The sequence below is a fragment of the Enterococcus alishanensis genome, from assembly GCF_019218635.1.
Taxonomy (GTDB): Bacteria; Bacillota; Bacilli; order Lactobacillales; family Enterococcaceae; genus Enterococcus_A; species Enterococcus_A alishanensis.
In genome coordinates, this window is record NZ_JAHUZB010000002.1 from 519,043 (window position 1) to 576,713 (window position 57,671).

A 57,671-nucleotide genomic window follows, 5' to 3' on the forward strand; every position below is an offset into this window, starting at 1 on the left:
TTCCATAGGTTTCAATTTTTTTTCTAGCAATAAAGGCATCATCTAAAATAATTTTTTTCTGAAAAGGCAAGATCCGAAACCGTCCTTGATTCGGCAATAATGCGAACTGATTAGAATTCAACAGATTTTGATCTCGAGTAGATTGTTCATTGAAAATCGCTAAGCTTGTTTGATCTAGTTTTTGATTAGTTATAATTTCTGCTGAGTAAATGCTGGTATCTGCTTTTAATTGCCACGGATGTTGCTTTGCTTCAAAAAATTTAAAACGGCCAACTTGCGGGTTTTCAATGATATATAATTGTAGTTTTTCCTTTTGAAATAATTCGATAGTTTTTTTTAAGGTGGCAGAGTCTCTAACTGGTTCGATAATTGGAATAATTTTTTTAGACCAGCGTTGTTCTTTAACTAAAGTAGACAACGCTAACAGGTCAAACTGTTTTCCCCTGAAATAAGGGTAGTACATTTTTCTCACTCCAATCTTTCTGTTGGACGTCGTTTAACTTTTCTCTGGCTTTTTAAAAATTGATAATCTTGTTCTAGAGCCGTCAGTTCTTCTTCTAAACTTTTAATACGCGCGTTTTCAACATCTGAAAAAAAGCGATCGTGGAAGTTTTCTGAGTGTAAATGATCCTTTTCTTGTCCACGCTTTTTCAACTCTTTATATAAAGCTTCAGTTGGGAAAAAACTGGTTCCATAAGACATTTGTTTCGCTTTGCGAACTTCCCGAAATAATGAAAACATAAAACGTTCTAGCAATAAATCTTCTGGCACTTTTAAAGACTGCTTTTGTGGTTTTTTGGCTAAGATAAAAGTACCCGGAGCCATCTGTTCCTCTTGAAATTGATCATAGCGACGATAAACCAACACGCCAATCTCTGCAGGAATTAACCCTTGAACTTTTTCATAAAGCTCAGTTGGTAAGACAAAATAATTATAATCTCCTACGAAAGAAAGCTTTGCAGCTGACATAAAGTCCGCTTTACTTACCTTTAATTCATAGCAACGCCATTCCATTTTGTTTTCTTTAAAAAAACAAGCTAAAGTGTCTACAATACCATGTTCTTCCGGCATGGTAACTTCTTCTACGACAATCCCACCTAATTCCATACAATAAAAATAAAGTGATTTTTCCATTTCTAATGTTAAGTCTGTTTTCATTTTTTCTCCTGATACGTATTTGTTTTAAAACCTTAGCATAAAATCGATAAAAAAAACAGAGGTTCCCCTCTGTTTTAAATAAGATATTCTAAATCCGATGCTGGTGTGGGATAGCCAAAAATAAAATTACTAACTTCTTCTTTAGAAATTTTATTTTCTAGCACAAAATAAAGATCATTGATAACTTCATCTGCCAAAGACGACAATAGACTGATTTTTACAATCTTATCAGAGGAATCATAAACAACCTTTGCTTTCGCACCCTTTTCATTTATTCGGCGATAAGTGTACCAGTCACTTAAATCAATTGTTTGGCTATGGTATTCATTAGCATTATCCATTAACTCTTTTTGACTTAAACCAATTGTTGCCAAGCGTTTATCACCGAATACAATGGTTGGAATCAAAGGATAGTTAATTGGTTTTTGATTGCCATTCATGGCAGATACAGCATAATTTGCTTCAAAACCAGAAACTGGTGTTAATTTAGGTTGTTTTTTGGCAATGACGTCACCAACCGCATAAATATGAGGAAGATTCGTTTGTAAATATTGATTCACAACTATTCCTTGTTTTGTATATTGTAAACCAATTTTATCTAAGTTTAACGCTTCGATATTCGGAATTCGACCAGTTGCACCAAAAACTACATCAGTGACCATCTCAAAATCTTCGCCCGATAATTTGAAATGTGGATTGATACTTTCGATTTTCTTAATATCAACATTAAAATGAAACTGAATGCCTTCTTCAGTCAAATGTTGTACTAAATCAGCGACTAAATCAGGATCAAATTCTTTTAACGGTTGATCATTGTGATGAATGATATGAACTTCACTACCAGCTGCATTCGCAATTGTTGCTAATTCAATCGCAATGTAACCAGCACCTAGGAAAACCATTTTCTCTGGTAAATGACTCATTTCTAGAAAGTCACGACTTGATTGCAAATAATCTTGTCCTTCTACTGAAAGCAAACGAGAACGTTGTCCGGTAGCTATTAAAAATTGTTCAGCTGTTAAGATCTCTCCACCGACCATTAATTCATGAGGTCCAGAAAACTCTGCCTGACCCTCAAAATAATCAATGCCAGCATCAGCAAAACCAGCTACTGTGTTTTTGGGAACAAAGTCTGTATAGTCTTTTTTGTGTTGCATTAGATCTTCCCAATTAATTGTTGGAACTGTTTCTAAACCTTTTTCGATTAGATTTTTTACTTTATATTTTGCTTCAACAGCGCTCATTAAGATTTTTTTTGGGTCGCAACCATAGTTAGGACAAGTCCCGCCCCATAATTCTGATTCAATGACAGCAACTTTCTTACCACTTTCCTGAAGACCATAGGCTGCTGCACCACCTGCTGGACCGCTACCGATAACTATTGCATCATATTTCATTTTTTATCCTCCCGACTTAAATAGCAAAACATTGATTGTCTAGTAATTTTACCAAAAGAACCGGTTTTTAAGCGAATAAAAAGCAAGTCTTGTTTCGCTAAAACTTCGTAAGCTTCATTAAGAGTCGTATCTAATGAATAAATGGTTTGATTTTCTGGTACAGTTGTTTGTTCATAATTATCAGTACTTACCAAGTCTGCTAATGTTTTTACATTATTTTCATCTTGAGTTTCGTCAAAAAATTCTAAAACAAACTCATCGGCTGGGTTATTTTGAATTTCTTCAGGTGTCGCGCATTGAATCACTTTTCCATCTCTCATCACAGCGATACGATCACCTAACTTCATGGCTTCCTTCATATTGTGGGTCACAAAGACAATCGTGTTATTCAGCTTTTCATGCAATTCCAAGACCAAATCCTGTAAACTATTTCTAGAAATCGGATCTAGGGCACTGAATGGTTCATCCATTAAAATCAAGTCTGGTTCAGCCGCCAAGGCGCGAATAATCCCAATTCGCTGACCTTGTCCACCAGATAATTCTGCTGGCATACGATCACGATAAGTCTCTGGATCTAAATCTACCTCAGACATTAACTCGTTGACTCTGCGACTACGGGCATCCTTGGTCCAGCCTAGCATTTCAGGAATTACTTCGATATTTTCTTTTACAGTCATAGTTGGAAATAACGCAATTTGTTGTAAAACATAACCAATTTGAAAACGTAGTTTTTGAATGTTATATTCTTTAATTCGCTTGTTTTTGAAATATACATCACCATCGGTTGGTTCAACCAAACCATTAATCATTTTTAACGAAGTGGTTTTTCCGCTACCAGAAGGGCCGACTAAAACAAATATTTCTCCTTGATTGATTTTCAAATTAATATCATTTAAGACTTTTCCCTCATCAAACTGTTTGCTAACATCTTTAAATTCAATCATTGTTTCCATCTACTTGTCCCCCTTAATGATTTTTTCTTTAACTAAAAAGTCATGAGCGACATCTGCTGGATCTTTTTTCTCAACATTCACTTGATAGTTCATATCCACCATCTGATCTTCAGTAATTTTTCCTGCTAACTTATTCAAGGCTTTAACAACTTCAGGATGATCTTTGGCAAAGCTTTCTTTCAATAATGCAGCTCCTTGATAATAAGGGAATAAATGTTGGTCATCCTCTAAAGGAACCAAATCATATTGTTTAATCTCACTATCGGTTGAATAAGCATCAACTATATCAACATCACCATTATTAATTGCTTGATAACGTAAGGCCGGTTCCATGCTTTGCACTGAGTTAAAGTTTACATTGTATTTTTCTTGAATCCCTCGATAACCATCTTGCCGATCGATAAACTCTAAGGTAAAACCTGCTTTTAAAGTACCTTCATAATTTCTCAAATCAGAAATTGTTTTAATTCCTAATTCATCTGCTTGAGATTTACGCATCGCTAAAGCATAAGTATTTTGATAAGCCATCGGTTTTAATAATTCCATCTTAAATTGGTTCTGCAACAATTTATTGGCTTCTTGATACGTGCCATTTTCATCTAAGTCAGTTGGACTATTTTCTGGTACTTTAACCAAACTTTCCAAGACGGTACCAGTAAATTCAGGATAAATATCGATTTGATTATTTTCTAATGCACTGAATAAAAAACTAGTCTTGCCAAAGTTAGTCTTCAATTCGACATTTACATCTGAATCATTATCTTCAATCACATCTTTATACATGTTAATTAAAATATCTGGTTCTGAGCCAAGTTTCCCAGCAATTGTGATGGTTTCTTGACTGCTACCGGTATTTTGAGCAACAAAAATACCACCAATCCCCAAAATAAGAATCACAAATGTAATCAAGCTGGTTTTCATTGAACGGTTTTGTAAGAAACGGATCAGTCCGCTAAAGATAATCGCTAATAAAGCAGCGCTCACTGCACCAATCAAAGTTAGTGTTGGATCGTTACGGTCAATTCCAAGCAAAATAAATGTCCCTAAACCACCAGCCCCGATTAACGCTGCCAGTGTTGCTGTTCCAATAATTAAAACCAAAGCAGTACGAATACCAGAAATGATAACTGGCATAGCAATCGGTAATTCTACCTTAAATAATTTTCGCATACGACTCATTCCAAAAGCATCCGCTGCTTCTTCTAAGGAAGGATCAATTTCTGACAAGCCAATATAAGTATTTTGAAAAATTGGTAATAGAGCATAAACCACCAGAGCAATCAATGCTGGAACAGTTCCTATTCCTACAAAAGGAATCAATAATCCCAACAAAGCTAATGACGGAATCGTCTGTAAAATACTGGTAATTTGTAATGCTACTTCTGCAATTTTTTTATGTTGACTTAATAAAATTGCCAATGGAATTGCGATAATAATAGCAATCATCAAGGCACTTAATGATATTGCCAAGTGTTCAAAAATCGCGCTTAGTAGTTCCCCTTTTCGTTCGCTAAACGTTTGTATCAATTCATTCATTTATAATAATCCTCTCACTTCTGATTTCATTTCAGTATAACCGAAGTTTTTTTTAGCACAAAGAATTTAACTTTTTGACTATTCAAAGTATACTTAGAAAAATGGAGGAATTAATATGACTGAAAAAGAGCTTACTTTTGAAAAAAACCATAAAATTTACAAATATTCCCACTCTCATTACTACAATTGGTACAAAGCTTTAACCCTGAATTTGCTTGAGAGTGAAAACTTTACTGCTTTTTTTGTAAAATTAAAAACCCACGATAAAGTCGCAGTTGAAACAGTTAAAAATGACTTGCTTAAAATGAGTCAGCTCAGTTTTACTGAACAATTAGATGATCTTGATACTTTTATTTTGTTGACTTTCGCTTGGGCACAAGGCTTTAATACTGAGCAACTATCTTCTACCCAAAGGCTGCATCATTTCTTAACAAACTACACTATTCAAAAAAACGATTTAATTGGTATTAATCAAATGAATGCTGATTTAAATCAAGCTTTGCTGCAGCATTTCCCTAAAGTCAGACAACAAGATTTAAAACTTATTTATCGACTATTATCTTTACAAAACAGTTCAGACCCTGAAATTGCCAGTGAACTAACCAAACTTAATCAAAGAGCCGCAGACCGCACCAGGAAACTACTTTCTTTAATCTAACTTTCAGCTTTTTTTGATCTAAACAAATTTTGATTGGTTAAATTTTGATTGGTTAAATTTTGATACAAAAAAACTCTCACCCATATTTCTTTGAGTGAGAGTTGCTTTTTTTTAATAAAAATATTAACGAATTCCTAGAGCAATTCGTGCATAACGAGACATTTTGTCAGTGGTCCAGGCTGGATACCAAACAAGTTTTACTTCCACATTAGATACTTCAGGAATCTCATGTAAAGCTGCTTGAATTGAGTCTGTTAAAATATCTGCCAACGGACAACCCATCGTAGTTAAAGTCATTTTAATTACGGTGTTTCCGTCTTGTGCAAAGTCAACATCATAAATTAAACCAAGATTCACAATATCAATACCTAATTCTGGATCGATGACAGATTCTAAAGCTGTCAAGATTCGTTCTTTAATCTCTTCCATTTCTTCAGCTGTGCGATACTCTTTGTTTTCTTCCATGTTATGTCCACTCCCTTTCGAAGTTTCGTTATTATTTTACTTCATATAAAGTGTTTTGTAAATGAGAATTAAAGCAATTCTTTCTCAATTAGCACTTACTTATTAGATTTTGCTTGTTTTTGTTGTTCTTGGCTCCAGAAGCTACCAACGACTGATTCGGTGGCAACGATATTTGTAAATGATTTTGGATCAACTTCAGCAACAATTTGTTTTAAAGCGTAAAGCTCGTAACGAGTCACAACAATCATGATTACATCAAGGGGTGTGTCACTGAATCCACCTTTAGCAGTCATGGCGCTCATTCCCCGTACCAAATTTTCACTTAAAGCCATTCGCATTTCTTTGCCATGAGCAGTAGAAATGAAAGCAGTCATTTTTTGATGGCTAGTATGGATAGCATCTACGACTGTACTCATAGTAAAAATAGTAATAATTGTATATAAAGCACTTTCCCAATTAAAGAAGAAACCGGCAACTACTACGATGACACCATTTAAAGCCATCATATAATTCCCAACGGTTCGCCCTGTAGTTTTTGATAAAAGCAATGAAACAATATCTAAACCACCAGTTGTAAAGCCAAGTTTCAATGAAAAGCCAGCCCCTACTCCGAGTAGTACGCCACCAGTAATCGCATTCATAAGTACGTTATGAGTAATTTCACCGACAGGAACCAACGTCGTAAAAACCGACATAGAAATAACATTTGCGAAACTCAAAATCATGGCAGATTTTCCAAGCTTAATAAAACCTAAGATAAAAACTGGAACATTCAGTAGAAAAATTAAAATCCCTGTATCAACTGAAACGCCAAATATTTGTTGGAAAAAGGCGCCAATAATCTGAGCAATCCCTGTCATTCCAGCAGAAAAAACATTTGCCGGAATCAAAAAATAATTCAAACCAACTGCGCCAGACAAACCAGTTAATAAGATTACAACCACCTTTTTAGTCAAATCATTCGTGGTGTAATTAATCACTTTTTGCAAAACAATCCCTCCTATGTATATTATCCATTATTTATTTAATCTATTATTCAATAAAATAGCAATATTTTTTAAGACTTATGGGAGAAAGATTATGGCTTTCTTATTGTTTTTTGATAAACTAAAGAAAAAGGAGGGAAATTATGGCGAAAGATGCAAGTTTTGACATTGTTTCAGAGGTAAACAAAGAAGAAGTCAAAAACGGGATTCAAATTGCTTTAAAAGAATTGAATAATCGTTTTGACTTCAAGGGTGATAATTTTGATATTCAGTTAGAAGGAAATCAACTGGTTGTTAGCGGTCCGGATGATTACAAGATTGAACAAATTAAAGATGTATTATTTAGCAAATTAATTAAACGCGGTGTTCCTTTAAAGAACCTTCATTTTGGTCAATCAGAGCATGCTCTTGGCAGTACGGCTCGACAAAAAGCTGATTTAATTAGTGGCATTGACCGTGATGTGGCCAAAAAAATTAATACAGCCATCAAAAATAGTAAGATTAAAGTTAAGTCTCAAGTGCAAGAAGACCAATTACGGGTAACCGGCAAAAATCGTGATGACTTGCAACAAGTTATTGCATTAGTAAAAGATTTAGATTTACCAATTGATGTGCAATTTACTAATTATCGCTAGCTGATGTATCAGCTAGCTTTTTTTGCCAAAATTTCTCTACTTCTATAGATATTTCCGTTGTTCGATGAATAATCTTGCGGTCATACCAGCTTGGTGGTAATAACTTTTGGTAGCTAGCTTGATTGAAACGCTGGTCTAATAATAAAATAACTCCACGGTCATTCATTTGTCTAATTACCCGACCCGCTGCTTGAATAACTTTATTGATTCCCGGTAGTTGATAAGCATAACTAAATCCTTGATTGTTTTTCTCATCAAAATAATCTTTTATCAAATTTTGCTCATGGTTAATCTGAGGCAATCCTACTCCAACAACAACAACGCCGATGAGTTTATCACCAGTTAAATCAATTCCTTCTGAAAATATTCCTCCTAAAACAGCAAAAGCAACCAGGGTCTCTTTATTATTCCCATCAAAGTTTGCTAAAAACTGTTCCCGCTCTGATTCGCTCATCTGACTTGCTTGAATTAAGGAGTTATATTCTGGGAATGTTCGTTTAAACTCCTCAGCCACTTCATCTAAATATTGAAATGACGGGAAAAAGACCAAATAGTTACCTTTTTTTACTTTTACTAATGCCTCGATCGATTTTACAACTTCTGGCAAACTTTGTTGTCTTTTCTGATAAGTTGTTTGGATATTGTTATGAACTAATAATAATCTATTTTCATTTGGGAATGGATTTGGCAATCGATAAGTTAAGCTTTCCGTATTTTCAGATAGCACTTCCTGATAATATGGTAAAGGAGAGAAACTAGCTGAAAATAAAACAGTACTTCCGACAAGATTCATTGATTGTTGTAAAAATAGAGACGGATCAATACAGTAGATTTTAACAATTAAATCATATTGCTTTTTCTCAACAGTAGTTTCATAGTGATCATCATAAAATTCACTTAGTCGTGTAAAGCGTAAAATATCAAAATATAGATTCAACATTTTCTCTTGATTATCATCTTCTGGATGCTCAGCGAGCCATTCCTTCATTAGGTCTTGTAATGAGTATAAACGATTGACTAAACTTTCAGCGGCGGCTTTTTGATGATGGTAATTTGTGTTCTTTTCTTCGAGAACTTTATGAATTAGTTCAAACTCATTGTCTACTTGATTGAATGCTTTACGTAGTTTTCTAAAGGATTTTTTTGTAGCTTGACCCACTGTATAGATTTTTTCTCTAGAAATTTCAGCAGAATACATTTCCTTGGAACGGTTTACCAAGTTATGGGCTTCATCAACCAGTACAATATTGTTTGGGTTTTCTTCTTCGAAAAATCGTTGCAAATGAACAACTGGATCAAATAAATAATTGTAATCACCAATGACCACGTCACAAAATAAACTAACATCTAAAGATAGTTCAAAGGGACATAATTGATGTTTTTTTGCATATTGCTCAATTACTGGTCGCGTAAACTGATCTTCTTCTTGCAACATATCCCATAATCCATCGTTGACGCGATCATAGTATCCAGCGGCAAATGGGCAGTGCTCGGGCGTACAGTTACGCTCTGATAAAAAACAAATTTTATCTTTTGCTGTCAATGTAACACTTTTTACCCGTCCATTTTTTTTCGCTAATTTATCAATTGTTTCCTCTGCAACTGTCCGTGTAATAGTCTTGGCAGTTAAGTAAAAAATTCTTTCTCCGACGCCTTCTCCCAACGCTTTAAAAGCGGGAAAAAGAGTCGAGAGTGTCTTGCCTGTACCTGTTGGCGCTTCAACAAATAGTTGCTGTTGATGATAGATTGTTTTATAGACCGCTGCAGCTAATTCTCTTTGACCAGTACGATATTGTGGAAAAGGAAAAGGCAATTCCTTTAATGATTGATTTCTGATTTGATGCCAATTAGTTTCAAAAACTAACCAACCTTCATAGCGACTCATTAAGTCTGAAAAGAAACTGACAAGCTCATCGAAAGAATATTTTCTAGTAGTAGTAGTTATTTTCTTTTCAATGGTTTGAAAATAACGAACTTGGACATTGATTTCTGACAGTTCTTGACTTTCAGCATATATATAAGCGTAAACCATGCCTTGATAAAAGAATAAATTTACTAATCCTTCAGTTAAATCTTCAAAGGGAGTTTCAGAAGTTTTTATTTCATCGATTGTTATGCCTGTTTCTGAGGTGATAATTCCATCGGCTCGACCTTCAACTTGAATGGTTTCATCAGCTAATGTCAATTGCTTTTTTAACCAAACCTCTTTTTCATAACCAGTACCAGCCTGCTTTTGTAGTGAGCGATGAATTTTAGCACCTTCTTGAGCAGTATGTTGACTATTTTTCCCTTCATCAATACTACCCGTACGCATTATAAACTCAACTAATTTTCGAACAGCAATCTTTTTAACTGTCATCCACTCACCTCTTTCACAAGTGCCACAATAAGCGAATTTCATTTATTCGTCAAGTTCATTTCTTCTTTAATTGTTCTAGTAATTTCTTAAACTGATCAATCTGAATACCCATTTTTTGATAGTTTTCCAAAATTGATACAACCTCCATCCACAAAAAACTTAAGTAGAAAGTATAAAGCAATGCTTGCCCTGCGTGAAAGGGAATAATTTTAGCTACAGGCCACAAAAATAAAAGTAACATTAAGCTAGCAATTTTTCTCAAAATACCATTGATTCCGACTTTTGATGAAATAGATTTAGTGATTCTTGCACTAATTATTCCTGTTAATAAATCTAAAACCATCGCAATTGAAATTAAAGATAAGATTTCTAATTCTTTCATTTCTTTCACCTCCCCTTATATCCTTTAACTTTAATAACGAAAGTTTTTAATGAAAAGTTCAATTGAACTAATGCTTTTTCTATTTTTTTAAATTTAAGGTATAATATAGTGGAATTGTTTGGAGGGAATCATATGCAGATTGAAGCAATAACTAATCAAGTTGCGGGAGAAAATACTTACTTTATTTATAATAAAGAAAATCTATTAATTATTGATCCAGGATCAGATGTGGAAAAAATTATTGACGCTATTCAGCGAATCAATCGAAAACCTGTGGCAATTTTGCTAACACACACTCATTATGATCATATTGTGGGCTTGGAATTGATTCGAAAAAAATATGAAATACCAGTTTATGTGAGTCCATTAGAACAAGAATGGTTAACTAATCCTCAGCACAATGGCTCTTTAAATAATCCTTTCGTGCCGGATATTTATGCCAAACCAGCGGAATTCGAATTTGAATTAAGGGATTATGAATTAGGCGGAATGACATTTTCGGTTGTGGCAACACCAGGTCATTCGATTGGCAGTTTAAGTTTTGTTTTTGAAGACTTTGTGGTTGTTGGGGACGCCTTATTTAAGGGAAGTATCGGGAGAACTGATTTATATAGTGGTGATTTAGGACAATTACTGGCAAGTATCACAGAAAATTTATTTAGTTTGCCACGAGAATTACCTGCTTATCCAGGCCATGGCGAAGCAACAACGATTGGTCATGAAATCGATACAAATCCGTTTTTTAATAATTAAAACTATTTTGGAGGTTTTTAAATGAAAGAGACAAATTTATATTTGGTACGTCACGGAAAGACAATGTTCAACACATTAGCAAGAGTTCAGGGATGGTGTGATACGCCTTTGACTAAACCGGGTCGTGAAGGAATTACTGCTGTTGGTTTAGGTTTAAGAGATACAGCGTTTGAAGAAGCTTATTCAAGTGATTCAGGTAGAGCAATTGAAACAGCTCGCTTAATTTTAAGAGAACATCCCCACCAAGATGTAATCCCATATAAAACAGATCCACGTGTACGGGAATGGTGTTTTGGCTCTTTAGAGGGCGGTTACGACGCAGAAATGTGGGGAGTTCTTCCACGCGTTCTGAATTTCAAAACTGAAGATGAATTATTCTCAACAGATGTCACTTTTGAAGAGATTGCTAATGCAATTGTTGGCGCAGATACTGCAAACTGGGCTGAACCGTATGAAGTTTTAAAAAATCGTGTATGGCAAGGTTTTGAAGATATGGCGAAGTATCGTGAAGAACGTGGCGGCGGAAATGTCTTAGTAGTCTCTCATGGATTAACAATTGCTTTTATGTTAAGTCTAATTGATGACAAGCAACCTGTTCGAGCGAACTTAGAAAATGGTAGTATCAATCGTCTACGTTATGAAGATGGAAAATTTTCAATTCGTTCAATTAATGATATCTCTTATCAGGAACGTGGTCGTTTAATTATGGCCGAAGAAAAATAAATATTTATGGACTGGGAAGAATAAAAAATCTTCCCAGTTTTTTTATTCTTAAAAAAAGCTTAGCCTTTTTAAGATAGTCAAATATTTTTCTAAAAGGTATACTAGTGATTGTTATGAATTTGAAGGGATGGATTTTTTAATGTTTGTTGCAAATATAATTAAAGCAATTATTTTAGGTATTATTGAAGGAATCACGGAATGGCTACCAATTTCTTCAACTGGACATTTAATTTTAGCTGATGAATTTATTAAGATGAATGTGTCATCGGCTTTTACCGAAATGTTCAACGTAGTGATTCAATTAGGTGCAATCCTTGCCGTTGTTCATCTTTTTTTCGCAAAGCTGAATCCTTTTTCAAGTACGAAAAACTCAGTTGAAAAACGTGATACTTGGACTCTTTGGACAAAAGTTATCATCGCTTGTTTCCCGGCTGCGATTATCGGCTTACCTTTAGATGATTGGTTAGATGCACATTTCCATAAATTTTTACCGGTTGCTATTATGTTGATTGTCTATGGTGTTGCCTTCATTGTTGTTGAAAAAAGAAATAAAACCAAAACTCCAAGATGGACAACTTTAAATGATTTTACTTATCAAGCGGCTCTTATTGTTGGTATGTTTCAAGTCTTGTCTTTAATCCCTGGGACTTCTCGCTCTGGAGCCACAATTTTAGGAGCTATTTTAATTGGCGCGTCTCGTTACGTTGCAACTGAGTTTTCTTTCTTCTTGGGAATTCCAGTAATGTTTGGTGCCAGTGGATTGAAAATTGTTAAATTTCTAGCTAACGGTAATTCGTTTGATGCTCAACAAATAATTATTCTATTAATCGGGATGATTACCGCGTATGTTGTCTCGATCATTGCCATTAAATTCTTATTGGATTATATTAAGAAAAATGATTTTACAGTTTTTGGCTGGTATCGGATTGTCTTAGGTATTATCTTAATTGCTTATTGGATTATTGCTATGTAATTATAATTATTATAAAAAGACTCTTGCGAGAGTCTTTTTATTTTGCTCTTTTCTAAATGATAATCACTTTCATTCTCAATTACGCGATTTAATTATCAATTAGTTTTTTTCTATGCTATCATGATTATGAAAGGAGGAATTGTGATGAGTAAAGAAGAAAGACAAGCTTTTCTCTCAACAATTTTCTGTTTGGGATTCTTGATTTTTGGTAGAGTGATAATGTATTTTAGCTTATCCTACGCACCGCTCCTATTTATTTTAGCTATTATTAGTGGCGGTTGGAAACAAACATACGAAGGCATAAAGGAATTAATCCAAGACAAAACATTAAACGTGGATTTATTAATGGCTTTAGCAGCAATCGGTGCATGTATTATTGGTAATTGGTTTGAAGGGGCGATGTTGACTTTCATCTTCTGTTTGAGTGGTGCTTTAGAAGAATATGCAACCAATAAAAGCACGAAAGAAATCACTGCTTTAATGAATTTAAGTCCAACAACTGCTTTAAAAGTTTTAGCGGATGGAACAAATCAAGAAATTGGGGTTGAAGATTTAAAAATTGCAGATACTGTCTTTGTACCAAAAGGCAGCAATATCCCAATTGACGGAATAGTTTTAGATCAAGCCAGTACAATTGATGAATCTAGCATCACAGGTGAATCTGTCCCAGTGGAAAAAAATGTTGGTGATGATATCTTTGGTGGGACGATTAATACAGGTAATGCTTTCAAAATGACGGTTACTAAAAGTGCGGAAGATACTTTATTTGCGCAAATCATTAAACTAGTTGAAAATGCGCAAAATGAGAAAGGCGAAACTGCCAGTTTTATCGATAAAATTGAAAATGTTTATGTCAAGATTGTATTGTTAGCTGTTCCACTATTTATTGCCTTTACTCACTTTGGCTTGAATTGGGCCTTTAATGAAAGCTTTTATCGCGGAATGGTTTTATTAGTTGTCGCCTCCCCTTGCGCTCTGGTAGCATCAGCAACACCGGCAACTTTAGCAGCTATTTCAAATGGTGCAAAGAAAGGTATTTTGTTTAAATCTGGTAAAGATCTTGAAAAATTAGCAGAGTTAAAGGCGATTGCCTTTGATAAAACTGGTACTTTAACTAGAGGAAAACCTCGTGTAACAAATTTCAAAGTATTCGATGCTGATCCTTTGATTCCAGCAATCTTATTTTCGATGGAGCATGCGTCTAGTCATCCTTTAGCCAATGCGATTACTCAGTTTTTCCATGAAGAAAATATGTTGGAATTAACCGTCGAAGAAAAAGCAGGTTTTGGACTAGAAAGTTTTTACCAACAACATCATTGGATTTTAGGTAAAACAGGAATGTCAACAACTCATGATGACTTAGCTGAAACTTGGCGATCTCAAGGAAAGACAGTTATTTTTCTGTCACGAGATGAAGAAGTAGTTGCTTTACTAGGACTACTAGACTTACCTAAAGCAAATGCTAGTGAAGTCATTCAGTACTTTAAAGATAATCAAGTTCATACAGCTATGTTTACAGGAGATAATGAAGGAGCTGCCCACACTGTTGCAAAATCAGTCGGAATTGACGAATACAGAGCCAATTGTTTACCGGCTGAAAAAACGAAATTAATTACTACAGAGAAAGAAAAATATGGTGTTAATGCTATGGTTGGCGACGGAATAAATGATGCACCGGCTTTAGCAACTGCAACAATTGGTGTGGCTATGGGCGAAGGTACTGATGTTGCGATGGATGTATCCGATATGGTGCTTATGAAAAATGATTTAAGTAAACTAAGTTATGCTCATCGTCTTGCTAAAAAGATGCGTCGCATTATTAAACAAAACATTGTATTTTCCTTATTAGTTATTGCCATTTTAATCGCTAGTAATTTTCTACAATTTCTAAATTTACCTTTAGGAGTTATTGGGCACGAAGGTAGTACAATTTTAGTCATTTTTAATGGGTTACGATTACTCATTCCTTTAAAAGAAGACTTGCTAAACAATCAGATGGATTGCAGTGATTGTCCATTGCAGCATTTAGAATAATAATTGTGTTAAGGAAAAAAACTTGTCACGAATTCATTGCATTGGATTGCGCCTTTATGTATAATGAGTAATGTTGAATTGTACGGACTTTCCGTATAAGATCTGAAATCGGAGGTGAAAATCCATGCCAAACATTGAATCTGCAATTAAACGTGTTCGCACAAACGAAGCTGCAAATATCAGAAATGCTTCTCAAGCTAGCTCAATGCGTACAGCTGTTAAGAAATTCGAAGAAGCTGTAGCTGCCGGTGCTGATAACGCAAATGAATTATACCAAGCTGCTGTTAAAGCAATTGATATGGCTGAATCAAAAGGTTTGATTCACAAAAATAAAGCTGCTCGTGACAAATCACGTCTTGCTAAAAAATTAGCGAAATAATAAAAACCGATCGCAGGATCGGTTTTTTTATTTGGCTAATTTTATTTTTTCTGCCGTTTTTAAAACAAATAATTGAAAACTTAATTCTTTGTCGGCTTGCCCACTCTTGACTAAGAAATCATTCTCGACAAGTTGATCAAATAAATCAATCAGTAATTTCTCAGAAATTCCTTTAACTTGTTGCATTGCCATCTTTACCCGATAAGGATGGACACTCAGTGTTTCTGCAATGTTAGCTTGTTGATAGCCTATTTTCATCAAAATCTTGGTCTGTAGCAATAGTCGTATTTGACTGATTAAAATCGCGTTTAATCGAATTGTTTCTTCTCCTTGAAGGAGTAAATCTTGATATATTTGAATCGTTTTTCCAGAATTACCTTTCAACAATTCCTCTGTTATTTCAAACACATTATGCTCCAGTGTTTTAGGCACAAGATTACGAACTTCAGCAATCGTAATTCCAACCGATGGATCAGCTGCTAGAATCAATTTTTCCAGTTCATTCATGATTTTTGATAAGTCAAAATCAATCAGGCGCAATAACAAGTCAAAAGCCTCGGCTGAGATCGTAACATTCTCTTTTTTTAAATATTGTTGCACATAACTTTTCAAAGGGGCTTCAGCTAAGGGTGCAACTTCAATTGTTTCGGCAGCTTTTTTTAATGCTTTAGTTATTTTTTTACGGGCATCCAATTTTTCATAATTGGCCCAAAAAACTAGGACAGTTGATTCCAATGGCCTTTTTAAATAAGTAATCATTTCCTCAATCGCGGCTTCCTGGTCAGCTATTTTCTTTTCACCAGTCAAAAAGCTGGGGTTCTCAACAAAAACTAAGCGATAATCTCCAAAAAAAGGCAGACTCTCTGCTTCCGCCACGACACTAGCAAGATTCCCTTCACTACTATCGAAATTCATAAAATTTAATTCTTCTAAATTGTCCCTTTTCATCCGTGTGAAAAAAGCGTTGCGAATCACTTGTTGTAAATAACCCTCTGTTCCAAGAATAAGATAGACAGGTTTTAAGGGATCATTAGTGATTTCTTTTAATGCTTGTTGTACGTTCATAAACTCCTCCTGTCTGTTATGCTATCACTAATTTACCGGAAAATCTATCAAGCATTTTCGTTTTAAATCAGAAAATTGATACCATTGATAATAAATCATTCCCTGTTGATCCGTTCTTAAGATTATTTGCTGATAATCAGCCAAAGTTTTTAACACTTCACCTGTCGGATGTCCATAACGATTATTCTGCCCTACTGAAATAATCGCTTCTTGACTTTTTAATTGTGCTAAAAAAGCTGGTGACGTAGAAGAATTGCTACCGTGATGGCCAATTTTTAAGACATCTATTTTTAGCTTAGGATAGTCTTCCATTAATTTTTCTTCACCAGCAATTTCCAAATCGCCTGTAATTAAAAATCGTTTCTTTTTTATTTTAAAAAAAGTAACCACTGAATCATTGTTTTCACCTTTGCCATTTTCAGGTGCCAATATGTGTAGTTTTAAGTATTTTCCAACTGTATTGCCTTTTCTAATTTGGTGCAATTTAGTATGGATAGGTAATTTTCCGATTGCTTCAGCAAATCCTTTTTTTGCACCCGTTCCAATATAAATATTTTTGACTCTTATTTTAGTTAATAAATGATTCACTTCCCCTAAATGATCAGCATCATTGTGGGTTAATATTAAATGGTCAATTTTTTTGATGTTACTTCCCTTTAGTACTGGTAATAAATTATATTCCGAAGCAGCTTTTCGTTGATATCTTTGCCATTCTTCCTTTTCGAAATTTAGACGACCGCCTGTATCAATTAAAAAAGTTTCTTTTTTAAAAGGCAATTTGATTAATAAACTATCCCCTTGTCCCACGTCAATAAAAGCCACCATTCCAGGCGTAAATAAACTAAAACTAGCAATTATCACAACGCCAACTACAGCAGTAAGAATAAATTTTTGTCGGTATTTTATTTGATGAACCAAAAGCATTAAACCTAGCAATAGTAAAATAGCTAAAAAGAAGAAAGGTTTACCGAACTGTAATGGTTTCATTGTTACTAAGGACAATATAAAGTTAATGCCTGTCATGAGCTGCTCACAGACTGTTAGAATAAATGCTGGAGTGACACTTCCAAACATTGTTAAAAAGCCACAGAGAGGCAAAATGAACCATTTGAAAATTGGGACCATTAAAAAGGTCAGTACACCTCCTAAAAGTGGCCACTCACCAAATTCAATCACTAAAATTGGCATAATTAAGAATGAAAACAGTAAATTTTGTTGCCATTCTTTTAAATTAAAACTAGGAATATAAAGCAACAGAAATGCCATAAAAATGCTCAAGCGACCGCCAGTTGACCAAAGTACAAGTGGAAAACACAAAGTTAAAATTAAACACATCAAACTCCACTGATCTAATTTTGAAAGGGATAAATTAAAAGTTAAACAAACAAAGGCAATCATAAAACTTAAGACACCGCGAATAACACTAAAATTCCCACCTGTCATGATGATCACGAAAATTCCTGCCACAGAGAGCAGTATTAGTCTTGGCCGTCTTAAAATGGCTAATCGCTTCAGCAGAAGATGAAAACTACCTAAATATATAGTGATGTGCATCCCAGATAACGCAAAAAGATGTAACAATCCATTAACTTGATACACTTCTGTCAACTGATTGAAGTTTTCATCTCTAAAACCAAAAATCAAAGCATTCGTGTAGGTCGCTAAATTTTGTGGTAAATTCTGTTCTAATTTTCGCCTAATTTGATACCTAAAACTGGCTAATTGAGTTTTTCTGCCTATCCCTTCGAATTCATCGACTGAAATAACACCATGAATCCCTTGGCTTTGATGATATTTTTTTTGATCAAAGCCATGTAAATTTCTTTTTGGCTCAGACGCACTTAGACTGCCATTTATTTTAATTTGATTAGGAACATGGGCTTTTTGCCAAAAAAATTTTTCTGACTCTTCTTTTAAACGATAATACAATTGATATTTTTTATTATTCATTTCAACAATAGCTTGTAACTGATCACCGTTTATTTTGATGGTATCTTCTTTTAATATAACCACCTCATCAATTTTTTCAGCTAAAGGTGTTTGCAACCCATTTACATATGTAGTTGTTCGAATACAAGCAAATAAGCTGCATAAGAAAACCAAGACAAATAAGCCTAGTTTTTTCATGCAGCAAATTCGAAAGAATAAAAGCAAGCTAAAAATCAGCCAGACAAGTTTCTTTTCATAAAAACTTGTCGCGACTAATAAACCACAGGCAATTGGCAGAAATAAATAATTTCGGCATTCTTTGATCATTCACTAGGAGATGTGGCAGCATCTTCTCCTAATTGTAATTTGGTAAAATATTTACTTTCTAAAAAGACTTGATTTGCACTAGCTCCCACCTGTTTAATTAAGTCCACCGCATAGTCATCATTACGATAATCTTTCAGATAATTAATTTTTTTTATTCCAGCTTGTAGTAACGCTTTGGTACACGCTAAGCAAGGAAAATGTGTGACATAAATTTCTGCATCATTGGTAGGAATACCCAATTTTGCACATTGTAGTAGGGCGTTCATTTCTGCATGAATCGTCCGGATACAATGACCGTCCACAACATAACAGTCCTCATCTATACAATGAACGTCGCCCGACACAGAGCCATTATAGCCACCCGCGATGATTCTTTTATCTCGTACAATTGTTGCACCAACTTCTAGCCGTGTGCAGGTACTTCTTAAAGATAACAATACAGCTTGTGCCATAAAATATTGATCCCAAGGTATTCTTTCAGTCGTCACAGTATTTCTCCTTTTTTAGTTAATTGTAATAAAATCTCGTAAATTTTCAAGCGTCTTTTCGCCAATCCCAGAAACATTTAATAAATCTTCTAATTTTTGAAAACTGCCATTTTCCTCTCGATAATTTAAAATGTCCTGGGCCTTTTTTTCACCTATGCCTGATAAGGTTTGTAACTCTGTTGAATCTGCTGTATTTATATTTACTTTTCCAGTTTCATCAGAAGAAGAATCACCTGATATAATTGTCTCTCCTGATTGAATTGTGGGAGGAGTTTCACCAATTTTTGGAATGAAAATAACTTCTTGATCAGTTAATAGTTTAGAAAAATTAACCTGGTTCCGGTCAGCCTCTTCCAAAAATCCACCTGCTTGGTCAACAGCATCCATTAAACGTGTACCCTCTTTTACTTTGTACATACCTGGTGCTTTTACTGCACCTTTTACATCCACATACCAATCTGTATTAACTTTAGCAGTACTTTCGATTGTCTTTTGCTCGGAACTTGAAAAAGTGGTCACTTCAGCGTATTCTTCTGGTTCCTTAAATAAGTTAAACAAAACTAAAAAAAGAATGGAAAAAAAACCAAATCCTGCCAAAATGAACCAACTATACTTTTCCCAAATTTTTTTCAAATAAATACCTCCTTTATTTAAAAGGTACGCAAAAAAGCAAGAATTAATGTCCTCATTAATTCTTGCTTTCTTTTATTTATTTTCAGCTAAATAATCTAATGCATCTTTGACTGTCTTAACTGGAACAATTTTCATGTCTGTTCCCAGTTTTTTTGCTGCGGCTTTAGCCTCTTGATAATTGGTTTTAATCGTTGGATCAGCTTTTTTCATTGCCTTAGTGATTTTATCATCTGGAGCAAAGAATATTTTTGCACCATCAGCTGATGCACTGGCAACTTTCTTATCTATACCACCAATTCGGCCAACTGTTCCCTCTGAATCAATCGTGCCAGTTCCAGCAATTTTTTGACCGTTTCGTAAGTTTTCACCGGAAATTTGTTCGTAAATTTCTAAAGTAAACATCAACCCAGCCGATGGACCACCGATATTTTCCGTTTCGAATTGAACATCATAATCGGAAGTTATCTCAGTATGATCTGTCAAAGTAATACCAATCCCAGCTTTTTTATCGCTAGGTAACTCAATTAATTTTTCTTTAACTGTTTTAGATTTTCCATCGTGCGTATACGTGATAGTCATTTCTTGTCCGACTTTTTGGCTTTTTACGTAATCCATAAAGTCTTCTGTATTTTCAAAGGTTTGGCCATCCGCTTCAGTGATTGTATCTCCAACAGCTATTTTCCCATAAAAATTTGAGCTCTTTTCAATATTTAAAACATAAACACCTTTATATTCTAACTGGTACTCTTTACCTGCTAAGGACAAGGCTTGTTGAATTGCAGCATTTTGTGAAGATTCCATATAGTATTGTTGTACTTGATTGTATTCCTCGTCGCTAGAGCCACCAGTTAATTCTCTGGCAGAAATCACTTCTTCAAAAGGACGAAATTGGGCAATCGCTGCTAATAAAACTGTGGCCCTCCTAACACCAACTGAGGTCAAACTAAATGAACCATCCTGTTTATCAGCTTGATTATCCACCTTAATCAATTCTTTTAGATTAATTGTAGCTCCAGGTGACTCGACATAATAAGGAATCGGAAAAACGACGCAGGCTAAAATAAGAACGGCAATAACTGCAGCGATAATTCGTTTAATCATTTTTTTATTTTTCAAATAGATCACGCTTCTTTTCTAAAGCAGTATAAACTGCAGTTGGTAAATAATCTTGAATATCCCCGTTAAATTTCCAAATTTCTTTTAAAATAGAAGAACTCACATGATTATATTTAGGTGAAGCCATCAATATGACCGTTTCAATATTTTTATCTAAATGAGCATTCATTGTAGCAATATCTTTTTCATATTCATAGTCTTTTACATTTCGAACGCCACGCAATAAAAATTTTGCCCCTAATTGATTTGCCACATCAACAGTTAATTTTTCTTCTTGCGCAATTACCTTTACATTTTCAATATGTGCTACTGACTCTTTAACGGTGACTAATTTTTCATCATGAGTAAAAAAACTATTTTTATTAGTATTTACAAAAACGCCAATAATCAGTTCATCAAATAACTTAGCTCCCCGTTCAATTGTGTCTAAATGCCCCATTGTTAATGGGTCAAAACTTCCAGGAAAAAGTGCAATTCGTTTCATTCTAGTCCTCCCAATCATAAATAGTCACTGCAGAAATGCCATAGACTTGGCGTTTTCTAAATTTTAAATTTAGTATATCTGCTGCCAATTCAACATTTTTATCAGTTTCGCAAACAATTGTTGCTTTGTCACTTAATAACCCTTCTGTGACTAAGAATTTTAATTGCTCTTCAATTTCTTGTTGCGCATAAGGTGGATCTAGTAGAACTAAATCAAATTTAATTTGATCAGTCTTGAATTGTTCCAACGCTAATTTAGCTGGCATTTTTAATAGCTTAAAAGCAGAATCAGCTTTAGTCATGGCAACATTTTCTTTAACAATTGACATTGCCTTACCATTTTTTTCAACCAAATAAGCTTTTTCCATGCCACGAGAAACGGCTTCAATTCCTAACGAACCACTGCCTGAAAATAAATCCAGTGCTTTTCCTCCATCAAAATATGGGCCAATCATGTTAAAAATTGCTCCCTTGACTTTATCTGTCGTGGGTCTAGTTTGACTACCACTTAAAGTTTTCAATTTTCGACCGCCAAATTCTCCGGCAACTACTCGCATTTCAGACATCCTTTCCAATAAAAAAAGTGAAAAATGAATGATTATATCACACACTTTTCACCCTACTTTTCTTAAACAGTTTCAGCTAAACGAATTTGTGTATTGGCTTCTACAACATCCAGTTCTTCTTCTTCTTTTACCTGATAAGCAGCTTTTGTTCCAATGCGATCAGCAAAGTTCATCTCCACATCGGGACGATAGGATGGTTCAACGCCACGAACAAAATGTAAAGCATTAAGTTTTGCTTCAACTTCAGCTACCATTTCTTCATTTACATATAGGACAACATATTTCATTTTTTTTGAAACATAATGTACTAAGCCAAAACGCTTTAACGTTTTTAATTGTTTCAAAGAATAGACCCACACAATAATGCCTCTTCTTTTTTGTATTTCAAACTCTGGTTTATCCATGACAATTCCCCTTACAACCAATTTTTCCAGTTTCAAAAAACGGATTTCCCGCATCAACTTTGATTTCATTGGAGATTGCGGCCGCTAAACGTTGACTTATTTCATCTAACAATGCTTGAAAATCATTCTCAGCCAAGCGGTATTCAGCAACCTGTTGGTTTAAGTCTAACGTACGTTTACTCTTTCGTAAAGTCCGTTGTTGTTCTTTATAATCAGGCGCATACTTTCCATATGCGGAAATTTGCTCAAGTTTATCTTTTTCTTTGTTAAAGCTGCTTCTTAAATTTTCTACTTCAGGTGATTGATCCATAGATTCTTTGCAGGAAAAGTAGTTTTGATAAGTTGAGCTATTTAATATCGCATCAATTAAAGCTTCATTAGAATCTTCCAGAGCAAATAAACTATCATTTATAATCATGTTATTGACTATCCTCCGTACTAGGTTGTTGAATTAAGATTAGCACACTTTCTTGAGAAAAGGCAATATTCAATTTCCCCGGATCAGCTTGATCAAATAAATGCGTTAAATGGGTTTGGCTCAACCAATAGAGTAAAGTAAAAGTTGGATCAATCTCAGGTGAGTAATACAGTGCTCTTTCAAAATCTGTTTTTTGATCTTCCGCTAACTCTTTTAATTCTTTTTCAGTCAATTCAAAATGAAGATTACCAATATAGGCACTTTGTTCGATATCCCAAGCCTCTTGTCTTGCCGTACTCAAATAATTTTGTGGCTGATTTAAAAAAGCAACTATCATCCTTTGACTATCTTCATTATTGCCATTAGTATAAACTGGTTGATCAATTAAAAGACGATAAGCATTAACTGACTGTATAGTTCGTTGTTGTCTCTGCTGATTGATCATACTCCAGTCAAGATTTGACTCTTGCATTCTACTGGATAAAGGATTTCCGCTATTTATTTTGTAGGGCATAAACCTCAAAAGTGTTTCCTTGTCCATATAAACGGTTCCTATCAATTTTTCTGAAGTACCATTGAAGAAGACCATAGCAAAAGAATCATTATTAAATGCAATCAAAGGTCGGTGACGCATATCATCTTCACTTAATTCTAGCATGACAGGTTCTTCATCAAAATCTAAAGAAAAGTCGGCAGACAAATTGTACTGACTAGCTAGTTTTCGAATCGTTTTCCCAAAAGAAAAATCACCACTGTCAATTTGATTTCCCAAAACCTTAATTGCAGTAATTTTATTTTCTTCAATATTTACTTCTAAAATACCAGACTCTACCGAATAGGTTCGAATTTCAAAGAAAAATCCACTGTTTTCCACCGAATTTGGTAAACCATAAACCGCTTCAAAACTTTCTAAGCTACCGCCAATATAATTAGCGAAGCCATCAGACTCCACTACGGTATGTTTTAGAGGTTGATGACTCACGCTACTTTCCGTTGGTTGAACCGGTATATTTACCGAGGATCTTGGAAAGAGAATTGGTTGCACATAATAGCCAATAATAACTAGCAAAAAAATTGCGACAAAACCAATTACTCTTTTCAAGTTCTAATCCTCCTATTTTTCTTTTACTTCGATTAACAGATCACCAGAAGCAATACTTTCACCTTCAGTGACGTATAAATGACTGATTTCTCCATCAAAACGTGCATCGATTGAGGTCTCCATCTTCATCGCTTCAGTTACTAAAAGTGGTTGCCCTTTTTTAACTAAATCACCTTTTTTAACTAATACATTTAAGACCGACCCAGACATTGTAGCACCAATATGTTCTCGATTGGTTGGTTCAGCTTTTCTCTTAGCTTGTACAGCACTTTTGATTGATTGATCTTTGATTACAATTTCTCTTCTTTGACCATTTAAATTAAAGAACAGGGTCCGGTTACCTTCGATATCAGGTTCACCAATCGAGTCAAGTCGAATAATCAAGGTTTTACCTTTTTCAATTTGGACATTAACCGTTTCACCAATTCTCATACCATTAAAGAACGTTGGAGTATCCAATAGGGTCACATCACCAAAATTAGCATAAGACTTTTGGTAATCTAAATATACTTGAGGATACATTAAATAACTCAGTATATCTCGGTGATTTGGTTCGAAACCAACCAGTTCTTGTAATTCTGCTTTGACTTTTTCAAAATTAATCGGTTCAGCTAAAGATCCTGGACGAACAGACAGCGCTGGGCGACCTTGTAAAATCACTTTTTGTAATTTTTCTGGGAATCCACCGACAGGTTGACCTAATTCTCCTTGGAAGAAGCTAATAACAGAATCAGGGAAGCTTAGTTCGTCCCCTTTTTCATAAATATCTTCTTCTGATAAATTATTTTGCACCATGAATAATGCCATATCTCCAACAACTTTTGAAGAAGGAGTTACTTTGACAATGTCTCCAAACATTAGATTTACTTTACGATAGACTTCTTTAATTTCATCCCATTGCTCACCTAAACCAACTGCTTTGGCTTGCTGCTGTAAGTTAGAATATTGTCCACCAGGCATTTCATGCATATAGACTTCAGTTTGCGCTGCTTTTATCCCATTTTCAAAACTTTCGTAATAAGGGCGCACATCTTCCCAATAATGATCCAATTGTGCGACATTATTGATGCTAATTTCTGGTGCACGATCACCATTTTGTAAAGCATAAAATAAACTACTAATGCTTGGTTGACTGGTTGCACCACTCATGGCACTAGCTGCAACATCCACAATATCTGCCCCAGCTTTGGTTGCTGCAGATAAGGTAATAATCCCATTTCCAGCAGTATCATGCGTATGCAGATGGATTGGCAAATCAACTGCCGCTTTTAGTTCGGAAACCAAGCGATAAGCTGCTTGCGGTTTTAGTAAGCCAGCCATATCCTTAATCGCAATAATATGAGCACCCAGCTTTTCTAGTTCTTTCGCCATGTTTGTATAATATTCAACATTATATTTTGCACGGTTGTCATCTAAAATATCACCTGTATAGCAAATAGCTGTTTCAGCAATTTTTCCAGTATCTCTTACTGCTTGAATACTTTTTTCCATTTGTGGAATCCAGTTTAAGCTATCAAAAATTCTAAATACATCAATACCTCGTTCAGCTGCTTCTTTAATAAATCCTTCAATGACATTATCGGGATAATTAGAATAACCCACGGCATTTGATCCACGGAAAAGCATTTGTAATAGAGTGTTAGGCATCGCTTTACGTAATAATTTTAGACGTTTCCAAGGATCTTCACTTAAGAAGCGATAGGCAACGTCAAAAGTCGCTCCGCCCCACATTTCACTAGAAAATAGTTCTGGAATTGCTTCACTAGTTTTTTCAGCAATTTTAAAAATATCAGTCGTGCGCACACGAGTTGCTAATAAACTTTGATGAGCATCACGGAACGTAGTATCAGTTAACAAGACATTGTTTTGTTGTTTAATCCAATCATTAACTGCATCGGCACCTCTTGTATCTAAAATATTTTTTGCAGTAATAATTTCACGTTTTTCTAAATGTTTAGGTAAACGTGGTTTTTCATAAAATCGTTTTTCTTGTTTTTCAATTCCAGGAAATCCATTGACAGTAATCTGAGAGATGTAGCGCATCGTTTTGTTCCCACGATCACGAATCCTAGAAAATTCAAATAGTTCTGGTGTGTTATCAATAAATGTTGTTTTAGCATTGCCACTTTGGAAAACCGGATGACTAATAACATTTTGCATAAATGAAATATTAGTTTTTACACCACGAATCCTAAACTCTCGTAAGCATCGTTGCATTTTTTGAATGGTTTGATCAAAAGTTAATGCATGTGTACAAACTTTAACTAATAATGAGTCAAAATATGGTGAAACTTCTGCACCCGCATAGGCATTACCGACATCCAAACGTACACCAAAACCACCTGGTGAACGATAAGTATCAATCTTACCTGTATCCGGCATAAAGTCATTCAATGGGTCTTCAGTTGTAATCCGGCACTGAATCGCTGAACCACTGAAAGTAATATTTTCTTGTGTAGGAATCCCAATTTCTTGATGGATATCCTTTCCTTGAGCAATCATTAATTGTGAAGTTACAATGTCAATACCAGTAATTAACTCGGTAATTGTATGTTCTACTTGAACGCGTGGATTCACTTCGATGAAATAAAAATTATCTCCCTCAACTAAGAATTCAACTGTTCCTGCATTCACATAGCCAACGTGCTTCATTAATTGTACAGCAGCCTGACAGATTTTTTCTCTTTGCATATCTGAAAGGGACATACATGGGGCTACCTCTACAACTTTCTGATGACGTCGTTGCACTGAACAGTCACGTTCAAATAAATGAACAACATTGCCATGTCTGTCTCCTAAAATTTGCACTTCGATATGTTTAGGATTTGCAACATATTTTTCCACGTAGACTTCATCGCTACCAAAAGCAGCTTTAGCTTCACTTTTTGCACGGTCATAGCCTTCTCTTGCCTCTTTTTCATCATGAGCCACACGCATTCCACGACCGCCGCCGCCTAATGCTGCTTTTATCATAATTGGATACCCATTTGTTTCAGCAAATAACAAGACATCTTCTACCGTATTAATCGGCCCATCAGAACCAGGAATTGACGGAATTCCTGCTTCTACTGCTGCCGTTTTAGCTTTAATTTTATCTCCGAATATATCTAAATGATGTGTCGAAGGTCCCACAAAAATGATTCCTTCTTCCTCACAACGTTGTGCAAAGGTTAAATTCTCTGATAAAAAACCATATCCCGGATGAATGGCATCAGCTTTGGCTTCTTTAGCGACACGAATAATATCTTCAATGTCTAAATAGGCATCAATTGGTTTTTTTCCTTTACCAACTAAGAAGGCTTCATCTGCTTTAAAACGATGAACAGAATAAGCATCCTCTTCAGCAAAGATCCCAATTGTTTTAATATTTAGTTCGCTACAAGCACGAAATACCCGAGTAGCGATTTCACCTCTATTTGCCACCAAAACTTTTTTCATTAACTTCACTCCTAACTTTTTAAATAATCATATTCGATTGCTAACTGCGTACGCCGTTCATCTGCACTAATGTTTAATGCAAAGCCGACCCCTACAGATAAGACAAGCAAACTATTTCCACCTTGACTTAAAAAAGGAAATGTAATACCAGTCAAAGGAATAATACCCAAAATCCCACCAAGATTAATAAAGACTTGGATTATAAATAAACTGCCAATCCCAATACAAATTAATGAATTGAATGGCTTTTTTGAGCGAATTCCAACCAACAAAATTCGCACAATCATAAAAAGAAGCAAACCTAAAATAATTAGGCCACCAATTAATCCAACTTCTTCTACCACAATAGAAAAAATGAAATCAGTATGAGCTTCACTTAAAAAACCTCTTTTTTCAATACTATTACCTAATCCTCGGCCAAACCAACCACCATTAAACATGGCGTAATAACCATTGACCAATTGGTGACCGTCTCCTAGTTCATCCACAAAAGGGTTTCTAAAGACTTCAAACCGACTACCAATATATTGAATACGTTCAGGCAAAATAGTTTTTCCGAAGCGGCTTAAAAACTCAATTACAGCAACACTACCAATTACGGTTACACCACCAAAAATTGCTGTGTAAAACCAATTAATACCACTTGCTAGTAATAAAATGATAGCTAACAGTGTAATGATTGCTGCATTACCAACATCTGGTTGAATCGCTACAAGAAAAACCATTAAAGCAACTAAAACCATCGGCTGACGCATATCAATAAAAAAGTTTTGTTGAATGCTTTCTTGTCGTTTAGACAATATATAAGCCAAATACCAAATAACTAATATTTTTAAGTATTCAGCTGGTTGCATATTAAAAGGACCAATGCTAATCCATCCTTTGGCCCCATTTACTTCTTGTCCAACGAACAAGACTATAATCAAAAGGCCGAAGATAACCAGAGTTAAGGTAATAATTAGATTCTGATTTTTTATCACATCGGTCTTCATCTTATACATTAAGCTGATGATGATTAAACTAAATACCCAAAATGCACCTTGGTTAATCACTGAACTAGCAGGATTTAAATTATCGGTAATTAAGTTATAAGATGTTGAACTATAAACAAAAATCAGTCCAATAATACTAAGGACTAAGTAAGGAATTAAAATACTATAATCTAAAAAATGACGCTTTCGTAACTTTGGCAAAGATTAAGCCTCCCAGCTAGATTCAAGACTATCTTGACTGCGATTTTCATACAAATCTGTATACAATTGATTGAGGTCAGCTTCGAGAGCGCTTAACATTTTCTGACCTTCACCACGTTTTAATACGCCAATTTTTTCAGCATACAAAACCTGTCTGGAGAAGCCATACATTTGAGTATCCACGACTTCTTCAAAAGCTTTACACTGTGAAATACATAAACTATTGTGTTGATTGCGAATCAGTAATTTGATGCGATTAGCATCCTCTAAAAGCAATTCAACCGCATATTTAGAAGAAATTTGTTCCATTTTGCTTCCCTCCTATCTTAGTTTTATTATTATAGCATAGAAAAAATTTAAAAGGAGGAAAAAAAGTTTAAGGAATCTTTTTTTCTCTCTAAATGTTCGGCTTTAAGTTTTACACAAGTTAGATTTTTTTAGAAATAGAGAATTTAAAAAAATTGTGATTAAATCAGTTTTTAATTGTGAAACAATCTCAAATATGAAACATTAGTTATAGTTATTAATGAAAATTTTGCTTTTACTATAAAAAAAAGAGCTGATAAAAAATCAGCTCCTTACTCTTAATATCCGTTAAAACCAATACCTTCTGCTTTCCAACCAGCAGTTACTAACCAATCATTTTCTGCTTGGCTTAAAGTATAATGATGGGCTCCAGCAACAGCATTTTTATTGTACAAACGATAAATTGATTTTTGTCCACCAGATCGGAAACTTACACCTTCATTAACCCAACCTTGTTTAACTAAATAATCTCTTTCACCAGCATCTTTAGTGTAATGATGATCACCAGCATTTGGATTATAGACACGATAAACTTCGTCTCCTTGTTGCGGCGCTTGCCAACCAGTACCTTCATCAGTCCAGCCAGCTTGAACTAGACCATTTTTCTCGCCTTCACTAAGAGTGTAAAAATGTTCGCCAGAATTTGGATTATAAACACGATAAACGTCTTGATTTTGCAAATCCCCGTAAGTTTTTCTACCTTCAATGGCAGCAGCGATAGTTTGCCCGTTTGCTGTCAAATCTTCAATATAACCAATGAAAGTTTCAGTATCAGGATCAATTGCGCTAATTAATTTTGCATTGGTAAATTCTGTAAATCCATCACCACCACCATATAAGAAATCATTGATAATTAATTTGTAAGTTGTATTATCTTCAATTGGTGTCCCATCTGTTTTGGTTAGACTATTAACCACATAAGGATATTCAGTTTTTGTTGCTGCATCTTGGTTGTCTGAGAAAGTATATTTCAAACCAGAACCTTGCAAGAAGTAGCCAGAATATTGCTGCGTTTCTTTGTTATAGCTAAAAGTTTGTTGATTTAACACTGTTCTTATTTGCGCACCGGTCATTTCAACCACCTGCATAATATTACCAAAAGGTTGAACGGCTTGTGCGGCTCCCCAAGTAATTGTGCCATCATCTTGAACTTTTAAATCGTCACGAATTCCACCATTATTTGTTAAAGCAAAATCAGCATCAATATTAGCTTTTTTAGCCATATAAACCTGACCATCGGTAATTAAATTACCAACTGCTGATTCACCAAACTCATTCACCGTTCGGGAAATGTCATCTCCGTTGTTTGCTTTACCAATAGATGTATCAGTTACCGCTTTGACTCTTTCAGAAGCATCATCCACAATTTTTTGAACTTCAGCATCAGCAGTTGCACCACCAGGAGCTACCGCTTTTACTTCAGCATCCGGTGTAGCAATAAAATCCATTTTTTCAGTATCATAAGTCCCATTTAAATTAATAAAACCTTTGCCTTGTGATGTTGATTGAACCACACGAGTTTTACCGACCACACCGTTTGTGTACACATGGTTATGACCTGCAAAGTAGGCATCCACACTATTAGTTGGATCCAATTGATTAACTGTGTTAATAATATTAGCAGTTTCACCAGTTGCTGTACTTCCATCTTGAACTGAAGGAGTGTGTCCTAATACAACAATCGCATTGACGCCCTGATCACGTAATTTTTTAGAACTATTGACGATCGCTTCCGCTGGATCAGTAAAATTATAATCTTTATGATGAGCAGCCAATACTAAATTAGGAATTTCAGTCGTTACTACACCAATAAAACCAACTTTTACTGTTTCACCGCCAACTTGCTTTTCTTCAATCACATAGTCTTCCCAGCCAAATGGGTTAGCTCCTGTCATTTTATCTTTTACATTAGCAATAGCTAAATCAAAATTCCCCTTCAACGCTTCTTGACCAATTTCAGAATTATATTTATCAACGATATCGTAAAAATGATCATCTTTTCCCGGAGGATTTCCTAATAAAATTCGATTAAATTCTGCTAAGCCTTCATCAAATTCATGATTTCCTAAAGTACCCACATCAAATTTCATTTGATTTAATACACGCATTGTTGGTTGATCTTGCAGCAAACCTGAATTAGCTGGGCTAGCGCCAACCATGTCACCGGCTTGAACACGATAAACCGCAGCATCTGATTTAGTCGCTTCATTAAAATATCCTGCTAAAAGTGAAGCTGTTCCTGCACCGCTAACTTTTTCATTGGGACCATAATAACTTCCTGTAGTGCTTAATGCTCCGTGAAAGTCATTGATACCCAACATCTGGACTGGAACCTCAGCTCCTTCACTTACTTGAGAGAGACCAGCAATCCCAAATCCAAAAACTGCTGAAAAAGTAAAGAGACTTTTAAATAGTTTACTTTTTTTCATAAACATCCTACTTTCTTTAAATTTTTGAAACGCTTACAGGTAAAGGATAATATTTAAACGATAATTATTCAAATAGTTTTCATGATTTCTTCACATTCTCTAATAATAAATAATTTCACAAAAAAAACCAAAATCTCAAGGATTTTGGTTTTCAACATTTACATATTAAACAGCTTCAAGATTCTTTTTCTTTTTAGCGGCTTTCTCCCGTTCAGCTTTGTTTAGAATTTGTTTTCTCAAACGAATACTTTCAGGAGTTACTTCACAATATTCATCATCGCCTAAAAATTCTAATGATTCTTCTAAAGTAAGAATTTTTGGACGTTTAATTACTGATGTTTGATCTTTGTTAGCAGATCGTACGTTAGTCATTTGTTTTGCTTTAATAATATTTACGCCTAAATCTTTGTCACGACTATTTTCGCCGACAATCATGCCTTCATAAACATCTGTACCAGGTTCAACAAAGACCGTTCCACGTTCTTCAACACTCATAATTGAATAAGTTGTCGCTTTACCAGTATCAACCGAAACCAAAGCACCATTACGACGTCCGCCGATGATAGCTTGAATCATTGGTAAATATTGATCGAACGTATGAGACATAATACCATAACCACGTGTCATTGATAAGAATTCTGTTGTAAATCCTAATAATCCACGAGCTGGAGCTAAGAAAATTAAACGCACTTGACCATTTCCTGAGTGAATCATGTCTTGCATTTCAGCTTTACGTTGACCTAAAGCTTCAATAACTGAACCCATGTATTCTTCAGGCGTATCAATTTGAACCCGTTCAAATGGTTCGCATTTTACACCATCAATCATTTTTTCAATTACTTCGGGACGAGAAACTTGTAATTCATAGCCTTCGCGACGCATGTTTTCAATTAAAATTGACAAATGCAATTCGCCACGACCAGAAACCGTCCAAGCATCTGGTGAATCCGTTTGTTCCACTTTTAATGAAACATCGGTGTGAAGTTCTGACATTAGACGTTCTTCAATTTTACGAGAAGTCACAAATTTACCTTCACGGCCAGCAAAAGGAGAATTATTTACTAAGAATGTCATTTGTAATGTTGGTTCATCAATGTGTAAGATCGGTAAAGCATCTTGTTGATCAACGGGTGTAACAGTTTCACCAACGAAAATATCTTCCATTCCAGAAACAGCAATTAAATCGCCAGCTTTTGCTTCATCCACTTCTAAACGTTGTAAACCGAAGAAACCAAAGATTTTCGTTACACGGAAGTTTTTAACTGAACCATCAAGTTTCAATACAGATACTTGATCGCCGACTTTAATTTTCCCACGGAAAATCCGTCCGATTCCGATACGTCCAACATAATCATTATAATCAAGTAAAGATACTTGGAATTGTAAAGGTTCATCGGAATTATCAACGGGTGCTGGAATTTTTTCTACAATTGTGTCAAAAATAGGTTTCATTGTATGCTCTTGTTCAGCAGGATCATCAGATAGGCTAGATGTTCCATTGATAGCAGAAGCATAAATTACTGGGAATTCTAATTGGTCTTCATCTGCGCCTAATTCGATAAATAATTCTAACACTTCATCGACAACTTCTGCTGGACGAGCTGAAGGTTTGTCAATTTTATTTACTACTACGATTGGAATCAAATGTTGTTCCAACGCTTTTTTCAACACAAAACGAGTTTGAGGCATTGTTCCTTCATAAGCATCCACTACTAAGACAACACCATCAACCATTTTCATGATTCGCTCAACTTCGCCACCGAAGTCCGCGTGTCCAGGTGTGTCCATAATATTGATTTTATAATCTTGGTAGTTTACTGCAGTATTTTTAGCTAAAATAGTAATGCCGCGTTCTTGTTCCAACGCATTAGAATCCATTGCACGTTCTTGTAAGCGGACATGACTATCTAAAGTATCGGATTGTTTTAACATTTCATCAACTAGGGTTGTTTTACCATGGTCAACGTGGGCAATAATTGCTACGTTGCGGATATCATTTCTGTATTTCAATTTTTTTGCTCCTTTTCTCATAACACAAGACTTGCACAGTTGTTGATTATAGCAGATAAGCAGTTAAAATGTTAGTAAAAGATTTTCATTTTTTCAGAAAATATCTTTTACTTAAGTTTTAAATATCATATTCTGTTATTTCTGACATCACTGCCTGTGTGCCGCCTTTAAAAAATTCTCGACCGTTAAAGCTTAATGGTTGATCCTGGAACCCACTAAACGCCATATCAAACTGTTGCATCATGACGATTCCAGCCGCGTAATCCCAGGGACTTAAACGACTAATATAGCCGTTTTGAGTGCCTTTTAAGATTGCAATAAAATCTAAGCCCGCACAGCCTAAGATTCTCACACCCATTGCTTCTCGGCCGATTTCTTTCGTATGGAATTTATTTTCACCTGTTACTAGAGATACGCCCATACCGATTAGTCCATCTGCTAATTTTGTATTAGCCGGTTTAGGCAATTCTTTTCGGTTATGGAAAACTTTACCGAGCTTAGGACCACCCCAAAACAAATCATCTCGCATTACATCATAAATAAATCCTAATTGCCCGATGCCCTCTTCAAAAACCGCAATCATAATACAAAAATTCTCTTTTTGTAAAACAAAGTTCATCGTTCCATCAATCGGGTCAATCACAAAAACACGACCATTAGAAATATCGGTCTGATCTTGACCGTTCTCTTCACCTAAGATATGTGCATCAGGATCATAGGTTCTTATTTTATCTACCAAAAAATCTTGGGTTTCTTTATCGACATTTGTCACTAAGTCAGTGCGTCCATTTTTTTCATCAATTACTAATTCATCATTTAAAGCCGCTTTAATCTTTTCTGCTGCTTGATAAATCCACTGAATAATTTCATTTTCCATACAAACTTCTCCTCTACATTTTAAATCGCTTTTGCTGTGTATTTTTAGCTGTTTTAACTGATTGGTACAAAGAATAGCCACTTGTTTGTTCAAAGCTTCGACCGATTCGTTTTTCTTCACCAATACTTTTTACAACAGTTTTGAAGTCCTTGTAGCCAGCTAGAAACGTGTCAGTTTGGATTCCTTCTTCATATGCTTTTTCAACTAAATTTAAAAATTGGACAACTGTCACCATTTCTTCAGTACTCCAGTCATCATCTAAGGGATAGCTATAATTATCCATTGATCTCCCTCCATTCTTAATTAGTTTAACAGTATCAAAAAAAAAGTCGAGTGTCTCCACCCGACTTTTCACTGATTAAAAATTAAATATGGATTGGTAAACCTAGAGCAAGTTCAGCAGCATCCATGGTAATTTCTCCTAAAGAAGGATGAGGATGAATTGTTAAAGCAATGTCTTCAGCATTCATTCCTGATTCTATCGCTAGGGCTAATTCCGAAACCATGTCACTTGCACCTACACCAGCAATTTGTGCACCGACAATCACATTATCTTCGACTGTCGTAACTAAACGAATAAATCCTTCAGTTTTAGCTAAAGATAATGCACGACCGTTACCAGAAAATGGGAATTTATAGCTTTTAGCTTCAATACCGGCAGCTTTCGCTTCTTTAATTGTTAAACCAACAGAAGCAAGTTCTGGATCAGTAAATGCAACAGCTGGCATAGCTTTATAATCAATCGCTACTTTTTTACCAGAAATTGCCTCTGCAACAATTTTAGCTTCATAACTTGCTTTGTGAGCTAAAGCTGCTCCTGGTGTAATATCACCAATAGCATAAATATTAGGTACATTTGTACGTCCTTGATTATCGACTTCAATCAAGCCACGATCAGCAATCTCAACACCTGCTTGTTCTAAGCCCATATCATTTGTATTGGCACGACGTCCAACAGTCACCATTACGTAGTCTGCTTCGATCGTTTCTTCTTTACCGTCTACTTCATAACGAACACTAACGCTATCGCCATTATCAATAGCTTCACGAGCCATTGCAGAAGTAATAACTTTTACCCCTTTTTTGGCAAAATCATCTTCTACCAATTTCACCATATCTTTTTCATAAGTTGGTAAAATTTGAGGTGTTCCTTCAAGGATTGTTACTTCAGCACCAAGGTTTGCATATGCGCCACCTAGTTCAGCACCGATAACACCGCCACCGATGATGATGAATTTTTTCGGTACTTCTGGCAAGTTCAATCCACCAGTTGAATCTAAAATTCTACCGCCAAATTTAAATCCTGGAATCTCAATTGGACGTGAACCGGTCGCAACAATCGCATTGTTAAACGAATAAGTTTGCGCAGAATCGGGATGAATCACTCGCAAAGTATGATCATCAACAAAAAAAGCTTCTCCTTCAATGATTTCAACTTTGTGTTTTTTCAATAAGAATTTGACGCCTGAAGTTAATTTGTTAACGACACCATTTTCTTTCCAATCTTGTGTTTTTGCAAAATCTAATTTTACATTTTCACTAGTTACACCAAACAAACTAGAATCCAATGAATCTTGATAATGATGTCCAGCAGAAATTAACGCTTTTGATGGGATACAGCCGACGTTTAAACAAACGCCGCCGATAAATTCTCGTTCAATAATTGCAACGGTTTGACCCATTTCTGCTGCACGAATTGCAGCAACATATCCTCCAGGTCCTGAACCAATTACAACTGTGTCTAATTCAATGGCAAAATCTCCAACTACCATGTTTCTATCATCCTTCCATTAAAAGTAATTCTGGGTCAGCCAATAGACGTTTAATATTGTTCATGGCTTTTTGAGCAGTAGCGCCATCGACGATTCGGTGGTCAAAACTTAATGACAATTTCATCACGCGACCGACAGCTAATTCACCATCAGCATTTACAATCGGTTCTTGTGTAATCGTTCCAACACCTAAAATCGCAACTTCAGGATAATTGATAACTGGTGTGAACCAGCCGCCACCAACAGAACCAATATTGGAAATAGTAATTGTTCCATTGCGCATATCTTCAGCTGCTAATTTACCTTCAATTGCTTCAGCAGCTTTATTATTGATCTCATCAGCAATTTGGAACATCCCTTTTGTATCAGCATTTTTTACGTTTGGTACATATAAACCATGATCAGTATCGGTAGCGATGCCGATATTATAATAATTTTTGTAAACAATTTCTTGGGCTGCATCATCAATTGACGCATTCAAGATTGGGAATTTTTTAACTGTTGCAGTTAAAGCTTTCACCACATAAGGTAAGAAAGTTAATTTTGTACCATTGTCTAAAGCGACTTGTTTAAATTTCTTACGGTGATCCCAAAGTTTAGATACTTCTACATCATCATGCAAAGTAACATGTGGTGCAGTATGTTTGCTATTCACCATCGCCTTAGCAATTGCTTTACGAGTTGGTGTCATTTTTTCTCTTGTTTCTGCTTCGCCCATATTTGAAACGAACGGTTTAGCTGGCGCTGCTGGTGCACTTGGCTGTGCAGGAGTAGTACCAGTAGGTGTTGATTCAGTAGCTGGAGTTGGTGTATTTGCTACTGGCGCTGCATTTCCACCTGCTAGGAAGGCATCAATATCAGCTTTTGTTGTACGACCACCTTTACCAGTTGCCGCAACAGCTGTGATATCTACATCTTTTTCACGGGCATATTGACGAACAGATGGCATTGCCAAAACATTTTTATTTGGGTCACTTGCTGCAACAACACCAGTTGATTTTGGTGCTTCTGCTGCAACGGGAGCTGCCGGAGTTTCAGCTGCAGCTGGCGCTGCTGATGCACTATCGTTATGACCTGGTGCATCGATTTCGACTAAAACATCGCCTACATTTGCCACTGTTCCTTCAGGTACGATGACATTTTTAACCGTTCCAGTAACTGGAGACGGAATTTCTTCAACTGATTTATCATTTTGTACTTCTAATAAAGTATCATCTTCGTTAATTGTATCGCCGGCTTTGACAAACCACTTAACGATTTCGCCTTCAGCAATACCTTCGCCGATATCAGGTAATTTAAATTGGAAAACACCGCCGCCAGATGAACTTGAACCTGATTCTACTACCGGTTCAGCTGCAGGACTTTCTGGTGTTTGTTCTGTAGCAACAACACCACTATCACCTTCGTTATCTTCGTGACCAGGTGCGTCGATTTCAACTAGAACATCGCCTACATTAGCCACTGTTCCTTCTGAAACTAAAATATTTTTCACCGTACCTGTCACTGGTGATGGAATTTCTTCAACTGATTTATCATTTTGAACTTCTAACAAAGTATCATCTTCATTAATTGTGTCACCTGGTTTTACAAACCATTTAACGATTTCGCCTTCTGCGATTCCCTCGCCAATATCAGGCAGTTTAAATTGAAAAGCCATGCTTATCTCGCTCCTTTAATTAAAATTCTACGATTTCTTTTACTTTTGCTTCAATATCGCTAGCATTTGGTAACCAGATACCTTCCGCTTGACCAAATGGGAAAATTGTATCTGGGGCAGAAACACGTCCAATCGGAGCTTCTAGGGATAATACAGCTCTTTCAGAAATTTCAGAAACTACTTGTGCACCGACACCGGCTTGTTTTTGTGCTTCTTGTACAACAACCACTCGACCAGTTTTTTCAACTGATTTGATAATTGTTTCAACATCTAGAGGAGCAACTGTTCTAAGATCAATAATTTCAACGTTGATATTTTCTTTTGCTAAATTATCGGCTGCTTTTATAGCTTCACGAACCATTGCGCCATAAGTAATAATTGAAACATCACTACCTTCACGAGTTACAGCAGCTTTATCTAAAGGTACTTCATAAATTCCTTCTGGCACTTCTTCACGGAACGAACGATACAATTTCATATGTTCTAGATAAACAACTGGATCATTGTTACGAATTGAAGAAATCAATAATCCTTTTGCATCATATGGATTTGATGGGATAACTACTCGCAAACCGGGAGATTGAGCCATCAAGCCTTCTAAATTATCAGAGTGAAGTTCAGGTGTATGCACACCACCACCAAAAGGTGAACGAATAGTGACTGGTAAATGACGTGTACCACCCATACGGTAACGAGTGCGAGCCATTTGACCTACTACTTCATCCATCGTTTCAAAAACGAAACCAAAGAATTGAATTTCTGGAACAGCGCGAAAACCTTCTAAAGCCAAACCAAACGCTAAACCACCAATTCCTGACTCAGCTAAAGGTGTATCAAAAACGCGTTCTTCTCCATGTTTTGCTTGTAATCCTTCAGTCGCACGGAATACACCACCGTTTTTACCAACATCTTCACCGAAAACTAATACATTTTCGTCTTTTTCTAGCATTAAATCAAGAGCATCAGTGATGGCTTGAATCATTGTTTTTTGGGCCATGATTATTTCGACTCCTTCGCTTCATAGAATTCAATTTGTTCTTTAATACTTTGCGGTTGTACTTCATACATATTTTTTAAGAAGTCTGAAACTTTTTGTTTAGGTACACGATCAGCTTCAGAAATTGCTTCCTTGATTTCTTCTTTTGTTTGTTCAATGATTGCTTCTTCTTTTTCTTCAGACCAAAGACCTTTTTCCGTTAAATAATTTCGGAAACGAACCAATGGATCTTTCTTTTGCCATTCGTCATCCATTTCTTTAGAACGGTAACGAGTTGGATCATCACCTGATAAAGTATGAGGACCATAACGGTAGGTCAAAGTTTCAATTAAAACTGGACCGTTGCCATTTGCTGCCCATTCACGAGCCATCTTTGATACATAATAAACAGCCAATGGATCCATACCATCAACTTGGATACCTGGGATTCCAGCAGCAACAGCTTTTTGAGCTAAAGTAGCTGCCGCAGATTGTTGTTCTCGCGGAGTTGAAATTGCGAAGCCATTGTTTTGAATGTAAAAAACGGCATTAGCATGGTAAGCTCCAGCAAAGTTAATCGCTTCATAAAAGTCCCCTTGAGATGAACCACCATCACCAGTATATGTGAAGGCAACATTTTTCTTATTACGTTTCTTAAGACCTAATGCTACACCAGCTGCTTGGACATATTGCGCTCCAATAATAATTTGTGGTGGTAATGCTTGTAAATCGTCAGCATAATGATTTCCGGCAACATGACCGCGCGACCATAAGAATGCTTCTGCTAAAGGTAACCCATGTTGAACCAATTGAGGCACATCACGATAACCTGGTAATAAAACATCTTCTTTTTCAAATGCAAATTGACTAGCTAGTTGGCTAGCTTCTTGGCCAGCAGTTGGCGCGTAAAATCCTAAACGACCTTGACGATTCAATGCAGTTGAACGCTGATCTAACACCCGTGACCAAACCATTTTAGTCATTAATTCGACCAATTCCTCATCTGATAAATCTGGGATTAATGCTTCGTTTACTACTTTTCCATCTTCATCAATTGCTTGATAAACAGGGAAATCAGCATTAATATCGGCTAATAACGCTTTAAAGTCGATCGTTTTCTTTTTTTCTGCCATGTTGTCACACTTTCCTCTCTTTTTCTCAGTCACTGATAAAACAGGAACTGAATCTGTACTACTGATTTCTCAGCTTCATCATTAAAGTATCATTTTTAACATGAGAAGACAAACAATATGCAACGCTACCATAAAAGTTTTAGCTAGAAATTTCTTATTTTTTTGTGAAAAAATGACCAAACTAAAGTGGTTTAACAAATAAAACTAACAAGAGACTGAAACCTCTTTCTTCCGCTATGATTGCCAGTCATAAATCAACTCGTGATCTAACAATTTAAAAATTACAATTTTTAATTGTGAAAAAATCCACTTGTGGAAATATACTTGCTATAAAAAAAGAAACAGAGCAACTATAAAAGTCACTCTGTTATAATTTTAAACCCATTCACCAGCAATTTTGATATATATTTTTTTCCCAATCTGCACTGCAATTAAATAGCCAACAACAATTAAGAAATACCATACCCAATAGGCATTAGGTAATGCTACAAAATCAAATTGCGCTCTTATTGGCGTGATCACAATAATAATACCAACCACTACTGCAGCCAGTAGACTAGCCAAAACTTGTGGTGCCGGACGACTTTGAATAAATGGAATTTTTCTAGTTCTTACCATTAAAACTACTAAGGCTTGCGTCGTTAAACCTACAACAAACCAACCTGTTTGAAATAGATTTTGATTTCCTATTGTATTTGCGCCAAAAACATACCACATTAAGACAAAAGTTAAGATATCAAAAATCGAACTGATTGGACCAATACAAACCGTAAATTTCAACAAACCTTTTGTTTCCCACTTTGTTGGTTTAACTAATTCTTCTTCATCCACATTATCCCAAGGAATTGTTAGCTGAGCAATGTCATAAATTAAGTTTTGCAATAAAAGTTGCATGGACAACATTGGTAAAAATGGTAGGAAGGCACTAGCAACTAAAATTGAAAAGACATTCCCAAAATTTGAACTAATCGTAATTTTAATATATTTCATCATATTACTAAATACTCGCCGGCCTTCTAACACACCGCTTTCTAAAACGGTTAAGCTTTTTTCCAACAAAATAATCGAGCTGGCATCTTTGGTAATATCAGCAGCTGTATCAACCGATATCCCCACATCGGCTTTTCTTAAAGCTGGTGCATCATTAATTCCATCTCCCATAAAACCAACCGTGTGGCCTTTTGTTTGTAAATTTTCAATAATCCGAGCTTTTTGCATTGGATTTAATTTTGCAAATAAATTAGTTGTATCACCAGCAATCTGTAATTCTTGATCACTCATTCGGTCAACTTCAGTACCTAAAACATATTTACTGGCATCAATACCTACGTCATTACAAACTTTTTGGGCTACTATTTCATTGTCACCTGTTAAAACTTTGACGTTTACTCCATGTTGATGCAAAGAATCAATTGCAGTCTTAGCAGATTCTTTTGCTGGGTCTAAAAATCCCATAAAACCGATTAAAGTCATATTTTTTTCATCACTGCTACTATAAATTGCATCACTATGGACATCTTTTTTGATTGCCACCGTGATTACTCGCATACCTTGACGATTCATTTTTTGGTTTACTTCTTGCAATTTTTCTTTTAATTCATCAGTTAAGGGTAAGATTTCTCCATTAATCTCTACTTTATCGCAGACAGTCGCCATCTCTTCAACCGCACCTTTTGTGATCATTAATTGATGATCATCTGCTTTAATCACAACTGTCAAACGACGACGTGAAAAATCAAAGGGTATTTCATCGATTTTTTGGACTGTTTGATAAGGTAATTGCTGTTTTTGTTCTTCATAGTAATTAATCACTGCAATATCCATTAAGTTTTTCCAACCAGTTTGATAAGTTGAGTTTAAAAAAGTTAGATCTAAAACTTGGCGATTTTCTTCCCCTAAAGGGTTCAAATGTTCAACTAATACCACACGATCTTCTGTAATCGTACCGGTTTTATCAGTACACAAAATATCCATGCCACCTAAATTTTGAATCGCAGCTAGTTCTTTCACAATCACTTTTTGTTTAGACAATGTCAAAGCACCTTTGGCCAGATTTGAACTAACAATCATTGGAAGCATTTCTGGCGTTAAACCAACTGCTACGGCAATTGCAAAGAAGAAAGCACTGCTCCAATCTCCTTTAGTAACACCATTAATTAGTAAAACTAAAGGGAATAAAACCATAATCATCCGTAATAGCAATTTACTAACTTTCGTCAAACCAATGTCAAAACTTGTCTTCCCACGTTTGGCTGTTGCATTTTTAGCAATGTCTCCAAAAAATGTTTGCTGCCCGGTTTTTAAAATAATAGCTTTGCCTTGACCACTCAAGACATCTGTTCCCATAAAAACTAAATTTGATAAATCTAGGGCAGTTTCCTCACTTATTTTGTTGTGGGCACTATTAATAAATTTTTCAATCGGCATTGATTCACCCGTTAACGAAGATTGATTAACGAACAAATCTTTGGTCCAAATCAAAACTGCATCAGCAGGAATCATATCACCCGTTGCTAAAGTTAGGATATCTCCAGGAACAATTTCATCCATTGGTATTTCCGCTGTTTCGCCATTTCTTGTAATGGCAGAGGTATTTTCAATCAATTCTTTTAATTCAATACTGGCTTTTTGGGAACGGTATTCTTGAATAAAAGTGATTAAAACACTCGCTAAAATCATAATAACCATTACAATTGCCGCTTGAAAATCTTTAGTGGCAATTGAAACAATCACTAACAATGCTAAAACATAAACAAAAGGATCGTTAAAGGCTTGTAAAAACAATAACCAAGCAGGCGTCGGTTTTTGTGCAGATACTTCGTTGGGCCCATATTCTTCCAAACGCGTTTTTGCATCTTGATTTGACAAACCTTTTTCAGAAGTCCTTAAGTTTAAAAATAAATCCCGATCAGTTAATTGTGCTAATTTTTTTAGTTCTTGGTCCTTGCTGATATTTTTGGCAAGGAGATTTTTCTTGCTCATCATAATAATTCCTCCAATTTCTTATTCTCTTACTCGGATGTTCGTCAAGATCCATCTTCCTCACCACCTTTCATTGTCAGACACAAAAAAACGCACACTCAACAACAAGCATGCGGAAATAACCTCAATCATGTCATCGTTGAGCTTTAGCACTATAGGGCGTAGACAAAATTTGTCAGCTACGTTAAACGTCACCTTCACGATGGCATCTGTTAGACCAACTCGGAGTCTCTCGATTCCTTTGCGGCAGTAGCTTATGTCCATATAGGAGCCTCACCTAACAATATTTATATTATTTAATAAAATAACTATAAATTGAAAATCTGTTTCTGTCAAATCATCTAAAGTTATTTTTGAATTTTTTTATCTTTAAGAAATTGATCAACTGCAGTATTTGGTTTTTGTGAAAAATAATCAGCAAATTTTTGACTCCAGATTTTTGTTTCTCTGGCTTCTGCAAATTTGTCCATCGTTTCATCATATTTTTCAATCACTTGATAGTCATAATCTTTAAAAGTGTCATAAAATACAATAGCTTCTTCGGGTAAACGTGGTTTTACTTTCATTTCAACAGTTGGTTTACCAATGCTCATTCCAGCTACTGGAAACATATAATCGGGTAGATTTAATAATTGGCTAATTGCATCAATGTCTTTGCGAATACTTCCTACAATAACACTACCCAACCCGAGGGATTCAGCGGCTAATGTTGCGCTATTCATGGCTAAGGCTGTATCAGTCACCGCAGTCAATAATGGATCAATTCCTTCAATTATCGGGAAATCAACCTCATATTTATCAGCGACTTTTTTTGAACGATTTAAATCAGCAACAAAAATTAAAAAAACAGAGCTTTTTAGCATGTGGGGATTACCTGGATTCATTGCAACTAATTTTTCTCGAATTGAGGAATCTTTTACCACAAAAATACTGTAGAATTGTCCATTCATCCAAGTTGGCGCCTGTCTTGCAGCTGATAAAATCACCTGTAATTCTTCTTCCGATAGTTGATAATTCTCATCGAAATCACGGTACGTACGACGGGTTTGTAATAGATCTAGCATTTGATTATTCATATTGACCTCCTTCATTTTTGTTTCAATTGATCGGTGATTTGTTGAAATTTATTAAAAAACACTGCCAAATTTTCTTGATTTAGACGAGTGTAATTAATCCTAAGGGACATCGTATCATTACTAAATAAAAACGCCGGAGCTACCAATAATTGTTCATCTAAAAAAAGTTCCCAATCTTTTCTCGTTAATTTTTTATTTTTCCAGGTTAAATAAGCATACAACCCACCTTCAATCGGTTCAAACTGCCAATCATTTGATAAAAGCTTTAATTCTTTTTCAAAATCACGAGCGCTTTGTTTTAAGGTGTCTACTAAATTCTGCTGCTTTTGATTAAAATAAGGATCCTTTAATGCAGTGCTGGCAACAACCTGTGGAAAAACGCTTAAAGAAAAATCAACCATTTGACGTGCTTCGGCTAAACGCACAATCAAATCACGATTTGCAACAATCCAACCAATTTTCAAAGATGAACCAAATATTTTTGACAAGGAACCTAAGTGAATGACTTCATCTGGTGCAAGTTCTTTCAAGGACGGCGGTAAATCTACGAAGGCCAATTCGCTAAACACATCGTCTTCTACAATGGGAATTTGATATTTTCGACTTAAATCAATTAATTCTTTTCTTCTTTGTAAAGACATAGTCCTGCCAGTTGGATTTTGAAAGGTCGGATTGACTAATATCATTTTGATTTTTTTGGTTAAAATCAATTGTTCTAACTGATCCACTCGCATTCCTTGGCTATCTAATTCAACACCGTACAATCGAATGCCCGCAGTAGCAAAAATTGGCAAAGAGTACAAAAATGATGGATCTTCAATCGCGACACTATCGCCATTTTGTAACATCACTTGAAGCAATAAAAACATGGCTTGTTTGGCTCCTGATGTAATTAGCACTTCATTAGAAGAAACATCGATTTTTTGTTCTTTTTTTATCCGCTGAACAATTAATTCCTGTAATGGTAAATAACCCAATGGGCTTTGCTTTTGTTCTTCCAGTAGCAATGTCTCCCATTTGAAAGAAGGTAAACGAAAACTGGGAATTAAATTCAGTGGTAATTCTCCAGTATATAGATCCAAACTTTGGACTGATTTCAATTGCTGTTGCAGTTTAACTAAATACGCTTCTTGTTGAAAATGATTGTCGGCTAATCGCCTTCGCCAATCAATCCGAGGATTAGCTGTTCTGCCCCAGTTTCCCTCGTTAACAAGCGTTCCGCTACCACGTTTTCGTACAATCCAGCCCAAAGCAACTAATTCATCCAACGCATGAACTACTGTTGAACGATTCACATGATAAGTCTCAGCCAATTTTCGCTCCGGTGGCAAACGATCTCCCGGCAGTAATTGGCCATTTTGAATATATTCGATTAACTGTTCCATAATTTGTTGATAGACTGGAATATTTTTTTGGTTATTTAACTGCCACATCAGTCGACTCACTTCCCTTAGTATTAAAATTACTGGAGGAAAGGGCCACTGTCAATCAAAAAAAGTGATAGAGGATGATCAATTTGATCTTCCTCTATCACTTTTAAATTTAAATTGTATCACCATTGAAAATTGAATTTTTAACTATTACGTAGTCAACTTTTTGGATAGATTCCAAATCGCGACCACCTGCATAAGAAATTGAAGACTGTAAATCTTGTTGCATTTCCACTAAAGTATCTTTCAAATGACCTTTAAACGGAATCCAGATTTTTTTACCTTCCACATTTTTCTTTTCACCTTTTTGAAATTCAGAAGCACTACCAAAATATTCTTTTAAAACGACACCATTTTCAACTTTGGTTTCACCTGGAGACTCTTCATGGCCAGCAAAAAGTGAGCCAATCATTACCATTGTCGCTCCAAAACGAACAGATTTAGCAATATCACCATGGGTACGAATTCCACCATCGGCAATAATAGGTTTTCGGGCAGCTTTTGCACACCAACTTAATGCTGCTAATTGCCAACCGCCAGTTCCAAAACCAGTTTTAATTTTAGTAATACATACTTTACCGGGTCCAATGCCGACTTTTGTCGCGTCTGCACCAGCATTTTCTAGTTCCCGAACCGCTTCAGGAGTTCCAACATTACCAGCAATCAAAAATGCATCCGGCAATAATTTTTTAATATGCTTAATCATATTAATCACTGGATCAGAATGACCATGGGCAATATCAATTGTGATATAATCTGGTACTAAATTTTGATCGGCCAACGATTGCACGAAATCATATTCATTCGCTTTTACACCAACACTGATTGATGTAAACAAACATCTTTTTTGCATCTTTTTAATAAACGGAATCCGCTCTTCTTCGTAAAAACGATGCATTATGTAAAAGTAACCATTTTCTGCTAAAAATTCTGCGATTGATTCATCGACAATTGTTTGCATATTAGCGGGAACCACTGGCATTTTAAAGCTGAATTTACCTAATTTAACACTTGTGTCACATTCTGAACGAGAGTTCACGATACACTTGTTGGGAATTAGTTGGATATCTTCATAATCAAATACTTTCATAAAATCCTCCATTTGTTTACACAATAAAAAACATAGGACATTTCGCCCTATGTAATTTACAATAAAAATGAGAAAAAAGCAAGAATAATTTTTATTATTCTTGCTAAAACACGAACATTAAACCTTTTTAATGTTTTTCTCTTAAGTTTTTAGCTTGAAGACTGACTAGAAAAACGACATCTTCCATTTCAGCTTCATTCGTTACATCCATTTCGATCATCTTTGTTGATGGAGATATTTGTGCAAACTTTTCTTTAAACTCATCAGACATTACTTGAATCATTGGTGTTAAATAGCGAATCCCAAAATCAGGTAGTGGCGTTTTTACGGAAAAATAGTCGTCATGAATGATGATTGAGCACAATAAACCTTGATATTGTACGACTTCAATGTGCCATCCAAGCTTTTTTTGAAAAATTATTTTAATTTGTGGCTCATAGTGACGAGTGAGTTGTGCCAGCAAAATTTTTAAATACTGAGAGTTTGGTAAAAAATCCATGATTGCTTCCATATTGGGTTTTTCAGCTTCCAATTGAGACGATAGCCATTTATCATCCATCAAACTTCCTCTTTTCTTATCAATTGATATATACGTACAAGAATGAACAACATAAAATTTAAAATATTGAGATAACAATATTCATAAAAACTTATTTTTTCAATTCTAATCTCATTATTTTTTCATAATTTTATTTTAACATGATATACCGCGCATGTCATTGTTTTCCTCTTTATTATCTTCACTTATCTGTTTCTACTTATTATTATTAATGCTTTTATTCTTCACAACGGTCTTGATTTTACTAAAAAAAGAGCTTTATTGCAAGCTGCAATAAAGCTCTTTTTTATTTTATTCAATTATTTTTTTCTAGCAAATTTTTTATCTTACTAAAAACTAAGAAAATTAAAAACAAATAAATTGATTATTTATTACGACCTTTATCACCAATATCTTTTCTGAAAAAATAACCATCTGTATTTGTTTTTTCTAATGCTTTGTAAACTTTTTGCTGTGCATCAGAAATATTTTCACCATTTGCTTCCACAACTAAAACCCGGCCTCCATTTGCCTTTAGACCATCTGAATCAGAAACTCCCGCATAAAAAATGTTGACATTTTCATCACCAAAGGTTGGAACCGGCATACCTTTTTGATAATCTCCAGGATAGCCATCAGCTGCTAAAACAAAACCAACACTAGCAAAATCATACCAGTTTATTTTTGGTTCTTTTTCATGCAACAAATCGTCAATAACTTCGGCCAAATCACTAGCTAAACGCGGCAAAACAACCTGAGTCTCTGGATCACCGAAACGGGCATTAAATTCAATAACCTTTGGTCCATCTGAAGTTGCAATTAAGCCGGCATATAATATGCCAGAAAAAGGTGTACCATTTTGAACCATACCATTTACAGCAGGTCTGACAACATTTTCGACTGCTTCAGTAATAATTGATTCGGAAATTTGTGGTACGGGAGAATAGGCACCCATTCCACCAGTATTAGGCCCTTTGTTTCCTTCAAAAGCTGGCTTATGGTCTTGAGCAATAACCATTGGATAAACATCATTATTTCTAACAAAAGATAATAGCGAGAACTCTTCACCAGCTAGAAACTCCTCAATCACCACTTTAGCACCACTTTCACCAAAACGGTTTTGATTGAGCATTTCATCTAGTGCTGATAAAGCTTCTTGTTCATCCTGTGCCACTACTACCCCTTTGCCTGCAGCTAAACCGTCTGCTTTGATTACAATTGGCGTGCCTATTTTTTTTATATAGGCCTGCGCTTGATCAAAATCAGTAAATACTTCGTAGGCTGCAGTTGGAATTTGATTTTCTAGCATAATTTGTTTAGCAAACTCTTTTGAACCTTCGATCATTGCGGCTGCTTTATTAGGTCCAAATATTTTTAGATCAGCAGCTTGAAAATCGTCGACAATCCCATTCAACAATGGTACTTCAGGTCCGACAAATGTCCATTCGATTTGATTTTCTTTAGCAAATTCGATCAAAGCCGGATGATTATCTTCTTCAATAGCTAAAGTTTGAATGCCGTCATTTAGCATACCAGGATTTCCTTTTGCGCAAAATACCTCTGTCACCTTTGGACTAGCTAATATTTTTTTAGCAATGGCGTGTTCACGACCACCAGAGCCGATAATTAGAATTTTCATCAGGTCACCTCTTAATGTCTGAAGTGACGGCCACCAGTAAAGACCATCGCTACACCATATTTATTTGCCATCGCTATTGAATCTTTATCTCGAATACTACCACCAGGTTGGACAATCGCTTTAATGCCATGTTCAGCTGCATATTCTACTGAATCATCCATTGGGAAATAAGCGTCACTAGCTAAAACAGCGCCAATCATTTTATCAGCAGCTTGTTCTAAGGCAATTTTTACAGAACCCACACGATTCATTTGGCCGGCACCAATACCAACTGTTTGATGCTGGTTAGCAACGACGATCGCATTTGATTTCACATGTTTGACAGCTTTCCAAGCAAATTCTAACGCTTTTAATTCCTCTTTGGTTGGCTGGCGATCCGTGACGACTTCGTACCCTTCTGCTTTTTCAGTCAAGATATCTTGGTCTTGAAATAATAAACCACCTAGTACAGATACTATTTCTACTTGTTCAGAATTTGAATTACTAAAGTCTAGTGTTAATAATCGCAAATTCTTTTTCTTCGACAATAATTCAAATGCTTCAGCAGAAAAAGATGGTGCAATAATAATTTCTAGAAATAATTCATGCATCTTCTCAGCTGTTGCCAAATCAACTTCTCGGTTAGCAACAATAATACCGCCAAAAATGGAAACCGGATCGGCTTCGTATGCATAATTATAAGCTTCAAAAATTGTTTTTCCAGTTCCAATACCACAAGGATTCATATGTTTCAACGCCACAACAGTTGGTTCAGAAAATTCACGGGCAATCCGTAAAGCAGCATCAGCATCTTTAATATTATTGTACGATAATTCCTTACCGTGTAATTGTTTCCCGCTAGCAATTGAATAAGAAACAGGAATAGCATCTTGATAAAAAGCTGCTTTTTGATGACTATTTTCACCGTATCGTAAAGTTTGTTTTAAATCATAAGTTAAAGTTAATTTTTCTGGTTCAGCAACTTTAACTGCTGCTGTTAAATATTCAGCAATCAGGGCGTCATAAGCAGCCGTGTGACGAAAAACTTTTGCCGCTAAATTTTTTCGCGTAGCTAAACTAGTTTCGTTGTTTTCAGCAAATTCTTGTAAAACTGTTTCATAATCTAGCGGATCTACCACTACAGTAACAGCCGCGAAATTTTTCGCCGCTGAACGAAGCATACTTGGACCACCGATATCGATATTTTCAATCGCATCCGCTTCCGTAACCTCTTTTTTCAAGATAGTTTCTTTAAAGGGATATAAATTCACGCAAACCAAATCTATTGGTTGAATGTCATGAGCGTCCATTGCTTCCATATGGCTAATTAAGTCTCTTCGTCCTAACAAACCACCATGGATTTTCGGGTGCAGTGTTTTCACTCTTCCATCCATCATTTCTGGAAAACCAGTGACTTCATCAATACTGATTGTTTTTACACCGGCCTCATCTAAAACTTTTTTAGTTCCACCAGTAGAAATAATTTCAAATCCGTTTTCAATTAATTTATCAGAAAACGAAACAATTCCATTTTTATCAGATACACTAATCAGCGCACGTTTCATGACCTAACTCCTTTATGATTTTCGCAATGACTGCGGGATAAAGTCCATGCTCAACTGCATGAATTTTTTCTTCTAAAATTTCTAAAGTATCATTTTTATCAATAATCACTTTTTCTTGCGCAATAACTGGTCCAGTATCCACACCACTATCTACATAGTGAACAGTGACACCTGTTTCAGCTACTCCAGCTTCAAAAGCATCTTTAATACCGTGTAATCCCGGGAAACTAGGCAATAATGCCGGATGAATATTAATAATTCTTTTCGGGAATGCTTGCAAAAGTTTTTCACCGACAATTCGCATATAACCTGCCAAAATAACTAAATCAATCTGATTTTTCTTCAGTAAATTCAATAATGCATATTCATAAGCAGCTTTATTTTCAAACTCTTTCAATTCAAAGCTTTCACTGGGAATTTGAAATTTTTCCGCTCTCTTTAAGACATACGCATCCTGGTGATCAGAAAAAAGTAAATCAATTTTTGCAGGAATCTCTCCATTTCGAACAGCATTAGCTAAAGCTTCAAAATTAGAACCATTCCCAGAAGCTAAGACAGCAATTTTCATTTATTTTGCTCCCTTAAATGAAATCGACTCATTAACTTTGTCAGTTACTTTTCCAATAATATAAGAAGCTTCATCATTTTTTTGCAACAGCTCTTGAACCGCTGCAACTTTTTCTGGTGCAACCGCTAATACCATACCAATACCCATATTGAAAATTTCGTACATTTCCATGGTAGGAATTTGACCATATTTCTCCATAGTTGAAAAAATTGGTAAGATTGGCCAGGTTCCTAATTCAATCTCACAAGCAAGTTGATCAGGTAGCATTCTTGGTAAGTTTTCAACAAATCCGCCACCAGTTATGTGAGCTACACCATGGAGTAATTCATCTTTAACCAAAGGTAAAATTGCCTTGGCATAAATCCGAGTTGGTTTTAATAATTCATCAGCTAACGATGCCCAATCAAGTTCTGGCAATTTATCCGAAATCGTAAAATCATTATCTTCAAAGAAAATTTTACGAACCAAAGAATAGCCATTGGAATGAATTCCTGATGAAGGCAACCCAATCAAAACATCGCTAGCTTGAATTTTTTCCCCAGTTACAATTTTACTTTTTTCGGCAATCCCCACAGCAAAGCCAGCTAAATCATAATCCTTATCACCGTACATACCTGGCATTTCAGCTGTTTCGCCACCAATTAAAGCTGCCCCAGCTTGCACACAACCATCAACTACACCGGCAACAACTTGTTCTAAACGTTCTGGAACATTTTTTCCAGTAGCAATATAATCTAAAAAATATAATGGTTCAGCGCCCTGCGCAATAATGTCGTTGACACACATTGCTACACAGTCAATCCCTATTGTATCGTGACGATCTGCCTGAATAGCGACCATCAATTTTGTTCCCACACCATCAGTACCAGAAATCAAGACGGGTTCTTTGACGTTTAATTGACTTAAATCAAAATTGCCGCCAAAGCCACCAATTGCGCCCATCACGCCTAATCTTTCAGTTTTCTTGACATGTTTTTTAATTCTTTCTACCACTTCATAACCCGCTTCTACATCGACACCAGCTTTTTGATATGCGTTAGCCATTATTTCTCTCCTTTAGAAAAATGAAATTTTTTCACGTAATGATTCTTGATATTTTTCTTCATAATCGTACAATGGCGTAGGATAATCCCCATTAAAATAAGCCATACATAAACCAGAATAAGGTGCATCAAACTTCAAGCCAATCGCGTCAATTAATCCTTCTTCACTTAAAAAGGCCAAAGAATCAGCACCGATTTCTGAACGAATTTCTTCAATTGAATGATTTGCTGCGATTAATTCTTTTCTTGTTTGAATATCTATTCCATAAAAACAAGGGTAGCGTAGAGGTGGTGAAGCAATTCGTACATGAACTTCTTTTGCACCGGCTTCTTTTAATAATTCCACTATCCGACGACTGGTTGTCCCACGCACAATCGAATCATCTACCATGATGACTTTTTTGCCTTCAACAACACCTCGAACTGCTGACAACTTCATCCGAACACCTTGTTCTCTTAATTCTTGGGTAGGCTGGATAAAAGTTCTTGCGATGTACTGATTTTTTACTAAACCCATTTCATAAGGAATGCCAGTTGCTTCTGCATAACCACTAGCAGCTGATAATGATGAATTTGGCACACCGACTACCATATCCGCTTCAATCGGTGCTTCAGATGATAAAATTCGACCCATATTTTTTCTAGCACTATGAACGTTTACCCCTGCAATATTTGAATCAGGTCTAGCAAAATAAATGTATTCCATTGAGCAAATTGCATGTTGTGTCTCATCAGTAAATTTTTCAACTGTCAAACCTTGGTCGTTAATAGTAATTACTTCACCAGGATTTACGTCTTGTAAAAACTCGGCACCAACTACTTCTAAGGCACAAGTTTCTGAAGCAACCACATATGCACCATTCACCATTTGTCCGATTGATAATGGTCTGAAGCCATTGGCATCTAAAGCGGCTACCATAGAATCTTCCGTCATCATTAAATAAGCAAAACCACCTTTAACAGTGTTCAAGGCTTCTTTTAATTGACTAGAAAAATCTGGTTTGGCGCTTTTACGGATTAAGTGCATTAAGATTTCTGTATCTGAATTAGAGTGAAAAATTGCGCCTTCTTCCTCTAAATCTTTTCTTAAAGTTTTAGCATTAGTTAAATTACCATTATGCGCTAGTGCAAAATCGCCATCATAAAACTTAAACAAAAACGGTTGAATGTTATCCACACTACCATTTCCGGCAGTCGCGTATCGCACATGACCAATGGCTGCTTGTCCAGTTAATTGATCTAACTGTCGTTCATCTTTAAAAACTTCAGACAATAAACCTAAATCACGGTATCCTTTTAATTTACCTTCATCATTTGATACAATACCGGCGCCTTCTTGTCCTCGATGCTGTAAACTATGGAGACCAAAATAAGTGACGCGTGTAGCATCTGGATGACCCCAGATGCCGAACACACCACATTCTTCATTTAAACTTCTTACTTCATAAGACATGGAATAGCTTCCTCCCAAAGTTCTTTGGCTGTCTTGACTGCAACATTAATTTTTCCATCATTCGCTTCAATTGTTAATTGACCATCGGCAGTTACTTCACCAATAAATTGCGCTTTTTTAACACTACTTTCAAAAGCTGCTTGATTTTCTTTTTTCACAGAAAGGATAAAACGAGATTGTGTTTCACTGAATAATTCTGCTGCTTTCAAATCAACCTTCACTGAAATCCCTAATTCATTCGCGAAAGTAGCTTCAGCTAAAGCCGTTGCTAGACCGCCTTCAGACAAATCATGAGCACTAGATACTAAACCAGCTTTAATTGCTGATAAAACCAACTCTTGGTTTTCTTTTTCAGTAGCTAAATCAAAATTCATTAGTTTCCCTTCAATTAAACCCTTTTGCATTTTTTGAATTTCAGAACCATTAAAATCGGCTTTGGTTTCACCAATCACATAGACTAAATCACCAACATTTTTAAATTGTTGAGTTGTTACATGGTTTAAGTCTTCGATTAAGCCAACCATACCAATCATTGGAGTTGGATAAATCGCTTTTCCGTCTGTTTCATTATATAAAGAGACATTCCCAGAAATGACTGGTGTGTTTAAAACGGTACAAGCTTCAGAAATACCATCAGCAGATGTCCATAATTCCCAGAATCCTTCAGGTTTTTCAGGAGAACCATAATTTAAGCAGTCAGTAATCGCTAAAGGCTGTCCACCAGATGCAACAATATTTCGCGCAGCTTCTGCAACTGCAATTTGTCCGCCAACCTCAGGATTTAGATATAAATAACGGGCGTTGCAATCTGTTGTCATTGCCAATGCTTTATTCGTGCCACGTACTCTAAGAACAGCGGCATCACTACCCGGGCCTACCACTGTATTAGTCCGAACTCTAGAATCGTAAGTTTCAAAAATTGTTTTTTTAGAAGCAATAGTCGGTTGTTTTAACAAATCTAAAAGGGTTGCTGTTGCATCTTGGATTGTTGGTACAAAATCAGCCATTTCCGCAAATTCTTTAATACGAGCAGGTTCTTTCTTTTCATTCTGATAAACCGGCGCATCTTCTGCTAAAGCATCCACAGGCAAATTCGCAACTTCTACATCATGATGATATAAACGATATAAACCATCGTCAGTTACTTCACCAATTGTTACAGCATCTAAATCATATTTTTTAAATAATTCGACCACTTGATCTTCTGCCCCTAATTCAACACAGATTAACATCCGTTCTTGAGATTCTGACAACATCATTTCATAAGGGGACATTCCTGTTTCCCGTTGAGGTACATCATCTAAATAAAGTTTCAAACCAGATCCAGCTTTTGAAGCCATTTCTGCACTAGAAGATACTAAACCAGCTGCACCCATATCTTGAATGCCAACTAAAATTTCAGAATGGTCTAAAATCAATTCCAGACAAGCTTCCAATAATAATTTTTCCATGAATGGATCACCAACTTGCACAGCCGAACGTTGTTGTTCTTCCCCTTCAACAAATTCTTCTGAAGCAAAAGTAGCGCCATGAATACCATCACGACCAGTTTTAGCCCCTACATACATGATTTTATTGCCGACACCTTTGGCCTGCCCTTTTTGAATATCTTTATGATCAATTAAACCAACACACATTGCATTAACTAATGGATTTCCTTCATAGCTCGCATCAAAAGCTACTTCGCCTCCGACTGTTGGAATTCCAATACAGTTACCATAACCAGAAATTCCAGCGACAACTTCTTCTAATAAATATTTTGTTCGGGAATTATCTAATTCACCAAAACGTAAAGAATCTAAGATAGCAATCGGTCTTGCACCCATACTAAAAATATCACGAATAATTCCGCCAACACCGGTTGCAGCCCCTTCATAAGGTTCAACAGCTGAAGGATGGTTATGACTTTCTGCTTTAAATACAACTGCTTGATTATCACCAATGTCAACAATCCCGGCACCTTCACCAGGCCCTTGTAATACTTGCTTACCAGTTGTTGGAAATTTTCTTAAAACCGGTTTTGAATTTTTATATGAACAATGCTCACTCCACATGACTGAAAAAAGTCCTGTCTCAGTATAATTAGGCATCCGACCTAAAATATCCTCTGAAATCATTCGATATTCTTCGTCAGTTAGCCCCCATTCAGCGTAGATTCTTTGCTCTTTAATCTCTTGAGCTGTCGGTTCTGTTTTAATCATTATTTAGCCGCTACCTTTCCGAAGTTATTAATCATTGATGCGAAAAATTTCAAGCCATCGTCTGACCCTAATAATTTCTCTACCGCTCTTTCAGGGTGAGGCATCATTCCTAAAACGTTGCCTTGTTCATTGACGATACCAGCAATTTTCTCAACACTACCGTTAATATTATCTTCTGCATAAGAAAAGACAATTTGATTGTTGGCTTTTAATTGATCCAATGTCGCTTCATCGCAGTAATAGTTTCCTTCACCATGGGCAACGGGGATTTGAATAATTTCGCCTTCCGCATATTCGGTCGTAAAGTTTGTTTGATTATTTTCAACTTTTAAAGGTGTAATTTTACTGATGAATTTTAAGCTGTCATTTCTTCTTAAAGCCCCCGGTAAAAGACCTGCCTCAGTTAAAATTTGAAAGCCATTGCAAGTACCAAAGACTGGCTTGCCTTCTTCGGCCATACGGACAACTTCTGCCATAATATTTGCAAAACGAGCAATTGCACCACAGCGCAGATAATCGCCATAAGAAAATCCGCCTGGCAATAAGACGCCATCAAAACCAGCCAAACTATCTGCATCAAAGCGAACATATTCACAATCAACATCCATAATTTCTTTGATTGCCCAATACATATCCATATCACAATTTGAACCTGGAAAAACGATGACTGCAAATTTCATTTAAACTTCCTCCATCGTACTAATTTCATAGCGGTAAGTTTCCATATTAACGTTAGCTAATAATTTGTCACAGATTTCTTCAATCATTTCTTCGATGGGACGATTACTTTTAGCTACTTTGATTTCAAAATATTTACCAATTCGAACATCTTCAATCGTGTCATAGCCTAAACGATGAACGGCACCTTTGACTGCTTCACCTTGAGGGTCCAATACTGAATCTTTGTAAGTTACGTATACTTTTACGAAATACATTTTTTTTTCTCCTTTTAATCGATTTAAGACTTCTTGATAAACAGGGATTAAATCCCCTAAATCTCTACGGTAAATATCTTTATCTAAATGTTCATTTGTGACCTTATCCCATAAACGGCAAGTGTCAGGTGATATTTCATCAGCCAATAAAATGGTGCCTTCTTTTGTACGACCAAACTCTAATTTAAAATCTACTAGGATAATGCCAATTTCATCAAACAGTTCACTTAACGCTTCATCAACTGCTAAAGCCATTGTTTTTAACGTTGTGATTTCTTCATCAGTAGCAATATCTAAGACCTTAATATGGTCTTCAATAATCATTGGATCATCTAATTCGTCATTTTTAAAATAAAATTCAACAATCGGAAATTTCACCGGTGTACCTTCAGGAATTGCTAAACGCTTTGAAAAGCTTCCGGCAGCGATATTCCGAACGACAACTTCCAACGGGATAATATCAACTGCTTGGATAATTTGTTCTGTTTCTGAAATTTGTTCCACGAAATGACTACGAATTCCTTTTTCATCTAAGCGTTGAAAAAGTAAACTAGTGATTTGATTATTAAGCTCACCTTTGCCTTTAATTTGGTCTTTTTTAGCGCCGTTTAAAGCCGTTGCTTGATTCAAATACTCAACCCAAATCAAATCTGGTTGGTCTGTTTGAAATAGTTCTTTTGCTTTGCCTTGATAAAGTAATTGGCCTTTTTCCACTTGCGTTACCCCTTCTTAATTGTGAATGATTTATTGTTATCGAACAATTATCATTCGTATTTTATTCAATTATAGTGTAACAACTCACAAAATCCGGGTCAATTATTTATCGGATATTTATATTTTTTTATTCCTTAATGTTCGTTTTTTGCTAAATTTTGTATTTCAGGTCAAAAAAGATAGCGTTTACATATTAAAAATTAGGTGCTATAGTTTATTTGACAATAATATCGGAGGAATGAACATGTTACAGACAGGATTAATTGCTCAAGAATTTCTACATCATATGAATGAAGCAGATAAACACCAGTTGTTTAACTATTTACTTGGCTTGAATGTCACCCATAAAGAAAATGTAAATACCTCTTTTTATACATATAAAAATCTGAAAAAATGGTTGAAGCCTAAGCAACAGCCTATTCAGACTTTTTCATTTATAAACGATCATAATGATGAATTGATTATTAGCCAACTTAAATATCAAAAACTATTTAAACAAGGTTATCAAATAAAAGTATTCTATAATTTAAACGAATATGACTATCATTTAGTAGATGATCTCTTGGTTGAGTTAAAAGGAGAATTATTATCATATGCCTAAAAAAAGAGTTTTCCAAAGCGGAAAACTCTCTTTTTTAATCATCTTCTTGTTTGATTGCTTGAATCAGATCATTTTCTTTATTTACATCAATATCAGGTTCTTCTTGATATTGATCAATCGACACAGCCAGATCACTCATTGATA

At 35.6% G+C, this 57,671-nt stretch carries 51 protein-coding genes, 2 pseudogenes and 1 riboswitch (2 of these 54 only partly in view); of the genes and pseudogenes, 8 read left to right on the plus strand and 45 right to left on the minus strand.

The genetic code is table 11. The annotated features are described in order from the left end of the window. From KUA55_RS06125 to KUA55_RS06145, 5 genes are all read right to left on the minus strand, one after another. Positions 1-472, minus strand: partial view of a sce7725 family protein gene (locus tag KUA55_RS06125; protein ID WP_425514596.1) — the 5' portion only. It extends 452 nt beyond the left edge of the window; 472 of the gene's 924 nt are visible here — the first part of the coding sequence; the start codon lies at positions 470-472; its stop codon lies beyond the left edge, outside the window. After that, positions 469-1,158, minus strand: a complete 690-nt coding sequence (locus KUA55_RS06130; RefSeq protein WP_218325299.1) for a hypothetical protein — start codon at positions 1,156-1,158, stop codon at positions 469-471. The genes KUA55_RS06125 and KUA55_RS06130 overlap by 4 nt, the downstream gene beginning before the upstream one ends. Positions 1,159-1,232: 74 nt before the next feature. Beyond that, the gene (locus KUA55_RS06135) at positions 1,233-2,555 is read right to left on the minus strand and encodes a dihydrolipoyl dehydrogenase family protein (RefSeq protein ID WP_218325300.1); all 1,323 of its coding nucleotides are present in this window, start codon (positions 2,553-2,555) and stop codon (positions 1,233-1,235) included. Further along, entirely contained in the window at positions 2,552-3,508 is a 957-nt protein-coding gene (locus tag KUA55_RS06140; protein ID WP_218325301.1) for an ABC transporter ATP-binding protein, read from the minus strand. The genes KUA55_RS06135 and KUA55_RS06140 overlap by 4 nt, the downstream gene beginning before the upstream one ends. After that, entirely contained in the window at positions 3,509-5,044 is a 1,536-nt protein-coding gene (locus KUA55_RS06145; protein WP_218325302.1) for an ABC transporter permease/substrate-binding protein, read from the minus strand. A gap of 115 nt (positions 5,045-5,159) precedes the next feature. Between KUA55_RS06145 and KUA55_RS06150 the strand changes: the two genes are divergently transcribed. After that, positions 5,160-5,702, plus strand: a complete 543-nt coding sequence (locus KUA55_RS06150) for a hypothetical protein (protein ID WP_218325303.1) — start codon at positions 5,160-5,162, stop codon at positions 5,700-5,702. Between the two features lie 123 nt (positions 5,703-5,825). Here the strand turns inward: KUA55_RS06150 and KUA55_RS06155 are convergent, their stop codons facing one another. Both KUA55_RS06155 and KUA55_RS06160 read right to left on the minus strand, forming a co-directional pair. Continuing rightward, positions 5,826-6,167, minus strand: a complete 342-nt coding sequence (locus tag KUA55_RS06155) for a metal-sulfur cluster assembly factor (protein ID WP_218325304.1) — start codon at positions 6,165-6,167, stop codon at positions 5,826-5,828. Between the two features lie 95 nt (positions 6,168-6,262). Next, positions 6,263-7,156: a YitT family protein gene (locus KUA55_RS06160; RefSeq protein ID WP_218325305.1), complete on the minus strand. Its 894-nt coding sequence runs from the start codon at positions 7,154-7,156 to the stop codon at positions 6,263-6,265. Positions 7,157-7,296: 140 nt separating this feature from the next. Between KUA55_RS06160 and KUA55_RS06165 the strand changes: the two genes are divergently transcribed. Beyond that, positions 7,297-7,788, plus strand: a complete 492-nt coding sequence (locus KUA55_RS06165) for a YajQ family cyclic di-GMP-binding protein (protein ID WP_218325306.1) — start codon at positions 7,297-7,299, stop codon at positions 7,786-7,788. Here KUA55_RS06165 and KUA55_RS06170 read toward each other — a convergent pair. Then, the gene (locus KUA55_RS06170) at positions 7,775-10,147 is read right to left on the minus strand and encodes an ATP-dependent DNA helicase (RefSeq protein ID WP_218325307.1); all 2,373 of its coding nucleotides are present in this window, start codon (positions 10,145-10,147) and stop codon (positions 7,775-7,777) included. The two genes, KUA55_RS06165 and KUA55_RS06170, sit on opposite strands and share 14 nt — an antisense overlap. A gap of 55 nt (positions 10,148-10,202) precedes the next feature. Then, on the minus strand, positions 10,203-10,529 hold the full coding sequence (locus KUA55_RS06175) for a phage holin family protein (protein WP_218325308.1): 327 nt from the start codon (positions 10,527-10,529) through the stop codon (positions 10,203-10,205). Between the two features lie 132 nt (positions 10,530-10,661). On the opposite strand from KUA55_RS06175, the gene KUA55_RS06180 reads away from it, so the two are divergent. From KUA55_RS06180 to rpsT, 5 genes are all read left to right on the plus strand, one after another. Then, complete coding sequence (locus tag KUA55_RS06180; protein WP_218325309.1) at positions 10,662-11,282, plus strand: MBL fold metallo-hydrolase; 621 nt, start codon at positions 10,662-10,664, stop codon at positions 11,280-11,282. Positions 11,283-11,303: 21 nt separating this feature from the next. Beyond that, positions 11,304-12,005: a histidine phosphatase family protein gene (locus tag KUA55_RS06185; RefSeq protein WP_218325310.1), complete on the plus strand. Its 702-nt coding sequence runs from the start codon at positions 11,304-11,306 to the stop codon at positions 12,003-12,005. 139 nt (positions 12,006-12,144) lie between these two features. After that, positions 12,145-12,978, plus strand: coding sequence for an undecaprenyl-diphosphate phosphatase (locus KUA55_RS06190; protein ID WP_218325311.1), 834 nt, complete (start codon positions 12,145-12,147; stop codon positions 12,976-12,978). A gap of 144 nt (positions 12,979-13,122) precedes the next feature. After that, complete coding sequence (locus tag KUA55_RS06195; protein WP_218325312.1) at positions 13,123-15,012, plus strand: heavy metal translocating P-type ATPase; 1,890 nt, start codon at positions 13,123-13,125, stop codon at positions 15,010-15,012. Positions 15,013-15,136: 124 nt separating this feature from the next. Continuing rightward, the gene (gene rpsT, locus KUA55_RS06200) at positions 15,137-15,391 is read left to right on the plus strand and encodes a 30S ribosomal protein S20 (protein WP_218325313.1); all 255 of its coding nucleotides are present in this window, start codon (positions 15,137-15,139) and stop codon (positions 15,389-15,391) included. 27 nt (positions 15,392-15,418) lie between these two features. On the opposite strand, the gene holA is transcribed toward rpsT, so the two are convergent. The 35 genes and pseudogenes from holA to purC all read right to left on the minus strand — a co-directional run. Further along, positions 15,419-16,456 carry a DNA polymerase III subunit delta gene (gene holA, locus KUA55_RS06205; RefSeq protein WP_218325314.1) on the minus strand — a complete coding sequence of 346 codons (1,038 nt, stop codon included), beginning with the start codon at positions 16,454-16,456 and terminating at the stop codon, positions 15,419-15,421. Positions 16,457-16,483: 27 nt separating this feature from the next. Further along, a complete protein-coding gene (locus tag KUA55_RS06210) occupies positions 16,484-18,712 on the minus strand; it encodes a DNA internalization-related competence protein ComEC/Rec2 (protein ID WP_281419009.1) in 2,229 nt (742 codons plus the stop codon). Next, positions 18,709-19,200 carry a ComE operon protein 2 gene (locus tag KUA55_RS06215; protein WP_218325316.1) on the minus strand — a complete coding sequence of 164 codons (492 nt, stop codon included), beginning with the start codon at positions 19,198-19,200 and terminating at the stop codon, positions 18,709-18,711. The genes KUA55_RS06210 and KUA55_RS06215 overlap by 4 nt, the downstream gene beginning before the upstream one ends. 15 nt (positions 19,201-19,215) lie before the next feature. Continuing rightward, positions 19,216-19,833: a helix-hairpin-helix domain-containing protein gene (locus KUA55_RS06220; protein WP_246601406.1), complete on the minus strand. Its 618-nt coding sequence runs from the start codon at positions 19,831-19,833 to the stop codon at positions 19,216-19,218. Positions 19,834-19,905: 72 nt separating this feature from the next. Then, positions 19,906-20,949 carry a SepM family pheromone-processing serine protease gene (locus KUA55_RS06225; RefSeq protein ID WP_218325317.1) on the minus strand — a complete coding sequence of 348 codons (1,044 nt, stop codon included), beginning with the start codon at positions 20,947-20,949 and terminating at the stop codon, positions 19,906-19,908. Continuing rightward, the gene (coaD, locus tag KUA55_RS06230; protein WP_218325318.1) at positions 20,939-21,433 is read right to left on the minus strand and encodes a pantetheine-phosphate adenylyltransferase; all 495 of its coding nucleotides are present in this window, start codon (positions 21,431-21,433) and stop codon (positions 20,939-20,941) included. Before coaD ends, KUA55_RS06225 begins: the two co-directional genes overlap by 11 nt. 1 nt (position 21,434) lies before the next feature. Further along, positions 21,435-21,989 carry a 16S rRNA (guanine(966)-N(2))-methyltransferase RsmD gene (gene rsmD / locus KUA55_RS06235; protein WP_218325454.1) on the minus strand — a complete coding sequence of 185 codons (555 nt, stop codon included), beginning with the start codon at positions 21,987-21,989 and terminating at the stop codon, positions 21,435-21,437. A gap of 71 nt (positions 21,990-22,060) precedes the next feature. Further along, positions 22,061-22,402, minus strand: a complete 342-nt coding sequence (locus tag KUA55_RS06240; protein ID WP_218325319.1) for a YlbG family protein — start codon at positions 22,400-22,402, stop codon at positions 22,061-22,063. After that, the gene (locus KUA55_RS06245) at positions 22,395-22,820 is read right to left on the minus strand and encodes a YlbF/YmcA family competence regulator (RefSeq protein WP_218325320.1); all 426 of its coding nucleotides are present in this window, start codon (positions 22,818-22,820) and stop codon (positions 22,395-22,397) included. The genes KUA55_RS06240 and KUA55_RS06245 overlap by 8 nt, the downstream gene beginning before the upstream one ends. 1 nt (position 22,821) lies before the next feature. After that, complete coding sequence (locus tag KUA55_RS06250) at positions 22,822-23,922, minus strand: CAP-associated domain-containing protein (protein ID WP_218325321.1); 1,101 nt, start codon at positions 23,920-23,922, stop codon at positions 22,822-22,824. 12 nt (positions 23,923-23,934) lie between these two features. Beyond that, the gene (locus tag KUA55_RS06255; RefSeq protein WP_218325322.1) at positions 23,935-27,360 is read right to left on the minus strand and encodes a pyruvate carboxylase; all 3,426 of its coding nucleotides are present in this window, start codon (positions 27,358-27,360) and stop codon (positions 23,935-23,937) included. 11 nt (positions 27,361-27,371) lie between these two features. Continuing rightward, on the minus strand, positions 27,372-28,553 hold the full coding sequence (locus KUA55_RS06260) for an FtsW/RodA/SpoVE family cell cycle protein (protein ID WP_218325323.1): 1,182 nt from the start codon (positions 28,551-28,553) through the stop codon (positions 27,372-27,374). A gap of 3 nt (positions 28,554-28,556) precedes the next feature. After that, positions 28,557-28,862, minus strand: a complete 306-nt coding sequence (locus tag KUA55_RS06265; RefSeq protein ID WP_218325324.1) for a DUF1507 family protein — start codon at positions 28,860-28,862, stop codon at positions 28,557-28,559. Positions 28,863-29,137: 275 nt separating this feature from the next. Further along, entirely contained in the window at positions 29,138-31,288 is a 2,151-nt protein-coding gene (locus KUA55_RS06270; protein WP_218325325.1) for a 5'-nucleotidase C-terminal domain-containing protein, read from the minus strand. Positions 31,289-31,453: 165 nt separating this feature from the next. Then, positions 31,454-33,298: a translational GTPase TypA gene (gene typA, locus KUA55_RS06275; RefSeq protein WP_218325326.1), complete on the minus strand. Its 1,845-nt coding sequence runs from the start codon at positions 33,296-33,298 to the stop codon at positions 31,454-31,456. Positions 33,299-33,416: 118 nt separating this feature from the next. Beyond that, entirely contained in the window at positions 33,417-34,175 is a 759-nt protein-coding gene (locus KUA55_RS06280) for an inositol monophosphatase family protein (protein ID WP_218325327.1), read from the minus strand. Positions 34,176-34,188: 13 nt separating this feature from the next. Beyond that, positions 34,189-34,458: a UPF0223 family protein gene (locus KUA55_RS06285; protein ID WP_218325328.1), complete on the minus strand. Its 270-nt coding sequence runs from the start codon at positions 34,456-34,458 to the stop codon at positions 34,189-34,191. An 82-nt stretch (positions 34,459-34,540) separates the two neighbouring features. Continuing rightward, positions 34,541-35,947: a dihydrolipoyl dehydrogenase gene (gene lpdA / locus KUA55_RS06290; RefSeq protein ID WP_218325329.1), complete on the minus strand. Its 1,407-nt coding sequence runs from the start codon at positions 35,945-35,947 to the stop codon at positions 34,541-34,543. Positions 35,948-35,954: 7 nt separating this feature from the next. Next, positions 35,955-37,604, minus strand: coding sequence for a dihydrolipoyllysine-residue acetyltransferase (locus KUA55_RS06295; protein ID WP_218325330.1), 1,650 nt, complete (start codon positions 37,602-37,604; stop codon positions 35,955-35,957). A 19-nt stretch (positions 37,605-37,623) separates the two neighbouring features. Continuing rightward, a complete protein-coding gene (locus tag KUA55_RS06300) occupies positions 37,624-38,601 on the minus strand; it encodes an alpha-ketoacid dehydrogenase subunit beta (RefSeq protein ID WP_218325331.1) in 978 nt (325 codons plus the stop codon). A gap of 2 nt (positions 38,602-38,603) precedes the next feature. After that, a complete protein-coding gene (gene pdhA, locus KUA55_RS06305; protein WP_218325332.1) occupies positions 38,604-39,713 on the minus strand; it encodes a pyruvate dehydrogenase (acetyl-transferring) E1 component subunit alpha in 1,110 nt (369 codons plus the stop codon). Between the two features lie 375 nt (positions 39,714-40,088). Beyond that, a complete protein-coding gene (gene mgtA / locus KUA55_RS06310) occupies positions 40,089-42,695 on the minus strand; it encodes a magnesium-translocating P-type ATPase (RefSeq protein ID WP_218325455.1) in 2,607 nt (868 codons plus the stop codon). Positions 42,696-42,820: 125 nt separating this feature from the next. Beyond that, positions 42,821-42,987, minus strand: a riboswitch (M-box (ykoK) riboswitch). A 55-nt stretch (positions 42,988-43,042) separates the two neighbouring features. Continuing rightward, positions 43,043-43,771, minus strand: a complete 729-nt coding sequence (locus tag KUA55_RS06315) for a nitroreductase family protein (protein WP_218325333.1) — start codon at positions 43,769-43,771, stop codon at positions 43,043-43,045. Positions 43,772-43,782: 11 nt separating this feature from the next. Continuing rightward, positions 43,783-45,204, minus strand: coding sequence for an aminotransferase-like domain-containing protein (locus KUA55_RS06320; RefSeq protein ID WP_218325334.1), 1,422 nt, complete (start codon positions 45,202-45,204; stop codon positions 43,783-43,785). Between the two features lie 109 nt (positions 45,205-45,313). Then, positions 45,314-46,291 (minus strand): GMP reductase, encoded by a 978-nt coding sequence (gene guaC / locus KUA55_RS06325; RefSeq protein WP_218325335.1) that lies wholly within the window; start codon positions 46,289-46,291, stop codon positions 45,314-45,316. Between the two features lie 127 nt (positions 46,292-46,418). Beyond that, positions 46,419-46,850, minus strand: a complete 432-nt coding sequence (locus KUA55_RS06330) for a DUF3788 family protein (protein ID WP_218325336.1) — start codon at positions 46,848-46,850, stop codon at positions 46,419-46,421. Between the two features lie 364 nt (positions 46,851-47,214). After that, positions 47,215-48,468, minus strand: a complete 1,254-nt coding sequence (gene purD, locus KUA55_RS06335; RefSeq protein WP_218325337.1) for a phosphoribosylamine--glycine ligase — start codon at positions 48,466-48,468, stop codon at positions 47,215-47,217. A gap of 11 nt (positions 48,469-48,479) precedes the next feature. Beyond that, complete coding sequence (gene purH, locus KUA55_RS06340) at positions 48,480-50,012, minus strand: bifunctional phosphoribosylaminoimidazolecarboxamide formyltransferase/IMP cyclohydrolase (protein WP_218325338.1); 1,533 nt, start codon at positions 50,010-50,012, stop codon at positions 48,480-48,482. Then, entirely contained in the window at positions 49,993-50,580 is a 588-nt protein-coding gene (gene purN / locus KUA55_RS06345; protein WP_218325339.1) for a phosphoribosylglycinamide formyltransferase, read from the minus strand. The genes purH and purN overlap by 20 nt, the downstream gene beginning before the upstream one ends. After that, positions 50,581-51,624, minus strand: coding sequence for a phosphoribosylformylglycinamidine cyclo-ligase (purM, locus tag KUA55_RS06350; RefSeq protein WP_218325340.1), 1,044 nt, complete (start codon positions 51,622-51,624; stop codon positions 50,581-50,583). A 12-nt stretch (positions 51,625-51,636) separates the two neighbouring features. After that, the gene (purF, locus tag KUA55_RS06355; RefSeq protein WP_218325341.1) at positions 51,637-53,076 is read right to left on the minus strand and encodes an amidophosphoribosyltransferase; all 1,440 of its coding nucleotides are present in this window, start codon (positions 53,074-53,076) and stop codon (positions 51,637-51,639) included. Continuing rightward, positions 53,061-55,277 carry a phosphoribosylformylglycinamidine synthase subunit PurL gene (purL, locus tag KUA55_RS06360; protein ID WP_218325342.1) on the minus strand — a complete coding sequence of 739 codons (2,217 nt, stop codon included), beginning with the start codon at positions 55,275-55,277 and terminating at the stop codon, positions 53,061-53,063. The genes purF and purL overlap by 16 nt, the downstream gene beginning before the upstream one ends. Next, positions 55,277-55,957 (minus strand): phosphoribosylformylglycinamidine synthase subunit PurQ, encoded by a 681-nt coding sequence (gene purQ / locus KUA55_RS06365; protein ID WP_218325343.1) that lies wholly within the window; start codon positions 55,955-55,957, stop codon positions 55,277-55,279. The genes purL and purQ overlap by 1 nt, the downstream gene beginning before the upstream one ends. Next, a complete protein-coding gene (purS, locus tag KUA55_RS18280; RefSeq protein WP_246601428.1) occupies positions 55,958-56,212 on the minus strand; it encodes a phosphoribosylformylglycinamidine synthase subunit PurS in 255 nt (84 codons plus the stop codon). It lies immediately after the preceding gene. Positions 56,213-56,227: 15 nt separating this feature from the next. Continuing rightward, a pseudogene (gene purC, locus KUA55_RS06370) lies at positions 56,228-56,926 on the minus strand (phosphoribosylaminoimidazolesuccinocarboxamide synthase); the annotation flags it as partial. Between the two features lie 244 nt (positions 56,927-57,170). Between purC and KUA55_RS06375 the strand changes: the two are divergent. Further along, entirely contained in the window at positions 57,171-57,527 is a 357-nt protein-coding gene (locus tag KUA55_RS06375; protein WP_218325345.1) for a hypothetical protein, read from the plus strand. Between the two features lie 112 nt (positions 57,528-57,639). On the opposite strand, the pseudogene KUA55_RS06380 reads toward KUA55_RS06375, so the two are convergent. Beyond that, positions 57,640-57,671: pseudogene (locus tag KUA55_RS06380) on the minus strand (alanine/glycine:cation symporter family protein); its annotated part runs 1,408 nt beyond the window's last position; the annotation flags it as partial.

What these genes read in the sequence shown, in the direction of transcription:
- holA (WP_218325314.1), bottom strand. Translation starts at nt 16,456, where the DNA reads ATGAACGTACAACAAGCATTAAAAGAAATCACTAATGATCCCTTAAAA.
- KUA55_RS06280 (WP_218325327.1), bottom strand. Translation starts at nt 34,175, where the DNA reads ATGGAAAATGAAATTATTCAGTGGATTTATCAAGCAGCAGAAAAGATT.
- KUA55_RS06135 (WP_218325300.1), bottom strand. Translation starts at nt 2,555, where the DNA reads ATGAAATATGATGCAATAGTTATCGGTAGCGGTCCAGCAGGTGGTGCA.
- KUA55_RS06285 (WP_218325328.1), bottom strand. Translation starts at nt 34,458, where the DNA reads ATGGATAATTATAGCTATCCCTTAGATGATGACTGGAGTACTGAAGAA.
- KUA55_RS06195 (WP_218325312.1), top strand. Translation starts at nt 13,123, where the DNA reads ATGAGTAAAGAAGAAAGACAAGCTTTTCTCTCAACAATTTTCTGTTTG.
- purF (WP_218325341.1), bottom strand. Translation starts at nt 53,076, where the DNA reads ATGTCTTATGAAGTAAGAAGTTTAAATGAAGAATGTGGTGTGTTCGGC.
- KUA55_RS06185 (WP_218325310.1), top strand. Translation starts at nt 11,304, where the DNA reads ATGAAAGAGACAAATTTATATTTGGTACGTCACGGAAAGACAATGTTC.
- lpdA (WP_218325329.1), bottom strand. Translation starts at nt 35,947, where the DNA reads ATGGTAGTTGGAGATTTTGCCATTGAATTAGACACAGTTGTAATTGGT.
- KUA55_RS06300 (WP_218325331.1), bottom strand. Translation starts at nt 38,601, where the DNA reads ATGGCCCAAAAAACAATGATTCAAGCCATCACTGATGCTCTTGATTTA.
- KUA55_RS06265 (WP_218325324.1), bottom strand. Translation starts at nt 28,862, where the DNA reads ATGGAACAAATTTCTTCTAAATATGCGGTTGAATTGCTTTTAGAGGAT.
- KUA55_RS06375 (WP_218325345.1), top strand. Translation starts at nt 57,171, where the DNA reads ATGTTACAGACAGGATTAATTGCTCAAGAATTTCTACATCATATGAAT.
- KUA55_RS06140 (WP_218325301.1), bottom strand. Translation starts at nt 3,508, where the DNA reads ATGGAAACAATGATTGAATTTAAAGATGTTAGCAAACAGTTTGATGAG.
- KUA55_RS06155 (WP_218325304.1), bottom strand. Translation starts at nt 6,167, where the DNA reads ATGGAAGAAAACAAAGAGTATCGCACAGCTGAAGAAATGGAAGAGATT.
- mgtA (WP_218325455.1), bottom strand. Translation starts at nt 42,695, where the DNA reads ATGAGCAAGAAAAATCTCCTTGCCAAAAATATCAGCAAGGACCAAGAA.
- KUA55_RS06245 (WP_218325320.1), bottom strand. Translation starts at nt 22,820, where the DNA reads ATGATTATAAATGATAGTTTATTTGCTCTGGAAGATTCTAATGAAGCT.
- KUA55_RS06180 (WP_218325309.1), top strand. Translation starts at nt 10,662, where the DNA reads ATGCAGATTGAAGCAATAACTAATCAAGTTGCGGGAGAAAATACTTAC.
- guaC (WP_218325335.1), bottom strand. Translation starts at nt 46,291, where the DNA reads ATGAAAGTATTTGATTATGAAGATATCCAACTAATTCCCAACAAGTGT.
- purD (WP_218325337.1), bottom strand. Translation starts at nt 48,468, where the DNA reads ATGAAAATTCTAATTATCGGCTCTGGTGGTCGTGAACACGCCATTGCT.
- rsmD (WP_218325454.1), bottom strand. Translation starts at nt 21,989, where the DNA reads ATGCGAGTAGTTGCCGGAGAATTTGGCGGTCGAAAATTGAAAACTTTA.
- purM (WP_218325340.1), bottom strand. Translation starts at nt 51,624, where the DNA reads ATGGCTAACGCATATCAAAAAGCTGGTGTCGATGTAGAAGCGGGTTAT.
- KUA55_RS06175 (WP_218325308.1), bottom strand. Translation starts at nt 10,529, where the DNA reads ATGAAAGAATTAGAAATCTTATCTTTAATTTCAATTGCGATGGTTTTA.
- purL (WP_218325342.1), bottom strand. Translation starts at nt 55,277, where the DNA reads ATGATTAAAACAGAACCGACAGCTCAAGAGATTAAAGAGCAAAGAATC.
- KUA55_RS06330 (WP_218325336.1), bottom strand. Translation starts at nt 46,850, where the DNA reads ATGGATGATAAATGGCTATCGTCTCAATTGGAAGCTGAAAAACCCAAT.
- purS (WP_246601428.1), bottom strand. Translation starts at nt 56,212, where the DNA reads ATGTATTTCGTAAAAGTATACGTAACTTACAAAGATTCAGTATTGGAC.
- KUA55_RS06170 (WP_218325307.1), bottom strand. Translation starts at nt 10,147, where the DNA reads ATGACAGTTAAAAAGATTGCTGTTCGAAAATTAGTTGAGTTTATAATG.
- KUA55_RS06210 (WP_281419009.1), bottom strand. Translation starts at nt 18,712, where the DNA reads ATGATCAAAGAATGCCGAAATTATTTATTTCTGCCAATTGCCTGTGGT.
- KUA55_RS06130 (WP_218325299.1), bottom strand. Translation starts at nt 1,158, where the DNA reads ATGAAAACAGACTTAACATTAGAAATGGAAAAATCACTTTATTTTTAT.
- purH (WP_218325338.1), bottom strand. Translation starts at nt 50,012, where the DNA reads ATGAAACGTGCGCTGATTAGTGTATCTGATAAAAATGGAATTGTTTCG.
- KUA55_RS06190 (WP_218325311.1), top strand. Translation starts at nt 12,145, where the DNA reads ATGTTTGTTGCAAATATAATTAAAGCAATTATTTTAGGTATTATTGAA.
- KUA55_RS06315 (WP_218325333.1), bottom strand. Translation starts at nt 43,771, where the DNA reads ATGAATAATCAAATGCTAGATCTATTACAAACCCGTCGTACGTACCGT.
- KUA55_RS06240 (WP_218325319.1), bottom strand. Translation starts at nt 22,402, where the DNA reads ATGGATAAACCAGAGTTTGAAATACAAAAAAGAAGAGGCATTATTGTG.
- KUA55_RS06145 (WP_218325302.1), bottom strand. Translation starts at nt 5,044, where the DNA reads ATGAATGAATTGATACAAACGTTTAGCGAACGAAAAGGGGAACTACTA.
- KUA55_RS06270 (WP_218325325.1), bottom strand. Translation starts at nt 31,288, where the DNA reads ATGAAAAAAAGTAAACTATTTAAAAGTCTCTTTACTTTTTCAGCAGTT.
- KUA55_RS06320 (WP_218325334.1), bottom strand. Translation starts at nt 45,204, where the DNA reads ATGTGGCAGTTAAATAACCAAAAAAATATTCCAGTCTATCAACAAATT.
- KUA55_RS06150 (WP_218325303.1), top strand. Translation starts at nt 5,160, where the DNA reads ATGACTGAAAAAGAGCTTACTTTTGAAAAAAACCATAAAATTTACAAA.
- purQ (WP_218325343.1), bottom strand. Translation starts at nt 55,957, where the DNA reads ATGAAATTTGCAGTCATCGTTTTTCCAGGTTCAAATTGTGATATGGAT.
- rpsT (WP_218325313.1), top strand. Translation starts at nt 15,137, where the DNA reads ATGCCAAACATTGAATCTGCAATTAAACGTGTTCGCACAAACGAAGCT.
- coaD (WP_218325318.1), bottom strand. Translation starts at nt 21,433, where the DNA reads ATGAAACGAATTGCACTTTTTCCTGGAAGTTTTGACCCATTAACAATG.
- purN (WP_218325339.1), bottom strand. Translation starts at nt 50,580, where the DNA reads ATGAAAATTGCTGTCTTAGCTTCTGGGAATGGTTCTAATTTTGAAGCT.
- KUA55_RS06165 (WP_218325306.1), top strand. Translation starts at nt 7,297, where the DNA reads ATGGCGAAAGATGCAAGTTTTGACATTGTTTCAGAGGTAAACAAAGAA.
- pdhA (WP_218325332.1), bottom strand. Translation starts at nt 39,713, where the DNA reads ATGGCAGAAAAAAAGAAAACGATCGACTTTAAAGCGTTATTAGCCGAT.
- KUA55_RS06255 (WP_218325322.1), bottom strand. Translation starts at nt 27,360, where the DNA reads ATGAAAAAAGTTTTGGTGGCAAATAGAGGTGAAATCGCTACTCGGGTA.
- KUA55_RS06295 (WP_218325330.1), bottom strand. Translation starts at nt 37,604, where the DNA reads ATGGCTTTTCAATTTAAACTGCCTGATATTGGCGAGGGAATCGCAGAA.